This is a genomic window from Massilia rubra (assembly GCF_011682065.1).
Classification (GTDB): domain Bacteria; phylum Pseudomonadota; class Gammaproteobacteria; order Burkholderiales; family Burkholderiaceae_D; genus Telluria_A; species Telluria_A rubra.
Window position 1 is genome coordinate 1 of sequence record NZ_VUYU01000037.1, and the last position, 57,671, is coordinate 57,671.

The window sequence follows — 57,671 nt, forward strand, 5'->3', positions numbered from 1 at the left end:
GCTTGCCCTCCCCGCCCCGTTCGAGGCGCTCGATCTCCTTGCGCGCGAAGCCGATGCTGTCGGCACTGCGCACGGGCATGGCCTCGCCCAGCACCTCGCTCAGCGCCATCGGGACCTGCACGGTCGACTCGACCGGCGGCGCCAGCGGCTGGCGCAGCGCGATCGCGTCCAGCGCCAGCCACGGCGCGGGATCGACGCGCGCTTGCGGCAACGCCGCTTGCGCCACCCCGCCCCGCACCAGCCAGTAAGCGCCGGCCGGAAGCGCTTTCAATTCGGCCGCCGTTAGCGGCGCGCTGCTGAGCACTTCACCGACCCGGCACAGCGCCAGCGCGTCGAGCGCTTCCACATGCCGCCAGCGCGGCGCCGGCCAGGCCAGCAGATAGCCGCCCCCAGCCAGGAACAGCTGCGATCCAGCCTGCCAGTGTCCCAGCACGCGCCGGCGCGCCTCGGCCTCGCCCAGCAGTGGCAAGTCGAACCACAGCGCGCGTACTTCAAGGTAGCCGCTCCACAGCGGTTGGCGAATCTCAATCGACATCGGGAACTCCATTGGGAATGATGTGCGGCAGCCGGGCGTTCGGGCGTGCGAGTGAAGAATAATCGGGCGTCATGCGGTTTCTTCCATGACAGGCAGGTAGTGCATCACCGTCCGTTCGTTGTCCAGCCGGCGCGCGAACAGTTCGTGGCTGCCGGTCAGCAGCCAGCTCATGAACTGGCCGGTCGGCTCCAGCGTCAGGTGGGCAATCGGAAAATGGGCATGCACAATCGTGCGCCGCTGCGTCGCGCCGCGCAGCTCCACCGTGCAGCGGTCGGGATTGATCACCAGCAGCGCCAGTTCGGCGCTGTCGGGCGCCATGCGGGCCACCCCGGTCACCGTGGCGCCGTCGCCGATCACCAGCGTGCGCGAGACGCGGCCCTGCACCAGCAGCCAATCGGTCTGGCTGGTCTGCAGGGCCAGCAGATGCCCGGAGGCGAGGCTATGCACTTCGCCGAACAGCACGCGCAAGACGGGCCACTCGAACACCAGGTCCTCGACTGGATCCGGTGCGGCGGACTCGTACCGATACAGCCGGGTCACGCCATCGGCCACGCTGGCGTAGAGCAGCCGGTTCTGGTTCTGGGCCGCGCCGACGACGCCTGCCGCCAGCAGCGCGAAGCCGATCCCGCCAGCGCCGTCGTGGCGCGCGCGCCAGCTGACCAGGCGCGCGGCGCTATCGATCATCAAGACCTGGTCGAAGTCATTCTTGCGCAGGAAGAAAGTCGGCAGCCAGCCCCCCGACCCGCGCGCCGCCGCGAACTGCCCTGGTGGCGGGCGCACGCATTCGCAGCGTTCGAACACCCCGCCGAAATGCCGGAACATCAGCTTCCCGCCGCACACGGCCACGTCCGCCACCTTGTCGAACCGCGGCCAGATGCCCAGCACGCTGCCGCGCTTTGGCACACGTTGACGCCGCGGCGCCGGGAGCCTGCCGGAGTGCCCCTCCATAAAAGCAAAAATCAGGGTGCCGCCGTCGGGCCGGCCTGTGACCCAACGCTCCCCGTAGTCTCCAAAGCGCGGCGCATGCTTGAGCGAGGGCGTATTGCGCCCGCCCATGCGGTTGCGAACCGGCTTGGCCGGCTCGCCGCCCGGATAGCGCAACAGGCGCACCGCGCTGGCCGGCGCCGGCAGCTCCAGCATCAGTTCGCGCGTCCTGCCCTGCTGCGTGATGCTCACTTGCAGGCCGTCCCCGAGCAGCGGCTGGACGATGGCGGCGCGCGCGCTTTCGCGCCGCATCGCCACGGCGTCGGGCGCGCCCACCTGCCATACCTCGGCGTGCGGCTCGAGTCCGGCCAGTTCGCCATTCCAGCCATCGCGCGCGGCGCCGCCGGCACGCAGCGCCGTGCGCGCGTTCATCAGGCGCATCAGCGCCGGCTGGCCGCATCCGGCATCGAGCGCACCGGGCGTCTGCAAGATCCCCCAACGGAAGCTGGCGCCTTCCTCGTGCGCGCGGCGCGCCAGCAGGATGAACAGCGCCAGGTGTACCAGGCGCGGCTCGCCCAGTTGCGCCGGGCCAGCGTCGAACAGCGCCACGCAGATGCGCGCACGGCGCTCCACGCGCGGCTCGGGCGCCGAAAACAGCAGCTCGCCGGCGGCGGCGCGGCGCAAGAATTCATCGGGCGCGGCGTCCAGCACCGCCCATTCGCTCAGGAGCAGGCGATGGTAGGGGCCGCGCCGGGCAATGCCGCCCACCCCGACCGGCGTGCTGTCCGGCGCCGGCGCCACGCCCGCCATGCGGCCCACCAGCGGTTGCAGGCGCAGCAGCATGGCGCCCAGCGGCGCGGCCAGTTCCGCCGGCAGCAGCGCCAGCCAGGCGCGCCACGGCGCCAGTTGCGCGGGCAGCTTCATGCGCTGTCCGCTTCGTGCGCCGGCCCCACCCGCAACAGCGGACCGCTGTCGTGCAAGTTCATGACGCATAATTCGTGCGTGCCGGTGAGCCAGCACAGCCGGTCGCTCGAGGGATCGAGCGTCGCCTGGGCGATCGGCGCCTCGCTGCGCACGATCACCCGCTTGTCGCTTTTTGAAAACAGCTCCAGCGTGAGCCGGTCGGCGGCGAGCACCACCAGGGCCGGACCGTAAGGCCGGCCACGCGTGACGCCGATCACCGTGGCGTCGTGCGGCACCAGGATCCGGGTACGCCGGTCGATATTCGGGTCGATCAGCCGCCATTCTCCAATAGTGAGCTGCACCGCGTACAGCCAGCCTTCCGGCGCGCTGCTCAAGCGCGCCTGCAGCGCCGCGAACGCGAATTCGCCGATTGTTTCCGGCTCGACGGTCCTGGCCTTCAAGGAATGGATCGTGGTGCGCTTGCCGTCGCTGCGGGCGTACAGCAGCGTGTTGGCGCTCTGGCTGGCGCCCACCACCTTGTCGGCCAGCGCATCGAAACGCACGTCCGGCGCATGCTTCTCGTTGCCGGCGCTCCAGCACACCAGTTGGCCGGCGAGATCGATCATGAACACGCGCGCGCCGATTCCCTTGGGAGAACGGTCGCTCAGGAAAAACGTCGGCAGCCAGCGGTTCTCGCCCGGCGGCGCGTTGAATTGCTCCGGCGGCGGCTGCGGCACGCTGCGCGGCGGGCCGAATGCCTGGCCCGGAAAACGCATGAGCGTCAGGTCGGTACCGTTGCCGACCACGCGCGCCAGCACTTTGCCGAACAAAACCACGCCCAGTTCGGTCGCATCCGGGGTCGGATGGGAGCGGCGCGGCTGGGCCGGGTCGGTGGATGCCGAGGTGGGCACGGCGTGCAGCACGCTGCCGCCGGCCTGCCTGGCCGCGACGATCCAGTCGCCGCTGACGGCGAAGCGCGGCGCAAACAGCAGCGAGGCGGTGTCGCCCGCGCTCACGTCGCTGCGCAGCGTGGGCGGCGGCGGCTTGAACGGATCACGCAGCAGGCCCGCGCCGACCTGCGGCGCGGGCAGCTCCAGCTGCAGGCGGCGCGTCTGCCGTGCCTGCGTGATGGCCACCTCCAGGCTGGCGTCGAACAGCGACTGTCCGATGGCGGCGTGGGCGCTGGCGCGCGCGGTGGCGACGGCGCCGGGGGCGCCCACTTGCCACACCTCGGCCTCGTCCCCCAGCCCGAGCCCGGCCAGGGCCGCATTCCAGCCGGCCAGGTGCTGCGCGCGGACGCGTTCGAGCGTGCGCGCGCCCATCAGGGAGCGCAGCGCATCGCGCCCGCTGTTGGCGTGCAGCCGGTCCGGCCGCTGCAGGATGCCCCATTTGAAATCGGCCGCGCCATCCTGCGCACGGCGCGCCAGCAGGATGAACAGCGCCAGTTGCGCCAGGCGCGGTTCGCCCAGTTGCGCAGGACCCGCGTCGAACAGCGCCACGCAGGTGCGCGCACGGCGCCGCACGCGCGGCTCGGGCGCCGAAAACAGCAGTTCGCCAGCCGCCGCGCGGCGCAAGAATTCATCGGGCGCGGCGTCCAGCACCGCCCATTCGCTCAGGAGCAGCCGATGGTAGGGGCCGCGCCGGGCAATGCCGCCCACCCCGACCGGCGTGCTGTCCGGCGCCGGCGCCACGCCCGCCATGCGGCCCACCAGCGGTTGCAGGCGCAGCAGCATGGCGCCCAGCGGCGCGGCCCGTTCCGCCGGCAGCAGCGCCAGCCAGGCGCGCCACGGCGCCAGTTGCGCGGGCAGCTTCATGCGCCGTCCGCTTGGTGCGCCGGCCCCACCCGCAACAGCGGCGGGCCGCTGTGGTACACGTTCTTGACGCATAGTTCGTGCGCGCCGGTCAGCCAGCACAGCTGGCCGCTCGACGGATCGAGCGTCGCCTGGGCAATCGGCGCCGCGCTACGGACGATCACCCGCTTGTCACCTTTTGAAAACAGCTCCAGCGTGAGCCGGTCCGCCGCCAGCACCAGCAAGGCCGGCCCGTGTCCGGTCTGATGCACGGCACGCGTAACGCCAATCACCTTGGCGCCGTGCGGCACCAGGATCCGGGTGTGCCGGGTGGCTTGGCGGTCGATCAGCCGCCATTCCCCCACACTGAGCTGCATGGCATACAGCCAGCCGTCCTGCGTGCCGCCGAAACGCACCTGCAGCACGGCAAACTCATACTCGCCGATTGTCTCCGCCTGCACGGCCTTCGCCGCCAGCGAATGAATCGTAGTGTGCTTGCCGTCGCTGCGGGCGTACAGCAGCATGTTGTCGGTCTGGATGGCGCCCACCACCTTGTCGGCCAGCGGGTCGAAACGCACCTCATGCATGGAATGCGCGATGCCGGTGCTCCAGCACACCAGTCGATTATCGACATCGATCATGAATACGCGCGCACCGACGCCGGTGGGAGAATGGTCGATCAGGAAAAACGTCGGCAGCCAGCGATCGAGCCCCGGGGGCACCCGGAAGTGCGCCAGCGGCGGGTGCGGCACGCTGCGCGGCGGGCCCAATACCATGCATGGAAAACGCATGAACGTCAGGTGTGTGCCGTTGCTGACCACGCGCGCCAGCATCTTGCCGAACAGGACCACGCCCAGTTCGGTCGCATCCGGCGTCGGGTGATAGCGGCGCGGCTTGCCGGTCTTGGCGTACACCGAGTTGGGCACGGCGTGCAGCACGCTGCCGCCGGCCTGCCTGGCCGCGACGATCCAGTCGCCGCTGACGGCGAAGCGCGGCGCATACAGCAGCGAGACGGTGTCGTCCGCGCCGGTCTCGGTGCGCGGCCTGGGCGGCGCCGGCGGCTTGAACGGATCGCGCAGCAGGCCCGCGCCGACCTGCGGCGCGGGCAGTTCCAGCTGCAGGCGGCGCGTCTGCCGTCCCTGCGTAATGGTCACTTCCAGGCTAGAGTCGAACAGCGACTGTCCAATGGCGGCGTGAGCGCTGGCGAGCCCGGTGGCGACGGCGCCGGGCGCGCCCACTTGCCACACCTCGGCCTCGTCCTCGAGCCCGGCCAGGATCCAATTCCATTCGTCCAGGTGCTGAGCGCCCACGCGCTCGAGCGTGCGCGCGGCCAGCAGGGAGCGCAGCGCGTCGCGCCCGCTGTTGTCGTGCAGCCGGTCCGGCTCCTGCAGGATGCCCCACTTAAAGTCGGCCGCGCCGTCCTGGGCACGGCGCGCCAGCAGGATGAACAGCGCCAGTTGCGCCAGGCGCGGTTCGCCCAGTTGCGCCGGGCCGGCGTCGAACAGCGCCACGCAGATGTGCGCACGGCGCTGCACTTGCGGTTCGGGCGCCGAAAACAGCAGTTCGTTGGCCGCCGCGCGGCGGATGAATTCATCCGGCGCGGCGTCCAGCACCGCCCATTCGCTCAGTAACAGATGCTGGTACTGGCCGCGCCGCGCAATGCTGCCGGCGCCGGCCGGAATCGTGTCCGGACAGGCGGCCACGCCCGCCATGCGGCCCACCAGCGGCTGCAGGCGCAGCAGCATGGCGCCGAGCGGCGCGGCCAGATGCGCAGGCAGCAGCGCTAGCCAGGCGCTCCACGGCGCCAGTTGCGCGGGCAGCTTCATACAGCTTCCCGGTCCGGCGCCGGTGCGACTGCCAACAACGTGCCGCCGCCAGAGAGGTCGATGACGCTCAATGCGTTGCGGTCGGTCAGCCAGCACAGGCGCCGGCCCGACCCATCGAGCACGGCCTGGGCAATCGGCGCGTCGCTGCGCACCAGCACGCGGGTCTGGTCTTTCCAATGCAGTTCCAGCGTGCGCCGCTGCGCACCGAGCACCAGCAAGGACGCCGCCTGCCTCCTGCCCATCAGCAGGCCGCCATGCAAGACAGCGATCACCCTGGCGCCTTCGGCAATCCGGATCCGGATGGGCAGCCTGGCATTGTGGTCAACCATCTGCCACGTCGTGTCGTCAATGCGCATGGCGTACAGCCAGGGCAAGTGCGCATGGCCGAACAGCACCTGCGCGGCATCGACGTCGAACGTGGCGATCATGGTTGGCTGTTGCGCCTTTGCCGCCAGGGTATGGATGGTGGTGCGCTGTCCATCGCTGCGGGCGTAGATCAGCAATTTCGGGGTTTGCGACGCGCCCACCACCTGGTCGGCCACCTCATCGAAACGCATGCCCGTTCCTTGCTTGTGCCCATAGGCGGTCCAGCACACCAGCTTGCGCTCCTGGTCGAGCATCAGCACCCGCGCGCCGGCGCCGGTGGGAGAGTGATCGATCAGGAAGAACGTCGGCAGCCAGCGGCCCTGGACCGACGGCGCGCGGAACTGCTGCGCCGGGGGCAGCGGCACGCTGCGCGGCTGGCCGCAGTCCATGCCGGGAAAACGTACGAAGGTCAGCTGCGCGCCATTGCTCACCACGCGCGCCAGTACCTTGCCGAACAGGACCACGCCCAGTTCCGCCAGGTGCGGCGTGGCCCGGTAGCGGCGCTGCTTGCCGGGCTGGCCGAGCACGGAGTTCGCCACCGCGTGCAGCACGCTGCCGCCATCCGGCCTGGGCGCGACCAGCCAGTCGCCGCACAGGGCGAAGCGCGGCGCATCGGTCAGCAAGACGGTATCGCCGACGCTGGGGACCGGGCCGTGCCGGCGCGTCCGAACCGGCATGCGCGCAGCGCGCGGCAGTCCCGGGTCCAGCTGCGGCGCCGCCGGTTCGGCCGGCGCCAACACCGGCGCGGCGCCCGGTGGCGCCAGTTGCCGCGACAGCTTCGTGCGCAGCCAGCGCATCATGGCTGCAGCTCATTGCCGAGCCATGCCGGATGGGCGCGCGTCAGCGGATGCGGCAGTGCGGCCGGGTCGGGAATCACGTGCAGCAGCAAGCCATCGTCATGCAGAGGGCGTACGCACAGCTCGTGGGTGTCGGCCAGCATCGAGCACAGCAACTGCGCGCGCAGGTCGGTCACCAGATGAATCATCGGCAGCTCGGTGGCCAGCACCAGTTGGCGCCGCGTGGCTGTGCACACGTGCGCATTCTTGCGGTCGGCGCTCAATACCAGCAGCGCCGGCTGCTTCGCATCGTTGGCCGATGCCCGCACCAGCGCGATGACGGTGGCGCCGTCATCGACATCGACCGTCTGCATGCTGGCGCCGGCCGAGAGGAGCCACTGCGTCTCGCTGATCTGCAAGGCCAGCCGGGTAAGGCTGATCATGCCGATGAATTCGCCGAACAGCACGCGCCTGGCGGCAAAGGGAAAACACAGATCGGCCGTTTGTCCGCGTTGGGTAATGGCGTGGATGGTCGTCCTGCCGTCCGCAATGCTGGCGTAGCCGAGCGTCTGGAAGCCCTGGGCCACGCTGGCGACATCACTCGCGACCACGCGAAACCGGACCTCGGGTTTGCCGTGCTCGGCAGACCATTCAAGCAAGCGGCCGGCGCCATCGAGCATGAAGATGGTCTGCATCCGTCCATGAAACAAGGAGAACGTCGGCAGCCGTGCGCCACCACGTTGGGGAACCTGGAACTGCTCCGGGGGAGGAAGCGGGCAGGTACGGTTACGCGTGAACTCGCTGGCAAAGCCGTTGAAGATCATGGTCTCGCCACTGACCGCAACCTGGCCCAGGCCAGCGCCGCCACCGAACAGCAGCTGACCGAGCAGCCTGCCGCGTTTCGGCATGCGCCGCCGCACTGGCATGCCGGCATGCGGCGTGTGCGCGTGGTGCAAGGGAAACTCCAGCGTGCCGCCATCGAAGCGCGAGGTGAGCACTGCCGTATCCGTCAGCCCGAAAGATGGTGCGTGCGCGGGCGTGGGCGTGTCGCGCAGGCCGGTGCGCAAGCGGCCATTCTCGGCCAGCGCCGCGACCGGATAGCGCACCAGGCGGTCCACGATGCCGGCCTCCGGCAGCGCCAGGCGCAGCTGGTGTACGTCGCCCTCCCGGGCCAGCATCACCTGCAGCGATGCGCCGTCGGGCGCCACGGTCACCGTCACCCGCACCGTCATGCGCGCCAGCGCGGCGCTGTCGGCGCCGCCGACCTGCCATAGTTCATCGGGCGCATCGCGCGAGGCCTGATCCTTGCTCCACCCATCGATGTCGGCCTGGCTGGGCGGCATGGGCGCGCGCATCGTCAGCAGCGCGCCCAGGGCATGCTCGTCGGCGCAGAAACGCGACCGGCCCGGCGCTTGCAGAACGCCCCAGCACAGATGCATCCTGGCCGCGCGCGCGCGCCGCGCCAGCAGGATGAACAGCGCCATGTGCGGCACGCGCGTGGTATCCGGCTGGCCCGGACCGGCGTCGAACATGGCCACGCACCGCATGCGCGGATACGTATCCGGCGCCAGCGGCGCCAGGTGGCCCAGCAGCGGTTGCAGGCGCGCCATCATCGCGCGCAGCGGATCGGCGAGCTCCGGCGGCAGGCTGTCCAGCCAGGGATCCCAGCGGTCCGGGAGCAAGGTCGTCATGCTGCCAGTTCCCGCGCCAGCCACGCCAGGCTGGCCCGGTCGAGCGCAATCGGCTGGCCCAGCGGCAGCACTTGTTCAGGCGCGTCCCACAGCAAGAACGGCACGTGCGCGCCACGCCCGGCCAGGTTGGCCAGCACCAGGTCGAGCGGCAGTTGCGGCGCGACGTCGGTGGGCAGCCACAGCATGCGCTGGAGCGGGTCCGGGGCGCAGTAGCGCGCGCCGTCGACCCACGGCAGCGCGGCGGCGCGCCCGAGCAGCACCAGCATGTCGCGCGTGGCCACCGCCGTCAGCGCGGCCAGTGCCTCGTCATCGCAGCGCGCCAGGCGCGCCAGTACCTGGCGCATCGCGGCGCCTTGCGAGACTTGCCCGCGCGCTTCCGGCGCGCTGCCGGCGGGGCGCGCCATCCATCCCAGCGGGCTCATTACGCGCCCTGCACGGCCACCACCAGCTGCGCGCGGCGCGCCGACAGTTCCGGCGGCAGGTTGTCCTTGCCGAAGTTGGCGTCGATTTCGCGCAGCAGCGCTTCCGCTGCGCCGCGGAAGGCGTCGCCACGGGCGCCGCCCAGCAACTGGTCGGCGCTTTCGGCCAGGCGCGCGATGCGTGCCAGCGGCTGCTGCACGGCCGTTTCGACCACCGCGTGCAGGAGCGGATGGCGCGCCTCGGCCAACAGCTCGCGCAGGGTTTCGCGCGCGCTTTGCTGGCCGGCGGCGCTGGTCACCACGTACACCAGCGGCCACAGGTCGGCGCGGGTGGCCACGCTGCGCCCGGCCAGCACGGCGGCCGCCGCGATCAGTTGCTGGGCCTTGACGATGCGCCGGTCCGACAGGATGATCTGCGCCCCGCGCAGCTTGCGCACCGCCTGCGCCAGGTCGGCGCGAACGGGCTGCATGTCCACCAGCGGCACCGCGCGGTGCAGGGCGTCGAGCGTGGCCATGTCGGCGCGCGGCGTGATGGCGCGCTGGCCGACCGCCCAGCCGCCGGCCAGCAGGTCTTCGAGGCGCGCGTCGGGCACCGCCTCGACGAACACGTGCAGCAAAAAGCGGTCGGCGAACGCGGCCAGGCTGTCGTCGTCGGGCAGCGCGTTGGAGGCGGCCACGCACAGCCGCAGCGGACAGGCGATATGCGTGTGGCCGCGGCGGAACTGGCGCTCGTTGAGAATGCCCAGCAGCGTGTTGAGGATCGCGGTCGAACCGAGGAAGACTTCGTCCAGAAAGGCGATGTCCGCTTCCGGCAGCATGCCGGCGACGTCGGTTTCGACCAGCCCGTCGCGCAGCTTGCCCAGGTTGACCGCGCCGAACAGTTCGGACGGCTCGGTAAAGCGCCCCAGCAGATACTCGAAATAGCGCCCGCCCAGGCTTTGCGCCACGCGCCGCACCACGGCGCTCTTGGCGGTGCCGGGCGGGCCGATGACCAGCAGGTGTTCCTGCGCCACGGCGCCGAGGATCATCAGTTCGGCCAGGTGGTCGCGGTTGATCAGGCCATCGGCGGCTTCGCGGATGGCGTCGCGCAGGGTCGCTGCGGCTTGCTTGACTGGGGTATGCATGGGCGTGTGCGGTGCGGCTGGGCTCGTGCACGCGTCGGTGCTGCAGGAACTTTTATTGCCAGGGTTTAAGAATTGTAATTATATCAAACAGAATACGGCTGGCTTGTTGTATTAAGGCACTAATTTGCCTTGCTGCCGCGCACGCTGAAGCGGGTCGCCGCGACCACCTTGTCGCCGGCGTCGACCAGCGCCAGTTCGTGCTCGCCGGCGACCGGTTGCCAGGCGTGGCTGGCCGCGCCCGCGCCCAGCGCCACCCCGTCGAGGCGCCAGGAAAGACCCTGCGCGCCCTGGGCGCGGAACACCACCCGCTCGCGGCCGGCCGGAATATCGGGGTCGAGCGCGATCACGCCGTCCGGGCCAGGATACAGGATGGCCGCGCGGCGCTTCTCCGTGCCCAGCAAGGTCACCTGCGCGCTCTCGGTGCCGCGCACGAACCATTCGCGGCGCGGCGCTTCCAGGGCCGGCTGGTAGCTGACCGTTTGCTGCACCAGCCCTGGCGGCGCGGCCGGGGCGCGGCTGGGCAGCGCGCGGTGCAGGCGCTCCATCACGTCGCGCCAGACCGGCGCGGCGCCGGTCACGCCCGACACATCCCACATCGGACTGCCGTCGAAATTGCCGACCCAGACCGCCACCGTGTATTTTTCTGAATAGCCGACGCACCAGTTGTCGCGCATGTCCTTGCTGGTGCCGGTCTTGACCGCGCTCCAGAACGCGGTGGCCAGTTCGTTGCGCAGTCCGAAGGTGAGGCTGCGCGCGGCCCGGTCCGACAAGATGTCGCCGACGATGAAGGCCGTCTTCGCATCGAGCACGCGGCTCTTCGCCTGCGCGGCGCGCGGCTGCAAGGTGACGCTGCCACGCAGGCCGCCGTTGGCCAGCGTGCGGTAGGCGTTGGCCAGCTCCAGCAGCGAAACGTCGCCCGAGCCGAGCGCCAGCGAATAGCCGTAAAACGCGGCCGGCTCGGACAGGCTGTCCATGCCGAGCGCGCGCAGGCGCGCATGAAAGCGCTCCAGGCCCGTCAACTGCAGCATGCGCACCGCCGGCACGTTGAGCGAACTGGCCAGGCTGGTGCGGGTACTGACCCAGCCCTTGAACTGGCGATCGTAATTCTGCGGCACGTAGGGACCGGCGGCGGTGGCGATCTCCAACGGCGAATCGTCCTGCGGCGAGGCGGCCGTGATCCAGCCGCGCTCCATCGCCAGCTGGTACAGGAACGGTTTCAGGGTGGAGCCGGCCTGGCGCAGCGCCAGCACGCCATCGACTTCGCTGGCGCCGCCGTTGGCGACGTAGGCGACGATCTCGCCGCTGTCGTTATCGATGGCCACCAGCGCGCCCTGGGTCACGTTGCGCTCGCGCAGGGCTGCCAGGTGGGCGTGCAAGGTGTCGACGGCGTCGCGCTGGATGCCCGCGTCGAGCGTGCTGCGCACCTGGCGCGCGCTGCCTTTGAGCAAGCGCTGGGCCACGTGCGGCGCCTGCGTTGGCGCGGCGGCGGCGGCCGGCCGGCTCAAGGCGGCCGCCACGTCCCACTCGATGCCGGCGCACTTGGCCGCCGGGTTGATCTCCCTGGCCAGTGCGCAGGCGCGCTGCGCCACCACGCGCGGCGCCGCCGACGGCGCGCGCAGCAGGCTGGCCAGGATCGCCGATTCGGCCTGGTTCAATCCCGACGGCGCCTTGCCGAACAGGCCCTGCGAGGCCGCGCCGATGCCTTGCAGCTCGCCGCGAAACGGTACCAGGTTCAGGTAGGCCTCCATGATCTGGGCCTTGCTCCAGCCGGCTTCGAGTTCGCGCGCGGCGCTGGCCTGGTCCCATTTCTGGCCCCAGCTGCGCCCGCCCGCGCCGGCGCGCAGGCGCTCGTCGACCAGCGCCGCGAGCTGCATGGTGATGGTCGAGGCGCCGCGCGCGCGGGTGCGCAGCAGGTTGTCCCAGGCGGCCTTGCCGAGCGCGCCCACGTCCACGCCGTCGTGCTGCATGAAGCGCCGGTCTTCGGCCCGCACCAGCGCCAGGCGCATGGCCGGCGAAATGTCGGCCAGCCCCACCCATTGGGCGCGCCGCACCGCCATGTCGATCCGCAGCGAATCGATCGGCACGCCGTGGCGGTCGAGCAGTTGCGCGTCCGACGCGCGGTAAGCCGCCCTGACCTGTTCGGGCGTGGGCACGGCGTGCGCCGGCGCGGCCAACGCCAGCACAAGCGCCGCGGCAAGGCGGCGCATCAGCGCCCCACTTCCAGCGCCGCATTCGGCAGCTCGCCCGACAACTCGGGGCTGTACAGCGCTTCGACGCGGGTTGGCGGAAGGTTGAAGCGGCCCTGGTTATTCAGGCGCACGGTGTAGTCGATGCGCCATTTGCCTTTGGGGACGAAGTCGTAATACGCGCGGAAGGCTTCGAACGTGCGCTCCTCGAATACCGGCCGCAAGCCGCCGCCCTGGCCTTCGGCGCCGGGCAAGGTGATGGCGTCGCGCCCCAAGCCGTTGCCGAGCAAGGTGGCGCTGGCCGGAATCGGATCGTCCAGCGCGACCCAGGTCATGTCGGTTTGCGCTTCCAGGTCGAGCCGCACGCGATACGTATCGCCGCGCGACCACGCGCCCTTGACCTTCTGTTCGATCGGCGTGATGGTCTTGACGATCTTGTAGCCGTTCGACAGCGGCGCCTTGAGTTCGAGCGCGGCCAGGCTTTGCACGATGGCCCACGGCTTGCCGCCACCGTTGTGCGAGAGGACCAGGTCTTGCTGGCCCACGCCCCACGGATGGTTGATCACCGAGACGCCGCGCGCATTCCAGTTGGTTTCCTTGACCGTGTTGCCAAGACCCGCGCTGCTGCTGCCGGTGACCGCCTCGCGTTCGAACTTGCGCGAGAATTTGTCCAGCGCCAGCACGCCCCAGGCGTTGGCCAGGGTCGAGCCCCAGCGCCCTTTTTGCTGGCGGCCCAGCGTGCCGCGCGCCAGGCGCCCCATGTCTTCCTGCCAGGCGGCGTCGTCGATCACGGCCAGCAGCAGGCGGTTGGCGTTGGTGTCGGGCGAGGCCATGAGCCACCACCAGTTGTCGTTCGCCTCGGTGGAAAACGACAGGCCCGCGCCCTGCAGGTTCAGGCGCGCGCGCAGCACTTGCCGCACCTGCGCCAGTTGGGTGTCGCGCTGCGCCAGCGCCGGGCTGCGTTGCAGGATCAAGTACCAGTCGATGACGGCCGATGTGGGCCACAGGTTCGGCTCGATCGTGAACGATTCGAGCAGTTCCGGCGCCACCGGGCGCGTGCGCGACAGCGCTTCCAGCGCGGCGATCTTGCGCACCGCCGTGTCGACCCGGGCCACGCGCGCCGGGCGCGTGAGCTTGCCTTCGACGAACTGGCGCAAGCCGCCCTCCATGCGCTCTTTCAGTGCGGGGGCGAGCGGGAAGCCGGCTTCGGCGCTGACCGACAGCAGGTAGGCGGTCAGGCTGTCGCTGCCCTGGACCTGGGTCGGGTAGTACTTGAGCAAGCCATCGGCGTCGATCTGCGCCGGCAGGGATGCCGCCAGCTTGTCCCACAGGGCCGCGTCGCGCAGGGCCACGGCGCGCGACGCATCCTGCTCGACGCCGCGGTACTGGTAGGCGCTCATGTAATCGCGCACGCCGGGCAGGCTTTCGCCAAGACGGGCGACCAGGGTGGCGCGCACCCCGCCCTGCCCCGCCAGGGCGCCGGCCGGGGCCTGCACCTTGATCGTTTGCGGCTGTTCGATGCGCACCAGGGTCGACTGCACGGTACGTACCGGCACCGCCGGCAGCACCTTCTGGCTGATGCGCAGCTTGTCGCTGGCGCCGGCGCTGCGCGCGTCGATGGTCCATGCGAGCGCGCTGGCGCCGGCCGGCACCTGCACATCCCAGCCGGCTTCCTGCGCTTGCCCCGGCGCCAGGGCCAGGCTCTGGCGCGCCAGCACCTTGGGCGCGCCGCCGTCGGCCGCCACGCTGGCGCCGAAATCGACCGTGAGCGCGGCGTCGGTGGTGTTACGCAGGGTGAAGCCGGCGCGCAGGCGGTCGCCTTCGCGCACCAACGCGGGCAAGCCCGGCAGCACGATCAGGTCCTGGCTGCTGCGGATTTCGGTTTCGCCGGTGCCGAACATGCCGCTGCCGCCGCTGGCCACGGCCACGATGTGAAACGACGTGAGCGTGTCGTTGAGCGCAACCGGCACGCGCGCTTCGCCTTTGGCGTCGAGCACGATGCGCGCCTTCCAGAACAGCAGCGTATCGAACAGTTCGCGGCTGCCCTGGCCACCGCCGCCGCCATGCGGCGCCGCCTTGCGCCCGAAGTGGCGCTTGCCGATCACCTGCATCTGCGCGGTCGCGGTGTTTACCTGCAGCGCGCGTTCCTGCATCATGGCGCTCAACAGGCGCCAGCTCCGGTTCGGCATCAGTTCCAAGAGGCCGGCATCGACCGCCGCCAGCGCCACTTCGGTGCCGGCCGGCGCCGGCGAGCCGTCGGCGCGCGTGACTTTCACGGTCACGCTGGCGTTCTCGCGCACCTTGTAATCCTGTTTGTCGGTGCTGACCTTGACCTTCAATTCATGCGCGCTCCAGCCTACCTGCACCGGCGCGATGCCCAGTTTGTAGGAAGGCTTACCCAGGTCGACCATGGCGGTCGGCTGCACCCCGGCCACGCGCCCGCGCACCACCAGCGCCGACACAAACGCGTTGGGCGCGTATTTGCCGAGCATGGGGATCGTAAATGTCGGCTCCTTGCCGTCCAAGCGGCGTACATAGGTGTCGAGAATGCCTTCGCGTTCGACCGTGATCAGCGCGGTGGCGTCGCGGAACGGGCTGCGCACCTGGAAGGTGGCGTCCTGGCCCGGCTCGTAGCGCTTGGCCGACGGCAGCAGGTCGATGCGGTCGTTGTCGCCGGCCTGGAACCACCAGTCGCCGGCGCCGGCCACCCAGATGTCGCGCTGGGTGACGGCGACGCGCCGCTGGCTGTCGACGGCGCGCGCGCGCAGGATCAGGTTGCCATCCGCCGGGGTCCTGAGCTCGCAGCGCAGCAAGCCTTTGGCGTCGCTGCGACCCTGGCAGGCGGTGCCCACGCGCTTGACTTCGCTGCTGTTTTCATACGCGTAAAAGCCGCCGATCAGGCGCCGCCGGTGCGTGTAGCTGGTGCGCTGGAACAGGTCGACATCGACCGCCACATCGGGCGCCGGCTTGCCGCCCACGCCCAGCACCACCACCTCGATGCTGGCGCGGTCGTTGGCGCCGACCGAGTCGTCGGCCTTGATGCCGACCACGTACGACGATGGCCACAGGGCGATGCGGGTCGAGCTCGACAGCGTTTCGCCGTTGGCGTCCTGGTACGACAGTTCGGCCACCAGGTCGCGCGCCCGCTCGCCCGTTGGCAACTGGTCGAGGTGCACGCGCGCGCCGCCGGCCTTGTCGAGCACCAGCGCGCGGGTGCGCACGTCGGTCACGGCCGGGGCGTTTTCGTCATCCTCGCTGTACTCGTCGTCGTCGAAGCGCGCGTCGTCCTGCACGCCTTCGCGCACGTCGCCCGCGCCCAGGGTGTAGTGCTCGTAGCCCGGAAAGTACAGTACCTTTTCTTCGGTCAGGGTGCGCAGCTTGACCGGCGCCTTGCCGGCCACGCCGCCGGCCAGGTAGCCGAGCTGCAGGTCCAGGTCGAACGCGGTGGCGCCGACCAGCGGCGCGGACGGGCCGTTCAGCAGCGCCTTCATGGTCGGCACGCGGAACTGCTCGACGCGGAAGGTGCCGGAAAACTGGCCCACGATCTTGATGCTGTACTCGCCAAGCTTGGCGCCGGCGGGAATGACCCAGTCGTTTTCGGCGCTGCCGCTGGCGTTCCAGCGCAAGGGCAGCTCGTAGGACGTGCCGCTGCCCTGGTGCAAAACGGTGATGGTGCGGGCCTTGGCCTCGGCGCCGGTGGTGTCGAACTCGAGGCCGCGGCTGCCGCTGCGGCGCAGGAAGTGCTTCATGTGCACCGTTTCACCGACGCGCAGCAAGGTGCGGTCGAACACGGTGGCGACGATGCTGGTGTTGCCGCCGGGACTGAACGGCAGGTGGAAGCGCCACGGTTCGATCCCGTTATCCCAGTCCGACAAGGTGAAGGTGTAATCGCCCCCGCTGCGGGCGCTGACGAACATGCTGCCGGGACCCTGGCGGCAGTCGCCGCTCGCCAGCGCCTTGTCGATGCGGGCCACGCCGGCGTTGTCGGTCACGCCCTGCCACAGCAGCTTGCCGGCGCAGTCGCGCACCGCCACCGCCGCCCTGGGCACGGGACGGCCCTTGTCGAGCGAGGTGACCCACACCAGCGAGGAATCGGCGCCATGCTTGAAATGGGCCGCCATGTTGGTCACCAGCGCGGCAGCGCTGACGTAGGCCTTTACCTTTTTGTCGAACAGGGCCACGCCCAGTTTGGGGCTGTCGAATTCGACCACGTAAAAGCCGGCCTTGGGCAGCGGGATGCCGATCACTTCGAACGGGCGTCCGGCAGCCGGCGCGGGCAAGGTGAACGGGTCCGGCTTGCCGCTCTTGAGGCCCGCGAAGACGGATTTTTGATGTTCGTTGCCGGCGTCGCCGTTCAGGCGCTTGAGCCAGTCCATGACGTCGAGGTCCTGGCGTTCGCCCTGCACGTCCACGCGCAGCATGGCGCCGGCGCTGCGCAGCTTGCCCGACAGCTTCGTTTCCACATTGCGTACCGTGACCGGCAACAGGCGCTCGGTGCGCGCTTCGATGATGCCGAATTTGGCCGGGAACTTGATCAGCGGCGGCAGCACATCCATCTTGATCGTCATCGGGAACTCGTGCTGGTTGACCAGCGCCCGCCCATCTTCGTTCTTGAGCCCAGGCGGCAGCGCCAGCTTCAGGACGCTCTTTTCAGGAAAGGGACCGTTGAAGTAGAGATTGCTCACCGGGGCCGCGCGCGCGCCGCCGCTGTCACGGTAGGGTGCATACAGCTTGCCGCCGGCGTCGGTGAGGGTGATCTTTTCGGCCTGCTCGTGCGGGACCGGGGCGTTGAAGGACAGGCGCAGCGGCCGCAGCGGCACGCACGGGCCGCCGGCGGTCAGGTAGTCGCAGCTGAAGCTGGCGGAAAAATCGGCCCCGGTGGTAAACGCCAGCGCCTGGTCGGCGCCAGAGGCCACGCCCCCCATGCCTTCGATGCCGGCGCCCCACACCAGCGAGACGGCCGCGCCCGGCGGCAGCTTGCGCTGGCACTGCACCAGCGCCAGCGGCAGCGACGGGTCATCCTTGGCCTTGCCCTTGGGCTGGGCGCCGCCACGCTTGACGTACTCCTTGAGGTAACGCTCGACGAAGCCGTGGCGCGCGGCCAGCACCTGCTCGCGTTCGGCCCCGGCCAGCACCCGCACGCCGATGCGCTCGTTGATGCCTTCCACCCCGCACCAGGCCTTGGCGGCGATGCTGGCCGGGCGCGCCGGGGCGTCGAGCCCGAGGATGAACACCTGCTGCTCGTCGACGGTGTCGCCGTTGCCCGGGGTGCTCTCGCGCACGCTCGGGCCGCCCGTATCGAACGCAAAGCGCGTCGTGCCGGCCAGCGGCTGGGCGGCCAGGTCGCGCAGTTCGGGCTTGAGGGTAAAGCTGCAGCGCACGCCCGGCGCCACGTCGCGCGCGAAGTCGTAGCTCCAGATGCGGGCGTCGAGCCAGCGCCCGCTGCCGTCCTGCGCGCAATCGACCGTGAACGGCTCGGCCATGCGGGCGTCGCCGAAGGCCACCATGGGGGCCGAAAAGCGCGCCGTGACCTGGCGCACGGCCTTGACCGTGCCGGTGGGCGTGAAGGCCTCGACCGTGGTCTGCGCCCGCGCGGCCAGCGCCAGGCAAGCCAGGGGAAGCAGACTCAAGAATTTGGACGGGGCGCGCATGGGTTCTCCAGGTAGGGCGGTGTTCCAGCTTGGGCCCGCGCGGTGCGGCGGGCTTGGCCGGAATCAAGGCAAGGCGGCGAGTGTTGCAAACATCCCGGACGCTGTCAATAACATTGATGTTTTGCTACGCCCGCTCACGGACGAGCCTGTGTGCAGTGCGGCAGGTTTATGGTTAGAATGATCCGTTCTATTGCCGCCGCACAGTCCCCTGCGCGCGCAGCGCCCACTCAAGAGGCCCGCATGACCCTGAATTTCCCCGTGATCCTGAACCTTGCCGTCGCCCTGGGCGTGTGCTTTCTCCTCTATAAGATGCAACAGGCGCATGCCTCGTTCACCAAGCGCGTATTTACCGGCCTGGGCGTGGGCGTGCTGCTGGGCGCGGCGTTCCAGCTGCTGTACGGCGCGTCCTCGCCCGTCATCACCGACACCAATGCCTACCTCGACATCGTCGGCACCGGTTACGTCAAGCTGTTGCAAATGATCGTGATGCCGCTGATTATGGTGTCGATCATCGCCGCCATCCTCAAGTTGCGCGACGCGTCCTCGCTGGGCAAGATCAGCGCGCTGACCATCGGCATCTTGATGGCCACCACCATGGTCGCGGCCGGGATCGGCATCCTGATGGCCAAGCTGTTCGGCCTGTCCGCCGTGGGGCTGACCGCCACCGCCGCCGAAGTGGCGCGCGGCGACTATTTGAAAGGACACCTGAACACGGCGCAGGCGATTTCGCTGCCAGGCATGATCATCAGCTTCATTCCGGCCAACCCCTTCCTCGACATGACCGGCGCGCGCAAGACCTCGACCATCGCGGTGGTGCTGTTTTCGATTTTCGTCGGGATTTCGGCGACCGGCATTGCGGCCAAGCAGCCCGAAATCTTCGACGCGTTCGAGCGCTTCATCAAGGTTGCGCACGCGATCATCATGCGCATGGTGACCCTGGTGCTGCGCCTGACCCCGTTCGGCGTGTTCGCGCTGATGACCCAGGTGGTGGCCGGCTCCAACCTGGAGAGCATCGTCAAGCTGCTCAGTTTTGTCACCGCCTCGTACAGCGCCCTGCTGCTGATGTTCTGCGTGCATTTGCTGCTGATCAGCGCGGCGGGCCTGAACGCGGCGCGCTACGTCAAGAAGATTTTCCCGGTGCTCGCCTTTGCCTTCACCTCGCGCACCAGCGCCGGCTCGATCCCGATGTCGGTGCAGACCCAGACCAGCCGCCTCGGCACGCCGGAAGGCATCGCCAACTTTGCCGCCTCGTTCGGCTCGACCATCGGCCAGAACGGCTGCGCCGGCATCTATCCGGCCATGCTGGCGGTGATGATCGCGCCGACCGTCGGGATCGACCCGATGACGTTCTCGTTCATCGCGCCGTTGATCGCGATCATTACGGTCGGCTCGGTCGGGGTGGCCGGCGTGGGCGGCGGCGCCACCTTCGCGGCCCTGATCGTGCTCTCGGCGATGGACTTGCCGGTGGCGCTGGCGGGTTTGCTCATTTCGATCGAGCCATTGATCGACATGGGCCGCACCGCGCTCAACGTGAGCGGCTCGATTACGGCCGGCACCGTCACCAGCCGCGTGCTCGGCCAGACCGACATGGCGGTATTTAACAGCGACGCCGCCGTGAACCTCGATGCCGATGAGAAAGCTGCGTAGAAAAAGCACGACAAAAAAGCACCACAAGCGCTTGTATCGTGCGCTGAGCTACCGTCGAATCCGTCTATGATGACGTCGTGTCAACATTTCAATGGCAGGCGAAACGATGGAACAAAAGTGGCCCCAACAGATCTGGCTGGTCAGGCACGGACAAAGCGCCGGTAACGTGGCGCGCGACGCCGCCGAGGCGGCGGCCGGCTTGCATATCGACATCGCCGAGCGCGATGTCGACGTGCCGCTCTCCGCGCTGGGCGCCGACCAGGCGCGCGCGCTGGCGAGCTGGTTCGCGGCCATGCCGGAACACGAGCGCCCGACCGTGGTGCTGCACTCGCCCTACGTGCGCGCGGCCGAGACCGCCCGCATCATCATGCAACAGCTCGCTCCCGACAGCCTGGTGGCGGTCCACGTGGACGAGCGCCTGCGCGAAAAGGAATTCGGCATCCTCGACCGCCTGACCGTGCTCGGCATCCAGCATCAATATCCGGAGCTGTACGAACAGCGCCAGCACGTCGGTAAATTCTACTTCCGCCCGCCCGGCGGCGAGAGCTGGTGCGACGTCATCTTGCGCCTGCGCAGCATCATCGACACCATCACCCGCGAGTTCTGCAAGGAGCGCGTGCTGATCGTCGGCCACCAGGTCACGGTCAATTGCTTCCGCTACCTGTTCGAACGGCTCGACGAAGCCGCGATCCTGGCGTTCGACCGCGCCGCCGACGTGCCGAACTGCTCGGTGACCTCGTACAGTTTCAATCCGCACGAAGGCAAGCACGGCAAGCTCGGCTTGCAACTGACTAACTTTGTCGCTCCCCTGGAAGCGGCAGGCACGCCGGTCACGGTTCAAAAAGATGTGCCCGCTGCTCCGAAAGCGTAGGCGCGCCGGTCCCATGGACATGCCGCTCGCCAGCACCCACATGATCACCATCGACAGCGCCGCCCTGCGCGCCTGGCCGCTGCCGATGCCGCCGGCCGAAGGCGACAAGGAGCGGCGCGGCCACGTGCTCATCGTGGGCGGCTCGTGCGAAATGCCGGGCGCCGTGATTCTGGCGGCCACGGCGGCCTTGCGCGCCGGCGCCGGCAAGCTCACCATCGCCACCGGCGCCAGCGTGGCCCAACTGGTGGCGCTGGCCATGCCGGAAGCGCGCGTGATCGGCCTGCGCGAGACGGCCGAGGGCGGCTTCGCACGCGACGCGCTGGACGTGCTCGACCCGCTGGCCGACAAGATCGACGCGGTGCTGATCGGTCCCGGCATGCAGGATGAAGCGGCCACGGCGGCGCTGGTGCGCGCCTTGCTGCCGCGCCTGGCCGGCACCAGCGTGGTGCTCGACGCCAACGCCATGGGCATCGTCACCAATCCCGACCAGGACGACGAGGACGGGCCGCCGTTCCGCTTCGCCGAGACGGTGATCCTGACCCCGCACGCGGGCGAAATGGCGCACCTCTCCGGGCGTGCGAAAGACGAGATCGTGGCCGATCCGGACGGCGCGGCGCGCGCGGCGGCGCAGGCGTGGAACGCGGTGGTGGCGCTGAAAGGGGCGCGCACCGTGATCAGCGCACCCGAGGGCGGGCCGTGGCAGCACGAAGGCGGCAATGTCGGGCTGGCCATTTCGGGCTCGGGCGACACCCTGGCCGGCATCATCGCCGGGCTGGCGGCGCGCGGCGCCACCCTGGCGCAAGCGACCTGCTGGGGCGTGGCCCTGCATGCCAGGGCCGGCGAACAGCTGGCCTTGCGCTTCGGCGTGCTGGGCTACCTGGCGCGCGAAATTCCGGCCGAAATTCCGGCCTTGATGGAGCAGGCAGCGCGTTCGTCGTCCGACGGAATGTCCTGACGCGGCGGGTGCGGCCGGTAGCAAAGTTTGATCCGTATCAAATTGCGCGGCCATGGAGGTCAATCTACGTCAGATGCGTAAATAAAGATGAACTGGCGCAGAAGTTGAAAGTCTAATTTTTTACAGTCGAATTCGCGCATCGGATAACGGGACCGCGTCGCCCACGGCGTCGGTTCCCTGATGGTCCTCACCGGACGGGGATGTATGTCCGGCGGGATCGACCTGGCGCCGTTGCCTGCGGCAAGTTGCCGGCAGCGGCACTCATTGACGTGACCGAGGAGTAAACAATGAAACCACTCACAACCGCACCAAAAATCATCTTGACCGCGGCGCTGCTGGCGTCGATGCTCGTTGCCTGCAAGCGCAATGACACCCCCGCCACGGGCACCGGCGACACCACCACGACCACCACGCCGGGCACCACCTCCGGGACCAGCGGCACCGGCGGCACGACCGGCACCGGCGGGACGGGCACCAGCGGCACCACGGGCGATACCGGCACGTCGGGCACGGGCACGAGCGGCACCGGAACATCGGGAACATCGGGAACATCGGGCACCGGCGGCACCTCGGGCACCTCGGGTACGTCAGGCACGAGCGGTACTTCAGGCACTTCCGGCACCGGTACCGGCACCAGCGGCACGTCCGGCACCGGCACCACCGACACGACTCCGCCGGCTGACAAGGACAAGCGCTAAGCGCTCACGGCGTCCGCGGACCAGCATGCCGCCGTTTCTGCCAAGCGCAAAAACGGCGGCGTCGCTACACTGAAAAATCGCGCCCGCCAGGCGAGCACGCCGGGCTCAGACGAACGCGCCACGGTGGCGAGCAGCGACAACACGGCCTCACGGTCGCTTGTCTTTGCATAGGCTTCGATATCACCTTGCATCAGTTGATCCTCGCTGGAGTCGCTTGCATCGAGCAAGCATTGTACGGTGCCTGTCGGGCGCCAGGAGCAATGCTGACACGCGCGATCCGCCCGCACGCATTCCCGGCACGGCGGCAAAGCATCAGAAACGCACGTTCAGCCTGCGCTTGTACACCTCAAGCCGGTTGCGCGCGCGCGTGACGAAGTGCTGGTAGAACAGCATTTCCGCGTAAAGTTCACCATACTGGCGGCCAGTCTTCGGATCGTCGAGCCGCGCACTTAAAAAATAGCCATCGCTGACCGGAAATTTGGTCCATCCGGGCGCCATCCGGCTTTCGTCCATGCTGTCACCGACCAAATAGCCGTAAAACCGCTTGATGCGGCCGCCGGACTTCGCCGCCAGCAAGCGCGCGTACTGCGCCAGGTCGTTGACGTGCTCCTGCAACTCGACCCCGGGTGCCTTGAATTCGATGATGATCGCTGCGCCTTCCTTGCTGAAGATGGCGATATCGGGCCGTTTCAGATGATGAACCTCATTATTGTGGCGGAAAAGTTTTTCAAGGCTCTCGTCGATATCTGCTTCGAACAGTTTTCCGCCATCCCAAAAAATCGACGACAAGGCTTTATCGGAGGCGATGTGATCGTAGTATTGATACTCTTCGCTGAGGATCCAGATATCGTGATCGACCGTATCGCCGCTATCCTTCCCTGTCGGGAAAAAGATATTGTGAATGATCTTTTCGTGATCGCGCCGTTTTCCCGGTGCATCCTGCTGGCATTCGAGCATGAGTTGCGTGGCGCGCTGCAGGATATCGAGCATGGCGGTGCGGCGCACCACCAGTTGCGACAGGTTCGCCATGTCCATTGTCTGCAGGCTGCTGGTGTAGCGCCATGACAGATCGGCGAGCACCTTGCGAAAGTCGCTGCTGCGGGGGTCCAGCTTGAGCAGTTCCTGCTTCATGTCGACCAGCTTCGAGGTGTCTTGCACGATCTCGTCCTGGAACCTGCGCAGCGTGCGCCTGGCGATATTTTCTTCAGTATCGCCGTAGTGGATCTTGATGTTGGCCTTCTCCAGCATGGCCCTGGAGATGCCGAACTTCTCTTGCGTCGAACTGATCAACGCCTCGCGGTCGAAATCGGGCGGCGTCAGGATGGCGTAGACCGCGTCTTCCAGCGACTCGATGATATCCTGCATTGAAAATGCTTCATCGAAGTCCCTGGCATGGCTGCACTCCCTGGGCAGGTCGAAGCCGTCGCGTTGCACGTTCACCTTTTGATCGAGCAAGTCACCCTCGACCAGCAGCAGTTCGATTTTGCCGTCGATCGGCCGGCGCCGGTCTGCCGACGACTTCAAAAAGTGTTTCGTCAACGAGATGGCAATGGCGGAGTTGGCGCAAAGGGCGACCTCGTGCTCGAGCGAGGGACTGCTGGCCTGGTCCAGAGAATAGCGCGTCAATCTTAGCTCGCCGGCGGCGATATCGCCGCGGTGGCCGCAGCTCAAGCGGATCGGCAGTACCTGCACGGCGGTGGGCAGATGCTCCGATGTGATCAACTCTTCAGCGCGACTGGCGCCGGCCACATCGGCAATGACCACCGTGAAATTGCCGATGATTTTCTTCAGCACGATGAACCGCTGCAAGAACGAGGTGTTCAGGACATCATGCAAGGTGCGTGCGGAAAAGTCGGCGCGCAAGGTAGCCGGGTCGAACACGCCGGCAAACGTTCGTTTCGCCATCCCCTTGAGCGTGACGCAGGTGCCGATATCGCCCGGGTCCACTTGTGTGAGGAAATCGTTTTCCGTGATTTCACGCGTCTCGGCACGCGCCCTGAGCGTACGCCGCCAGCGGCTGCCGCCGGCATCGAACACACTGTCGATAGCAAGCTGCGAGAAGTAATGAAAAAACTGGATCCGGCCCGCGCCCTTGCATTTGCCGATGCCCTGGATCTGCAGATAATCCTTGTAGGTCGTATCCTTGGTGACGAAAGCCTTGACTTGTTCTTCGCCGAAGCCTGCCCCGTTATCCTTGCACCAGACCACGATCTGCTCGTCCGCATCGGCAAACAGCGATCCGTTGACGAACTCCACACCGATTTCGATTCGTAGCGGCGGCGCCTGCGGATCCGCACTGCGTCGTATCAGATACGAGTCGATTGCGTTGGATAACAGTTCCTCGAAGACGACGTAGCGTTTATGGCTGACGGAAGTATTCTTCAGGCCGCCTTTGATGTCTAGCGTCATGGGAAATCATCGTGTCGATGGATCAGTGACACAGTATGGGTCCGATTCGATTCGATTGCAACGCACATCCAACAAAGCCGAAGGCGCATCGAAGCGATGCGCCTTCGCTCACTGGCCTACGCCCGCTTGTCGAGCGCCACGGCGCCCGGCGCCACCACCGTGCGGCGGCCGGTCACCAGGCGCACCAGCCACATGACCACGCGGTAGATGAAGCGGCCGAAGGTGAGGAACAGAATCACTTCGGCAAACGTCGTCAGGAAGCCCAGCAGCGGGCCGAAACGCTCCGAACGGCGGTGGAACTTGAGGCCCATGCTGTCGACCTTGATTTCGATGCTGTCGTAGAAAGTCGGCACCACCAGCAAGGTCAGAATGGTCGAGGTAATCGTGCCGCCGATAATCGCAATGGCCAGCGGACGATAAAACTCGCCGCCCTCGCCCAGCCCCAGCGCCACCGGGAACATGCCGGCGATCAGCGCGAAGGTGGTCATCAGGATCGGACGCAGGCGTGCGCGCCCCGCTTCCATCAGTGAATCCTCGCGGCTGTGGCCTTCACGCTCGCGCGCACGGGCCGCATCGAGCAGCAGGATCGCATTCTTCGCCACCAGGCCCATCAGCATGATGATGCCGATGAAGCTCATCAGGTTGAGCGTGTTATGGGTCAACAGCAGCGCCACCACCACGCCGATCAAGGACAGCGGCAAGGACAGCATCACCGCCAGCGGCGCGGTAAACGAGCCGAACTGCATCACCAGGATCAGGTACATCAGCCCGATGCCCGACACCAGCGCGATGCCCATTTCGGTAAACAACTCGTTCTGGTCCTGGCCGGCGCCGCCCAGTTCACGGCCGTAGCCGGGCGGGTAGTCGAAGGTATCGGCCAGTTTCATGGCGTCGCCCGTGACTTCGCCGTTCGAGCGGCCCTGCGCATTGGCCGACACTGAAATGGTGCGCTTGCCATTCTTGTGCGAAATGCCGGACGGTCCCTTGCCCATGGTGATGGTGGCGATCTGGTCGAGCGGCACCATCTGGTTGGTGCCGGTCACGGCGATCGGCAAGCGTTCGATATTGTCGGCGCTGACCCGGTCGTCCGGATGCAGGCGCACCGCCACGTCGCGCGTTTCGCCGGTCGGGTCGACCCAGTCGCCCACTTCGACGCCGGCAAACGCCACCCGCAGCGATTGCGCCGCGTCGTTGACCGAAATGCCCATCGAATTGGCCAGGCCGCGATTGAGTTCGATCTGCAATTCGTTCTTCGGATCCTGTTCGGACAGGCCGACATCGATCGCGCCCGGCACTTTGCGCAACTGTTCCATATAGGCGTTGGCAATATCGAGCAGCTTGCGCGAGTCCGGTCCGGTGAACTGGATCTGGATCGGCTTGTTGGCGCCATTGTTCATATCGTCGAGCACCACGTACTCGGCGCCCACCAGCTGGCTGATCTTGGCGCGCAGCTCGACCGCGATTTCCTTGGCGCTGCGCGAGCGGGTGGCGCGCTTGCCGATATCGACATATACCTTGCCGCCGCCGGTGTTAATGAAGGCGTTGGTATCCTTGGTTTCCTTGATCGAGCGCGCCAGTTCGGCCGCCTTTTCCAGCTTGGCGCGCGAATATTCCACGCTCGACGAGGCCGGCGTGCGCACATCGATCAGCAACTGGCCGTAGTCGGCCGCCGGCAGGAAGCTGGTGCCGCCCATGGTGCCCTGCAGGTACAGGGCGCCGGCGAAGGTGGCCACGGCGATCACGGTCATCCATTTGCGGTGATGCAAGGCCCAGGCGATCACGTTGCCGTAGCGGTCGGCCTGGCGGTCGAACCACTCGTTAAAGTGATGCAGCACCAGGGACACGCCTTTTTTCGGCGCCGTGTGGTGATCCGGCGGATCGCCCCAGTAAGCCGACAGCATCGGGTCGAGCGTGAAGGAAATGACCAGGCTGACCAGCACCGAGCAGGTGACCGTCAGCGCGAACGGACGGAACCACTCACCGGAGACGCCCGGCATGAAGGCCACCGGAATGAACACGGCGATGATCGAGAAGGTGGTCGAGGCCACCGCCATGCCGATCTCGGCGGTGCCCTCCAGGGCGGCCTTGCGGCGGTCGGAGCCGCGCTGCATGTGACGCACGATGTTTTCGCGCACCACGATCGCATCGTCGATCAGCACGCCGATAGCCAGCGACAGTCCGAGCAAGGTCATGAAGTTGAGCGTGAAACCGCACAGCCAGACCGCGATGAACGAGGCGATCACCGAGGTCGGCAAGGACAGCGCCGTGATCAGGGTCGAGCGCCACGAGTTCAGGAAGGCGTAGACCACGAAAATGGTCAGCACGGCGCCGAACATAAGCGATTCGATCACATTGTTCAGGCTGCGCTGGGCTTCATCGCCGCCATCGCGCGTGATTTCAAGCACGGTGCCTTTCGGCAGTTCTTTTTCGAGTTCCTTGATCAGCAGCTTGGCCTTCTTGGCCACGCTGACGGTGCTGGCGTCGCGCGAGCGGGTCAGGGTGATGCCCACGTTCGGCTTGCCGCTGCGGATGCTCAGGTTGTTAACTTCGGCAAAGCCGTCGCGGATTTCGGCCACCTGGGCCAGGCGCACCACTTCCTCGCCGCGGCGCTTGACCACGATCTGCTGGAATTCCTCGGGCGACTCGATGCGGCCCACCAGGCGAATGCTTTTCTCATCGTACTGGCCGCGAATCTTGCCGACCGGCGCGTTGGTGTTTTGCGTGCGCAAGGCGTTGACCACATCGGACACGGCCACATTGTATTCGCGCAGCTTTTCGGCGCGCAGCAAGACCGACAGTTCGCGCCGCAGCGCGCCGTTGACGTTGACCGTGGCCACGCCATCGATGCCGCGGAAGCGGTCGGCCAGCACATCCTCGGCCAGGCGCGAGATGTCGGCGTGGGTCTGGCTGGTGGACGAGAGCGCCAGGTTCAAGATCGGCTGCGTGGCCGGGTCGAGGCGTTGCAGGATCGGTTCGCGCATCTCGGTCGGCAACTTGTAGCGCACGGTGGCGATGGCGTTACGGACCTCGTCGGACGCTTCGATCAGGTTCTTGTCGAAGTTAAACTCCAGCCAGAACTGGGCATTGCCCTCGACCGCATTGGCGTGCACATCGGTCACGCCGGAAATGCTGAGCAGCGACTTTTCGATGCGGTTGATCACTTCGCGCTCGACCGTGTCGGGCGAGGCGCCCGGATACGGAATATTGATCTGCAACACCGGCACTTCGACGTCCGGATTCTGGTTGACGCGCAGCTTGCCCAGGGCGATCAAGCCCATGCACATCAGGGCGATGATCATGACAATCGTCGCGATCGGCCGCTTGATACTGAAATCGGAAAGGAACATGGCTTATTTCCCCTGCACGACGGGTGCGGCGGCGGCGACCTTGCCCGGCGCGAGCTGGACAGCCTGGCCTTCCTTGAACGACGAACTCGGATTGCGCATGACGATGTCGCCGGCGGCCAGGCCTTGCTTGACCTCATAATTGCCGGTACGCGTGTCGCGCGGGCCGATCGCCAGGTCGACCTTGCCGATGGTCTTGTCTTTCAGGCGCCAGACGTAGGCCTTGTCGCCAGCCTTGACCAGCGCGCCTTCGGGCAGCATCAGCGCGGCCTTGGTTTCGGCCTCGATGCGCCCTTCCCCGTACAGGCCGGACACCTTCGGCACCGCCGAGCCCGGAGCAAAGGCGACCAGCACCTCGACCTGGCGCGTGACTTCGTTGGCGGCCGGATCGACCCGTTTCACGACGCCGCGAAACTCCTCGCCGGCGTAACCATTGATGCGGAAACTGACCGGCTGGCCGACCTTGACCGCGCTGATGCGGTCGGCCGAGACGCGCCCCTCGAAGCGCATGCTGGACGGATCTATCACTTTCAGCAATTCCTTGCCGATCGAGGCGGTGTCGCCGGCCGATACCTTGCGTTCGCTGACCACGCCATCGAACGGCGCGCGCACCACGGTGCGGGCCAGTTGCTGGCGCGCCAGCGCGGCGCGCGACTTGGCGGCCGACACTTCGCTCAGGGCATTATTGCGCCGCACTTCGGCGTCATCCATGGCCTGGGCCGAGGTCATGCCCGAAGCGCGCAGGGTTTTCATGCGTTCGAGCTGGCGTTCGGCCTGGTCGAGCGCCTGCGAGGCGGCGCGCGCCGACTGCTCGGCCGAGCTGAGACTGTCGCGGATGGCGGTTTCGTCGAGCTTGACGAGAATGTCGCCGCGCTGGACCAGGTCGCCGTTTTCCTTGAGCACTTGCAAGACGACGGCCGAGACTTCGGCGCGCAGGTCGGCCTTGCGTTCGGGCTGGACGGAGCCGGTCACGACCGGGCCGGAGGCGAGTGAATTCGAGGAAATGGTGAGCAAGTCTTCCGGAGCGACCAGCAGCTGAACGGGCTTGGCATCCTTGCCGTCCTTGGCGGGGTCTTTCTCGCCTTTACCGCAGGCGGAAAGCGCCGTGGCGATGGCGAGGACGAGCAGTGTTTTGCGCAGCATGGGATTCTCCGGGATCAAATCGGTCAGACGTCTGTAATCAGAATGAAAACAACCAGCCGCAAAGTATCCTTGAGACGGGTAGGGACGTCAATTAGCGATCTATCAACCTGGCCGATTCGATGGCTGAACTGCGGATTTGCGCGACTGAACTGCAAAGTTGCCGTGGTGAACGGCGCTTCGCCCGCATCCCCGGGCATGCCGGGAACGCGGGAAAACGATCAAAAACGCGCGAACAAATGAAAAATCGCGAAGCCCATGCCGATGCCGGTGCAAATGCCACCCGTGATTTCAACCAGCGTATGGCCCATGCGTTCGCGCAGATGGGTGTGATCGGCGGCGCTGCCGGCCAGGCGGTTGATCGCCGCCGCCTGGCGCCCCACGTGCTGGCGCAGGCTGTTGGCATCGATCATCACAATAAACGCCAAGGTGACCGCCACGCCGAACGCCGGACTGTCCATTCCTTCGCGCAAGGCGATCAGGGTCGCCATGCTGGTCACCACAGAACTATGGTTGCTGGGAAAACCGCCATTGCCGACCAGGTTGAACGCCCAGCGCCGTTGCCGTGCGCTATTGATCAAAAATTTGATGGGCCCCACCACCAGCCAGGTCAGTACGGGCGTGATGAGATAGCTGATGTCCATGCAGGTGTCCTTATCGTCGATGAAGTGCAAAATTGCTGCGTAATCGGCAATTATCGCAGATCGCTCCCCGCCGCAGGCGCCTTCGATCACCTGCGTCACAGCGCGCGCGCATGGCAAAGGCGGGCGAAACGGATGGCGCACGCGCGCATTTGACCGCTCATCGGGCCGAAAAACCTATTAGAATGACATCACAACGCCGTCCGCCGGCACCCGCCATCCTGATCGAAGTTTTCCTTAGGAATTAACGCATGCGCCATTTCAGACTCTCTTTCCTTGTCACCTTCGTTCTCCTGGTCGTCGCGGGCTGGTGGGGCTACACGCGCAGCGGCCTGCCCGGCCTGCTCAACGCGCTGTGGATCGCCGCCGTGCTGGGCGTGCTGGAAGTGTCGCTCTCGTTCGACAACGCGGTGGTCAACGCCTCGGTGCTGCGCCATTGGAACGACTTCTGGCGCAAGCTGTTCCTGACGGTCGGCATCCTGGTGGCCGTGTTCGGCATGCGATTACTGTTTCCGCTGGTGATCGTCTCGGTCGCCACCGGGCTCGGCCTGCTGGACGTGTGGACCATGGCGATCAACACCCCGGATGAATATTCACGCCACCTGACCGACAACCACGCCGAAGTGGCCGCGTTCGGCGGCGCCTTCCTGCTGCTGGTCTTCCTCAACTTTTTATTCGACGAAGAGAAGGAACTTCACTGGCTCGGATGGATCGAAGAGAAGGTAGGCACCTACGGCAGCGAGAGCCTGGCGGTCATGCTGACCTTGTGCGCCTCGTTCGGGGCCATGTACCTGGTGCCGGAAGCGCGCAAGCTGAGCGTGCTCATCGCCGGCGTGACGGGCGTGGTCATTTACGTCGGTGTGAACTGGATCAGTTCCCTGCTGGAGGAAGAAGAAGCCGACCCGGGCATCGGGCAAATGGTATCGCGCGGCAGTATCGGCGGGTTTTTGTATCTGGAAGTACTCGATGCCTCGTTCAGTTTCGACGGCGTGATTGGCGCGTTTGCGATCACCAATGACGTGGTCATCATCATGCTGGGCCTGGCGATTGGCGCCATGTTCGTGCGTTCGATGACCGTGTTCCTGGTCGACAAAGGCACCTTGCAGGAATTTGTATATCTGGAACACGGCGCGCACTACGCGATCGGCATCCTGGCCTTGATCATGTTCGCCAGCGTGCGCTATCACATTCCGGAGTGGTTCACGGGGCTGTCGGGCGTGGCGTTCATCCTGGTGTCGCTGTGGTCGTCGCTGCGCTATAAGAAGCAGCAGGAGGCGCTGGGGGTGGCTTGATGCCAGGTCGGTCCTGCCGCGACCATGGCGCCCTGCTGCGCGCCAGAGTCCGGCAGGCCATCGTGCGCTATTGTTTTTTGTAAAAACAATCGATGTCCTCGGAATCGATGCACATTTTTTGCACGCGGCCTTCGATATTGACGAGCCAGTAGGCGGGCGCCTCCTCCGGCCGGCTGCCGCGCCAGGAGATACCGCTGAACGTCACCCGGCGGCCAGTGTCGTCGTCGGCCTGCCAGTTCGCTCGTATCACTTCCAGCGGCCGTCCTGGACTGGCCACGGTGAGCGAACATTCACCGCCCGCGCGCAGGGTCAGCGTATACACACTGGTGTCTTTGTCGAGAACGTAGACGCCAAGCGGATCGATCTTCTTGTCGGCACAGCTGGCCAAGCCGGCAAGCAAGGCTGCGGAAAGCAAGGTTTTTCCAAGCAGCGATCGGGCAAGCACATGGCACTTCATTGTGCCCGTTGCACCATTCATGACTCGCTCGCCTTACCGCAACCTGGACACATCACAGCTTTTCCAACTGCTGCTTTACATACGCTGCGCCCGCACTGGCCGGCGCCAGCGCCATGAAAGTCTGGTAAGCCAGCTTGGCCTTGGCCGCGTCGCCGGCCTGGAGATGCGCGTCGCCCAGGTTGCGGTAAGCCACGGCGCGCGAGGGATCCATCTTCACGGTATTGTCGAACCAGCGCGCCGCTTCGGCGAACTTGCCCTGTTTGTAATAGACAAAGCCGAGGTTATTGGCCGCCAGCGCGAAGTCGGCGCGCAGTTTCAGCGCCTCGGTAAACTCCGCCTCGGCCGCCGCGTACTGCTTCTCCTTAAACAATTGCAAGCCGCGGTCATTGGCGCGCTGGGCCAGCTGGCGTGCCGACGACGGCACCGCCAGCGGCGTGACCAGCTTCTGCTCCTTGCCCTGCAAGTCCTTGACCGCGACCGGCGCCGTCGGCGGCGTGACACCCGGCTTGTCCTCCATCTTGGGCGCATCCGGGCGCACCGCGTCGAGCTTGGCGTTGAGCGCGATCGCCTCGGTCGACAACTGCGCCGTCTGCGGATTCAAAAATTCGGCCTCGACCGGCAGCTCGAACACAAAGTCGCCACCTTCCGATCCCGGCAGGCTGCCGAAGGCCGGCGTCTGGTTCGACACGCCCGCCACCGCCGGCGCCACATAGGCAGCCAGCTCGGTGGCGGTGATCAAGCCGTCGCCATTCAGGTCGCCCTTGCCCGCCAGTGCCTGCAATAAAGTCCAGGTGAACACCGAGTGGCCGTTCGGCCCGCCGTCCGACACCAACTGGTCGGCGCCGCCGGCAGTCAGCATCTGGCGCCCGATGCGCCGTGCGTTGTCGCGCAAAAAGGCGCCGCCCCCGCCGCCGCGCGTCAGGCCCAGGCCGCTGTAGCAGGCATCCATCACGAACAGCGCATGCTTGGCGGTCAGGCTTTCGGCGATGTTCTGGATTTCGCTCATCGGAATCGCATCGGTGGCGAACTGGGTCGGATCGGAATCGTAGGGCACGATGTAACCGAGATCGCGTCCCGAACTGAGCTGGCGGGTAGCGCCATGGCCGGCGAAAAACACGAAGATCCGGTCGTTTTTCTGCACGCCGCCGTGCGCCAGGCGGTCGTGGAAAGCGCCGAGGATGCCGGCACGGGTGGCGTCGGCATTATTGAGCGAGACCACGCGCTCGGCCGCGAAGCCGAACTTGCCGATCAACACTTCGCGCACGCCCTGGGCATCGCGCACCGCGTACTGCAGCTTGGGCCACTTGGGATAGCTGTCGATGCCGATCACGATGGCCCAGGAATTGGCGTAGCCGGTGCTCACCGCCACTTTCTCGGCGGGCGCGGCGGCTGTGTTGGCGCTGGTGAAATTGGTTCCATCCCAGCCGGCGAACTGGTAACCCTCGGCGATCAGGCGGTCCAGCACGGCAGGCAGCGCCTTGACCGTGCGCGCGTGGATATCGTGGAACAGGATGATGCCGCGGCCCTCCTTGTCGACCGTGCGCAAGACGCGCTCGGCGATCGAGGCCGGGACCGGATCGGCCCAGTCGAGCGAATCGATATTCCACATCACCGAGCGCAGGTGCGCGCCTTCGAGCGCGTGCATGCCCTCGCTGTTGCGGGCGCCGTAGGGAAAGCGGAACAGCGGCGCGCGGCCGGCGTCGATGGCTTTTAACAGCACGTCGGTGTTGAGGATTTCGGCCTTGAGCTTGTCGCCCGTTTCCTTCGACAACTGCGCGTGCGTGTAGCTGTGGTTAGCCAAGGTATAGCCGCCCGCCTTGAGCTTGCGGCTGACGGCGGCCCCATCGGACAAGGTCGGCTTGCCAGCGGCGTCGACGCTGCCCAGGTTGCGGCCGACGCTGAAGAACACCGCCGGCACCCCGTACTGCTTGAGGATGGCCGCAATTTCTTCGCTGTAACGCTTGTGCGGGCCATCGTCGAAGGTCAGCACCACGGTTTTCTTGGGCAGGGAATTGCCGAATATCTCGTTGGGGTCGGCCACGGCCTTGGCCACGGCCTTGGGCTCGCCCTTGGGCTCGGGCGGCAAGGCCGAGGCCGGATACGGCACGACCACGCCCTGCTCCTTGAGGATGGCTTCGCGCGTGAACAGGGTGTTCAGGTAGGCCAGGTAGCTGTCCCAGCGCTCGCGTTTGAGCTCGATGGCGCGCGACTCATAGCGGCCGAAGACCTGGCGGATTTCCTTCTCGTAATTGCGTTCGATCTCGGCCAGGGCGTCGAGATCTTCCGACAAGCGCTTGTGGATCTTAATAGCCGGCAAGCTCGAATCTTTCGCCACCTCGGCCAGCAAGCCTTGCAGCAACTCGCGAAACGCCAGGCGATCGGCGTCGAACAGGGACTTGTCGGACTCGATAAAGCTGAGCAGGTCGGCGACGGCATCGAAGCGATTCGGCTGGTTCGACGCCAGCAGCGCGGCCAGGTCGCGTTCGAGCTTCTCCGCGCGTGACTGGTTCTCGTGAAACAGCGTTTGCCCCACCCGCTGCGCCTGTTCGCGTTCGTTGGCGCGCATGGATTTCTCGTCTGCAAGCAGCACGATAATCTTGCGGTAATTGGCCAACAAAGCGTGCAGATCGGCGGTCAACGGCGCGGCATCAAGGCGTGGCGCGGCGATGGCGGCGCTCTTGACGGGTGGCGGCGTTGCAGGCGGCGGCGGTGCCGGCTTACGCCCGGCAAACAAAAAGGTCGTCCCAGCCGCGCCCGCGATGGCAAGCGCAGCGGCGATTTTAATGGGAGTGGAAGTCACAAAAGACACACCTGTCGGAAGAAGTCCCTTGATTGTATTGCAAATGCCCAACACCCACAAAATCCCTCCCGCCACACGCTCCAAAACCCCCACAACCGAGGTCTGACCTCTGATTAGCAACAATGTTCGCTTCCCAACCGGGGTCAGAGCTTTAATCAGCAATTTTGTAAAATTCGGAAAAGCGAAAAGCGAGCAACATAGCTGTACTGAGCCAAAGCGCTTGGTTCTGACGGTAAATGCGTCGACTTTCTTGATCAGCTGGCTTAACAATGTTGCGAGTTAAAGCTCTGACCCCGGTTTAGAAAAGGAAAAGAAACGAACAAAAATTGCTAATCAGAGGTCAGACCCTGGTTGGGGGCGGCGGCTATTGGTAGCGGGCCAGGATGGCGGGGATGGCGTTGGCGGCGATCAGGCGCGCGATGGCTTTGTCGACGTCGGCTAACTTGACCTTGCCTTTGGGCGACACCGCGCACTGGCCCATGTAGCTCTTGACCGCCAGCGGCGGGTGCAGCTCGAGCACCGGGTCGCCCAGCTTTTGCCGGTAGTCGAGGAAAAATTTGGCCGTCACCACATGCCGCACCCTTCCCGCCGCCAGCTTGCGCAGGTTGATCAGGGAGTTGGCGCTGTCGTCGCGGATGAAGTCCTTGCCCAGCATGCCGTCAAGCTCGGGATGGGAGTAGCCCAGCACTGTACCGATCGGCTGCCCGGCCACATCGGCCACGCTGCGCGGGCGCGTCGCAGTGCGCGTCGTGATCAACACTTCGGTGATGGGGATGAACGCATGGCTCCAGCCAAACGAGCCGTTGAGCCATTCGGGGACGTAGCTGCACAGAACGTCCGCGCCGCCGTCTTCCAGCGCGCGCACGATCCGCTTGCGCGGCAAGGCAACGAACACGGCCGTGCGTCCCATGGCGCCAGCCAGCGCTTGCCCGATATCTTTGTGGATGCCTTCGGCCAGCCGGCCGCGCTCGAAGCGCGCCATCGGCATGTCGGTACTGGTGTCGACCAGCACCGATAGGTCGGCCGCCTGTAATCCCAGCGGGATCGGTAACAGCAGGGTCAGCAGCAGCCTGGTCGTCGTCATGCCGTCGATCTTACCCGCTCACGGCCGACGCCGTGCCGCCAGCCCCATTGCCGTCCACATCGTGCATCGACTCAGCCCTTGTTCGGCGCGGTCAGCCGCCCGAGCACCTGGTGCGTCATGGTAGCGGAGGTGGACCGCTGCGCCGCGCCAGTGGCGCTTTCGCGCTTTTCGTCGTCGATCGCGTGCCGGGTGACCATCAGGGTGCGCGTGTCGGCCTCCAGGCGGCGCGCTTCGAGCGCGACCAGTTCGCGCCGGGCGTCGGCCATTTCTTTGGTGGTGAGCGCGCTCTTGCGTTGCATGTCGGCTTGCGCCTGCGCGCTCTCGAGCAGCACGCGCTGGGCGTCGCGCTTGTCTTGCGCGGCCAGGGCGGCGATTTCTTGCGCGACCTGGAACTGGCGCGCCATGCTGGCCGCTTCGTGCTCGGCTTCGGCCCGCGTGCGCGCCGACAGGCTGGCCGCTTGTTCGGATGCCAGCCGCGCCGCAATCGCTTGCTCGGCGCGCTGGTCGGCCGCCAGTTGCTGGCGCTGGGTGGCGAGTTTTTGTTCGATCAGCGCCAGCGAGGCACGCTCGGTCTGCACGCTGGCCCGCTCGGCCTCGGCGCTGTCGCGCTCAAGTACCAGCGCTTCCTGGGCCAGCGTGAGTTTTTGCTGTTCGGCCTCGGCCCGCACTTGCTGGACCTGGGCGCGCTCGGTGGCTACGCGCGCTTGCGCGGCAAGCGCATCGGCGGCGCGCGTGGCTTGCTCGGTTTCGACCTGGGCCTGCTGCGCCAGCATGCGCGCAGCCTCGGCTTCGGTGCGGCGGGCTTGCTCGGCGCCGCTGGCAGCCGCCGCCTGCTGGCGCTTGGCCGCCAGGGTCTGTTCGGCCAGCATGACGGCGGCGCGTTCGCTGTCGGCCAGCGCGCGTTCGTGCGCCAGGGCCTCGTCGGCCAGCGCCAGTTTTTGCTGTTCGGCGCGGACCCGCTCGCGCTGCGCGTCGGCCAGTTCGGTGGCGGCGCGCGCCTGCGCGACGGCGGCGTCGGCAGCGCTTTGCGCCTGCACGCTGTCGATTTCAGCCTGTTGCACCAGCGCGCGCGTGGCTTCGGCTTCGACCCGCCTGGCTTGCTCGGCGTAGGCGGCGGCAACGGCCATCTGGCGCTGGTCGGCGGCCATCCGCTCGGCCAGCGCCAGGGCCGCCGTTTCGCTCTCTGCGCGGGCGCGTTCGTCGGCCAGCGCTTGCTCGGCCAGGGCCAGTTTTTGCTGTTCGGCGACGGCGCGCGCACTCTCGGTCTGGGCCAGGTCGATGGCGGCGCGCGCCTGGGCGGCGATGGCGTCGGCGGCGGCTTGCGCCTGCACGCTTTCGATTTCGGCTTGCTGCACCAGGTGGCGCGTCGCTTCGGCTTCGCGCCGCTTGGCTTGTTCGGTGCCCGCCGCCAGCTCGGCCAGTTGGCGCTGCCCGGCGGCGTGTTGTTCGGCCAGCGCCAGCGCGTTGCGCTCGCTCTCGGCGCGGGCGGTTTCCGCCGCCAGGGCGTCGGCGGTCAGCGCCAGCGCCTGTTCGGCCATGGCCAGCGCTTGCTGTTCGGCTGCGGCACGCGCGCTTTGCGCTTGCGCAAGCTCGTGCGCCACGCGCGCCTGGGCGGCTACCGCGTCGGCGGCGGCCTGCGCCTGGGCGCTGTCGATGTCGGCTTGCTCGGTCAACACGCGCAGGGCCTCGATTTCGATGCGCTTCGCTTCGGCCAGGCGCTGTTCGGCGTCGGCTTTCTGGCGCAGCAACACGGCCTCCATCTGCTCGGCGTCGGCGCGCGCCTGGGCCACTGCGGCGGCGCGGGTTTCAGCTTCCAGCCGTTCTTGCAGGCTGACCAGCGCGGCTTGCTCGGCGTCGGCGTGGGCTTGTTCGGCCAGCGCCAGCGCGCTCGCCTGGGCGGCTTTGTCGGCGGCCAGCGCGCTGGCGCGGCGCTGCAGTGCGACCTGTTCGGCGATCGCGGCCACGGCGGCCTGGTCGGAGGCGTTCTGCGCGGCGGCCAGGTCGGCGGCGGCCTGGGCCAGGCTGGCGCGTTCTTCGGCCAGCGCACGCGCGCGCTGCTGTTCTTCGGCCTCCATCAGGGCGGCGGCGGTCGCGGCCTGGTCGGCCAGGGCGCGTTCGTTCGCTTGCGCGATGGCCAGGGTTTCGGCGTCGACTTTCGCTTGCACCAGTTCGGCGGCGTCGGTTTCGGCCTTGGCGCGCGCCAGGGCCACTTCGCGCAGGCGCTTGTCGACCTCGATCCGTTCTTCGGTCGCGCTCAGGATGCGCGCTTCGGCGTCGCGCCGGGCACAGGCGCCGGCGGCGGCCATTTTTTCCAGCCGTTCACGGTGCACGGCGGCGTCGCGCAGTTCTTTTTCCGATTGCAGGCGCAGGTGGATCGACTGGGCCGCCACGCGTTCGGACTCGGCCTGGGCAATCGCAATCGCTTCGCGTTCCTGTTCGATGTGGGCCAGGGCGCGCGCTTCTTCCAGCGCGCGCGCTTCGGCCACGGCGCGGGCGAAGGCCGAGGCCAGGGCGATCTGGTCGGCTTTTTCGCGCTGGACGGTCAATTCCAGCGCTTCGGATTCGGCTTCGGCCAGCAGTTCGGCGGTCTGGCGCGCGCCCTTGGCCTGGCGTTCGCGTTCGCGCGCCAGGGTGGTCATGCGGGCGTCGGCGTTGGCGATGTGCAGCACTTCTTCCTGGGCGGCGTGCACCGCGGCCACCCGTTCGACCGCTTGCAGGCGCGCCTGTTCGGTCTGGGCCAGCAGCGCTTCGGTGGCGCGCGCGGCTTGTTCGGCCAGCTCGGCTTCGGCGGCGATCTGTTCGGCGGTGCGGCGGCGCGCTTCTTCGTCGGCTTTGAGGCGCGTTTCGGCGGCCAGTTTGATCTGGGTGTCGGCTTCGACGCGGGCGCGCAGTTCGGCGGTCTCCTGGCGCACGGCGTCGAGGCGCTCGAGGCTGGCCTGGGCGGCGGCGCGCAGGGTTTCGAGGCGGTCGCGATTGGCTTCGATGGCTTCTTCGGACGCTTGCGCGTTTTGCAGGGCGGCGGCGGCGGCGGCGGCGTCGCTGGCGGCGCGTTCTTCAGCCAGGCCGCGCGCGCGCGCTTCGGCGTGGGCGCGGCTTTCGGCGGCGCACGAGGCCTTCGCTTCGGCTTCGACGCGGGCGATGGCTTCGTGGATGGCGCGCATTTCGGACTGGGCGCGGTCGGGGGCGGCGTCGACGGCAGCCGGGGGCGCGGCGGCAGCCTGGGACGCGGCGCCGTCGGGCGGCAGCGCGATGGTCAGGTTGGCGTCGTCGTGCGGGGCTGCTGTGGTTTCCATCTTGTTCTCGCTTGGGCTACCGTCCCGGCATGGGAAGGCCTGACGTTGATTATCTGTCAGGTCGGCCCGCCCCGGCGCACGGATCAGACGCGGAAAAGCCGGTCAATTCGGCCGTTTGCCCGGCAGGAGCCTCACCACAGCGCCGGCTCGTCCATCAGGGCGATCTGTTCGCGCAGTTCGAGGATGCGGTCTTGCCAGTAACGTTGTGTATTAAACCACGGGAAGGCGACCGGAAAGGCCGGATCGTCCCAGCGCCGCGCCAGCCAGGCCGAATAATGGATCAGGCGCAGGGTGCGCAGCGCTTCGATCAGGTTCAGCTGGCGCTCGTCGAAATCGGCAAAGTCTTCGTAGCCGGCCAGGATGTCGCTCATCTGGCGCACCATGTCGCTGCGCTCGCCCGAGAGCAACATCCACAGGTCCTGGATGGCGGGGCCGGTGCGGCTGTCGTCGAAGTCGACGAAGTGCGGGCCGTCCGGCGTCCACAGCACGTTGCCGACGTGGCAGTCGCCGTGCAGGCGCAGCTGGGCCGACTCGCCCGCCCGCGCGTAGCAGTGGCGCACGCCCTCCAAAGCCTGGTCTACCACGCTGGTGTAGGCGGCCAGCAGTTCGGGCGGGATGAAGTCGTTGGCCAGCAGGTAGTCGCGCGGTTCGCGCCCGAAGGTGTCGATGGTCAAGGCCGGCCGTTCGCTGTAGCTTTTCAGGGCGCCAACGGCGTGGATGCGGCCGATGAAGCGCCCGGTCCACTCGAGCACGGCGGGGTCGTCGAGCTCGGGCGCGCGCCCGCCCCGGCGCGGGAACACGGCAAAGCTGAAGCCGCCGAAGCTGTGCAGGGTGCGCCCGCCCAGGGTGAGCGCGGGCACGACTGGGATTTCGCGCTCCGTCAGTTCCGCGACAAACGCGTGCTCTTCCAGGATGGCGGCGTCGCTCCAGCGCGCGGGGCGGTAGAACTTGGCGACGACCGGGGCCTCGTCTTCCATGCCGACCTGGTAGACCCGGTTTTCGTAGCTGTTCAGGGCCAGCAGGCGGCCGTCGGCGCGCAGGCCGACGCTCTCTAGCGCGTCGAGCACGCATTCCGGGCTCAGCTTCGAGAACGGGTGGGTGGCGGGTGTGTCGGGGTCGGGAAATGGCGTCGTCATGATCGCTATTGTACGGCGCGCCGCATTTAACAGTACGTCCCGATGCGCGAACGCGTTAAACTAGCGGCTTCAACGATCAAGATAAGAACACGCCATGCAACTCGACCAGCCCCTCTCAGAAAAAGAATTCGACGAACTCGACCAGTTCCTCCTGTCCGACCGCAGTGCGGAAGACGCCATGACCATGGACACCCTGCACGGTTACCTGACCGCCGTGGCGATGGGTCCTGAAACCATCATGCCGGCCGAATGGCTGCCGAAAGTGTGGGGCGAGGATGCCAAGAGCGCCCCCAAGTTCAAGAACGCCAAGGAAGAAGAGCGCATCGTCGAGCTGATCATGCGTTTCATGAACGAAGTGCTGGTCACGTTTGAAGTCGCGCCGAAGGAATTCGAGCCGCTGTTCTGCGAAGCCGAGCACGAAGGCACGATGCTGCTCGACGGCGAAGCCTGGTGCTGGGGTTTCTGGGAAGGCATGGAACTGCGCCCGGGTTCGTGGGATCCGATCTGGGCATCGGACCTGGAACCGCTGATGCGCCCGATCTACCTGCTCGGCGCCGACGAGATCGAGGAAGAAGAACTGAAAGAAGTCGATACGCCGATGAAAGGCCACAAGCTGGCCCTCGATATCCAGGCCAACCTGCCGGCGATCCACCGTTTCTGGGTGCCGCTGCGCAAGGCGCCGGTCACCACCCTGAAGCGCGACGAGCCGAAAGTCGGCCGTAACGATGAGTGCCCTTGCGGCAGCGGCAAGAAGTACAAGAAGTGCTGCGGCGCCGATCCGGTCGCCGAGTAAACAGCGCAGGCGGGGACCCAGGTTGGTACCGATGCCAGCGACCGAGCGACGAACTTGGGTCCCCGCCTGCGCGGGGACGACGTTGTGAACGCCTGCTTCTTACCCGCTTCTACGCCGCCGACGCCAGTTCCGCCAGTTCCGACAGGCGGCCCTGGTACAGCGCGGCCACCAGGTCGGACTGGGTCACAATCCCCGCGAAGCGGTCTTCGTCGTCGACCACGGGAATGTGGTGCAGGCCTGCGTTGGCCATCAGCGGCACCAGTTCCACGATCGGCGTGCGCACGTGCGCCGTGGCCACCTTGGCCGTCATGATCTGCCCCACCACTTCCGGTTTGTCGGTATGCGTCAGTCCGCTGCGTTGCAGCAGTGCGCGCAGGCGTTTTCCCAGGCCGCTGTACACGTCCAGGTCGCTGTGGCGCAAGAAATCGGTCTGGGTGACGATGCCGATCACCCGCCGAGCCCGGTTCAGCACCGGCAGCGCGTGCACCTGGTGATGCCGCATCAAGCCCCAGGCGTCGGCCAGGGCGGTCCCGAATTCGAGCGTCACCACATCGGTCGACATGATCTGCCCGCAACGGATCACGCCGAAGCGGCGCCCGTACGCCGCCGTTTCGGTGGCCAAAATAATGCCTTCGAGGTCGTCGCGGCTGACGTCGAGCACCTGGTCGTAGCGCGCCAGCACGGCGTCCAGGTCGGTGCTGCGAAAACCCAGGCGCGCGGTCGGCACCTTGTCGGCGGTGTCGTGCACGTTCTGCATGGCCGATTGCTGGCGGTGCGGATAGCGCCGGCCGGTCAGGTTGTTGACGACCAGGGCCGCGCCCACCATCAGCAGGCAGTTGAGCGCAACCGGCATCAAGGCGAAACGAAACCCTAGCTCATGCACGGCGGGACCGGCCAGCACCGCCGTCAACGCCACCGCCCCGCCCGGCGGATGCAGGCAGCGCAGCGCGAACATGGCGGCAATCGCCAGGCCGCCGGCCAGCGGCGCGGCGACCTGGGGCGCCAGGCCCGACTTGACGCAGGCCACCCCCACCAGCGCCGACACGACGTTGCCGCCGATGACGGCCCACGGCTGGGCCAGGGGACTTGCCGGCAGGCAGAACAGCAGCACGGCCGAGGCGCCCATGGGGGCGATCAGCCACAGGCCGGCGGCCCCGCCCGTCCAGGTACAGAGCACGCCGGTGAGGATCAGCGCCAAAAAGGCGGCAACGCTGGCGCGCCATTGTTCGAGGCGACCGGCACTGTTGGGCGGGGGTAATAAAGCGGTGAGCCAGGCGGCGCGCGGGACGGACATGGGCGGTAAACGAGAGCGGGGAAGCCGCAATTACATCACAGATGAGCCAGGAAGGTGCGGAGGCGCACTATTTTCGTGCAGTTGACGAGCGGAAATGGTGCATTTCCGGCAAGTCGGCGATGGTCGATTGCTGGATCAAACCCGGCACGGTAAGATGGCAATGTTTCCTGTATACACATAAAACAAGCGGCGTGGCGATCAGAAGGAAACGCATGTGGAAAGAAGTCGTGTACGGCGTCGTACTACTGGCAATGGCGGCATCGCTGCTGCTGTCGGTGCGCGGACTGCGGGTGCTGCGAAGGGCCTGGCAAAGCACGCGCTGGCCGACGGCGTGCGCCCGCATCAGCCGCGCCGGCATCCTGGAGCGGCACGATGAGGAGGGCCCGAGGGGCTATTGCCCGGATGTGGCGTACACCTTCCTTGTCGAGGGCGTTGCTTACGACGGCGAACGGATCGCCTTCGGCGTGAAAAAGCTGTACGGCTCGCATGGGTTTGCGCATGCCTACGACCACATTTTGTGCGTGGGGAGGGAGATGCCGGTTCACTATCATCCGGCAAAACCGGCGATCTCGGTCCTGTATCCGGGAATTACCAGGAACAGCTTCCTGCCTTTGTTGCGCGCAGCCGCGTGCTGTATCTTGCTGGGGCTGGTGCTGATCGTGCTTCCCCCTGCCCTGGGAGTCGCGCCGATGCTGGCGCCGCTTTTTAACGCCATGTGATGAATGAAGGTCGACAGAATGAAGAAAGTACTACCGGCCCTGGGCCTGGGCCTGGGCCTGCTGTGCCATACGGCGCTTGCCGCCGTCGATGACATGCACTGGTTTAAGACCGAGCTCACGTGCGCCGATGCGCGCCTTACCGTGCGCGCGTTTTGCCAGGAAACCTACCATGCCGACGCCACAGTGCAGTTCAATTCCCTGTGCAGCCGGCAGTCGCTGGTGATCGAGCGCCCCGGACAGCGCGCCGTCGTGCGCGACCTGCTCGAGCACCAGTCCCGCCAGGGGGAACCGCCATTGCTGCTGTGGTCGCTGCAATGCGTGGCGGCGGGCGGGAACACCTATCTGTCCGGCCAGATGGCTAACGGCGGCAATTGTCGCGGCTGCGAGCGCAGCGTGCTGCTCGGCCTGGACGGCCGCTGGAAGCACGATGGCCGGCGCTGGCTGGTTGGCGCACAGGAAAAGCGCATGATCGTCGCGCAGCAAGGTCGCTGGAACGATAGCAAGCAGGTGTTCATCACCAATACCACGCCGGCCCCGGCATGCACGGTACCGACCGAGGTCAGGTGTGCCGAAGATGACGAGTCGATGAAATCGTCCAGGTCCGATCGATAAGCCGGGCTGGCCCCGGCCACGCCCCCCGCCAAAGCAGAGCGGCCCGGCTGGCGCTCCTGTACAGGAACGCAAACCGGGCCGGTCAAGGTACTACGCAGGCGAATTACTGTCCGCGCGGGCCTTTGTCGGCACCCTGGTGGTCCTTGATGCCGTCGTTCTTGTGGTTGCCGGCGACTTCTTCCGCTTCGGCACGCTGGCGGTTCTTGGTGGCTTCCTGCTGCGCCTGTTCATTGTCGCGCTGCTGTTGCTCACTTGGGTCGTTGGTGTGCTTGGTCATAGAGCCTCCTGTTTGTCTGAGACATAACAATACCCCTTCTCCGCGAATCGTTCCGTTCGCCAACCCACGTAAGCGGAGAATTCTTTCCTAAGGCACAGTTTGCGGCGGCAAACGCGCCAGCACGGTCTTGAACGGCAGCTTGCCCTCATGCGGCGGCCCCAGCAGCGCATCGATGCCGTCGAAGGTCTCGCTCGCCAGCGCCCAGCCCAGCGGCGTGTCGTTGGCCGAATGCATGCCGAACCACAAAAAGCGTTCCGGCCCGGCGGGCAGGATCACGGCCATGTCGCGCAGCTCGGCCGTCACCGCAAAGGTGGCGCGCGCGCTGCGGGTGTTGAACAGCCCCAGCGGCGGGGCCAGCAGTTCCGACAGGAAAGTCGTTTCCATGCGCGCGTTGCCCGGGTCTTGCTTGCCCGACGGCGCGATCGCATCCGGCGAATTGCTGATGACGATCACGGCCGGGTCGATGTCGTACCCGCGTTCGCGCCATTGCGCCAGCTTGGGACGCAGCGCGAACAGCAGGTCGCGCACCGATTCGACGCCGGAGTTCTCGAAATAGCCGCCGTCGATCACCCTTCCCCACGGCCGCCTGTCACGCCCCGGCGCGCAGGCCACCAGCGCCTTGCCCTCGTGGCAGGCCGACACCGTGCCCGCCGGGCTGATGTAGCTGAAGCGCGCACTGTTGTGCACCGCCGTGGCCAGGCTCATGCGGCGCAGGTCGAGCACCGGGTCGAGCGCGTCGTAGGCGTCGGGAAAGCGCCCGTCGATCGCCAGGTCGCTGGCGATGATGCGGTTGCCGCCGTCGACCAGGGTGGCGTTGAGCAGCAGCGAGGGCACGTTCATGGCGCTGTCCCCGGCCCACAGCTGGTCGAAGCGCCGGGCGAAGCGCGGGTTGCCGGTGGCGCTTTCCCAACCCTGCGCCCAGGCCGCCTCCATCGCGCGCGCGCGGTCGGCCGCGGGAATCGCGAACGGCAAAAAGCGTTGCAGCATGTCCGGATAGAAGGCGTAGCCGAGCGTGGGCGAGAGGAAGTCGCGCTGCAAGACCTTGCGCATGCACGCCTGGTAGGCGCCGTCGCGCGCGCCCCGGGCGCATGGCGCGCCGGCCAGGCCGCTGGCGCCGGCGTCGGCCACCAGGGCGGCAAAGGCGCTGCTGCCCAGGCTGCCGCCGGAGACGCCGCTCAGCGCGAACAGATGGCGTCCGAAGCGCGCCTCGCTGTCGTCCTGCAGCTTGGCCAGCACCATGCCCGCCCAGTAGGCGGCGCGGATGCCGCCGCCTTCGGCCGCCACCACGAACAGCGGAAACGGCCGCCCCGGCGCCAGCGCGCCGCTGTCGACCCGCGTTTGCAGCCAGGCCTCGAGATGATCGTCGATCGGGCGCCGGATCACGGGCGGATCGAGCGGGCCGGCCGGCAGCAGCGTGACCTGGTGGTTGTCGTTCCACAGGCTGAACACGACGAACAGCAGCAGCGGCAGCGCCGCCATCGACGGCAGCCTGGCCTGCTTGAAATAATAGGTCAGCACCAGGTCGCCGAACAGGATCCAGCTGGCAAACGCGAAGCACAGCAGCGCGGGGGCGCTGACCAGGCGCGTCACTTCGACCGGCCACAGCCAGACGGCGAACAGCAACATGAAGGTCAGCACGATGGCAATCGAGACGGTCAGCACGGTGCGCTGTTGCAGCGATTCGAAGCGGATCGTGGTGGTTTGTCCGTCGAAGCGGCGAAAGCGCGACGCGAACCAGGCGCGCCGCTTGACCACGAACACGCCCATGGCGAAGGCGGTCATGAAGCACGCCAGCGCCAGCACCGGCTGGCCCATGCGCTGGAACTGGATCGACAACACGCTGGCCGGCACGATGCCCAGGAAGCGCGGCAGCCACATGCGGATGCCGTTGACGAATGGCGTGTCGGTGCGGTCCAGCAGCGAGGTGCCGTCGAACACGCGCCCGAGGGTCAGGCGCGCGCTGTACCAGGCGGCGGTGGACCAGGCGGCGACCGAAAAGATAAATACCGGAAAGGTCCAGCCGGGATGGCTGACCAGGCGCAGCGATTCGGCGCCCTGGGGGATCAGGGCCAGGCCGGCCGAACAGAGCAAGGTGAGGCTGAAGCTGTAGACGCAGCGCCACAGGATGGAGCCGACTTCCTTGCCGCGTTCACCAACGACGCGCACGATGATGACCATCTGGTTCTCCTTGGGTGGCGCGCCGCCGCTAGCGCATCGCCAGCGCCTGCCGCTTCCTCGGCGGCGGGAACGCCCGGTCCAGGTCCTCCAGGTCGAAGGCGCTAAGCACCACGTCCAGCGCCGCCCGGTTCTCGCGCACATGGGCCGGATCGGCCGCCTTGGGAATGGCCACCACCCCGTCCTGCCGCAGCAGCCACGCCAGCGCAATCTGCCCCGGCGTACACCCATGCCGCTGGGCCACCGCCACCAGGGCGGGATGAGTCAGCAAGGCCTGGCGTTCCGGCCCCGCCGACTCCAGCGGCGAGTAAGCCATTACCGGCATGCCCTGCTTGCGCGACCACGGCAGCAAGTCCCACTCGATCCCGCGCTTGACCAGGTTGAACAACACCTGGTTCGCCGCGATTGCGCGCCCGCCCGGCAAAGCCTCGGCCTCGAGCATGTCGCCCAGGTCGAAATTGCTCACGCCAAAATCGAGGATCTTCCCTTCTTTTTTGAGCGCGCCGAAGGCGTCGAGCGTCTCCGACAGCGGCACCGCCCCGCGCCAGTGCAGCAGGTAAAGATCGATGCGGTCGGTGTTCAAGCGCTGCAAGCTGCGCTCGCACGCCGCCCGCACGCCGCGCTTGTCGGCGTTGTGCGGATAGACCTTGCTGACGATAAACGCCTGCTCGCGGCGCCCGGCAATCGCCGCGCCCACCACTTGCTCGGCCCCGCCCTCCCCGTACATCTCGGCCGTGTCGATCAAGCCCATGCCCAGATCCATGCCCAACTGCAGCGCGCCGATCTCGGCCTGGCGCCGCGCCGGGTCTTCCCCCATGTTCCAGGTGCCTTGTCCGAGCGCGGGGAGGACGCTTCCGGACCGCATCGTCACAGTTTTCATGTCGCACCTTCCCATCGCTTGTTGCGCAAAAATCATTCTAGAGCAAAAAGCACCAGTTGGCTTGAATGTACCTGGGTCCGCCGGCGGCGCGGCAGCAACGATACAACAGGAAGGGACAGCATGCCCCGGCCAGGACGGCCGGGGCGAGAGGCAAAGCAGATTACAGCTTGATGAAATGCTCGCGGTAGTAGCGCAGCTCTTCGATCGACTCCAAAATATCGGCCAGCGCCGTGTGCTTCTGGTGCTTCTTGAAACCGCTGACGATTTCCGGCTTCCAGCGCTTGCACAGCTCTTTCAGGGTCGATACATCCAGGTTGCGGTAGTGGAAGAACGCTTCCAGCTTCGGCATGCCGCGCACCATGAAGCGGCGGTCCTGGCAAATGGTATTGCCGCACATTGGCGACTTGCCGGCGGGAACGTAGTTCTTCAGCCAGGCGATCAGCGCAGCTTCCGCTTCGGCTTCGGTCACGGTCGACGCCTTGACACGCTCGATCAGCCCGGAGCGCCCGTGGGTGCCCTTGTTCCACGCATCCATCTTGTCGAGCGTTTCGTCCGACTGGTGGATGGCGAACACCGGGCCTTCGCCCAGGATGTTCAGGTGCATGTCGGTGACGACGACGGCCACTTCGATGATGCGGTCGCTGTCCGGCTCGAGGCCGGTCATTTCCATGTCCACCCAAACCAGGTTGAACTCATTTGGGCGCGGTAACGCGGCCGGTGCTGCTAAATCAGTGGCATGTGACATAATTCTCTCTTGGCCTAAACAATCCTGCATTTTCTCACAGGCACAGAATGTCTTCACTCGCGTTTTCGATATTGTTCGTTTCTTTCTTCATTTTGAGCCTGCTGCTGCGCTTTTGGCTGTCGACCCGCCAGCTGCGCCACGTAATGGCCCACCGCGGCGCGGTGCCGGCCAATTTTGCCGAAAAGATCCCTCTTGCGGCACACCAGAAGGCGGCCGACTACACCGCCGCCAAGATCCACTTCGGCCTGGTCAGCCTGCTGTTCAGCAGCGCCGTGCTCATTGGATTCACCCTGCTCGGCGGCCTGCAATGGCTGGCGCTCGCCCTGCTGCCGCATACCGGCAACGGGATCACGTTCCAGATCGCCCTGTTCATCGCCTTTGCCGCCGTCAGCGGCGTGCTCGACATGCCGTTCGACTACTACCGCCAGTTCGTGCTGGAAGAACGCTTCGGCTTCAACAAGATGAGCCTGGGCCTGTGGCTCGGCGACGCCGTCAAAAGCACGGGCCTGGGCCTGGTGCTCGGCCTGCCGCTGATCTGGGTGGTGTTGCAACTGATGGAAAAAAGCGGCAAGCTCTGGTGGCTGTACACCTGGCTGGTCTGGCTCGCCTTCCAGCTGATCATGATGGTGATCGCCCCGACCTTGATCATGCCGCTGTTCAATAAATTCGAGCCCTTGAAGGATGAGAGCTTACGCCAGCGCATCGAAGGCTTGATGGCGAGGGTCAACTTTGCCGCCAAGGGCCTGTTCGTGATGGACGGCTCCAAGCGCAGCGGCCACAGCAACGCATTTTTCTACGGTTTCGGCGCCAACAAGCGCGTGGTGTTTTTCGACACCCTGGTCGCCAGCCTGACCGGCCCCGAGATCGAAGCGGTGCTGGCGCACGAACTGGGCCACTTCAAGCTGCGCCACAACCTCAAGCGCATGATCGTCGGTTCGATCGTCTCGCTGGCCTTCCTCGCCTTGCTCGGCTACCTGAAAAACCAGGCCTGGTTCTACAGCGGCCTCGGTTTCGATCCGCTGCCGGGCGTGCCGAGCGACGCCGTGGCCCTGCTGCTGTTCATGCTGGTGTTGCCGGTGTTCACCTTCCTGTTCTCGCCGCTGACTTCGATCAGCTCGCGCAAGCACGAATTCGAAGCCGACGCCTTTGCCGCCACCCACACCGACGCGCGCGACCTGATTTCCGCGCTGGTCAAGATGTACGAAGAAAACGCCTCCACGCTCACGCCGGACCGCTTGCACTCGACCTTTTACGACTCGCATCCGCCGGCCAGCATCCGCATCCATCAACTTAACCTGGCGGTACGATGACCCTGCTCGCACAAACCTGCCGCGCCAACGCCGCGGCCCTCGACGCCGACGCCATTGCCGCCCTGCTGCCGCAGGTGCCCGGCTGGAGCGTCACCGACGGCAAGCTGGCGCGCAGCTTCCCATTCAAGAATTACTACGACACCATAGCCTTCGTTAACGCGCTGGCCTGGATCAGCCACCATCAGGACCACCATCCGGAACTGACGGTCACCTACAAGGAGTGCGCAGTGCGCTACAACACCCATTCGGCCGGCGGCGCGCTGTCTGACAACGATTTTATCTGCGCGGCCAAGGCCGACGCGCTGTTCGGCCAGCGGGGCGGCGCATGAGCGGCAAGATCGCCCCGGCACCGGCGCCCGCCGGCCTGACCGGCATCATCATCGCCGCCCACGGACGCCATTACCTGGCCGACGTGGGCGGACGCAAGCTGCAATGCGTCACGCGCGGCAAAAAGACGAATATCGCCGTGGGCGACGTAGTCAACCTCAAGATGACGTCGGAAGACCAGGCCGTGATCGAATCGATCACCGAGCGCAAGACCTTGCTGTACCGCTCCGACCAGTACAAGTCGAAACTGCTGGCGGCCAACCTGAGCCGCCTGTTCATCGTGGTGGCGACCGAGCCCGGTTTTGCCGACGACCTCATTTCGCGCTCGCTGGTGGCGGCCGAAGCGGCCGGCATCGAGGCCCACCTGATCCTCAACAAGACCGACGTGGCCGACCTGCTGCCCAAGGCGCGCGAGCGGCTGCTGGCCTATACCTCGCTCGGCTACCCGCTGCACGAAGTGTCGGCGCGCGCCAATCCGGAGCACGCGGTGGCTACCCTGATGCCGCTGCTGGAGGGAGAATCGTCGATTTTCATCGGCCAGTCGGGCATGGGCAAGTCGTCGCTGATCAATTTACTGGTGCCGGACGCCGACATCGCCGTGCGCGAAATTTCGGCGGCGCTCGACACCGGCAAGCACACCACTACCTTTACGCGCCTGTATTCGCTGGGCGAGCATGCCTCGATCATCGATTCGCCAGGATTCCAGGAGTTCGGGCTGTATCACCTGAGCGAAGGGATGCTGGAACGGGCGTTCGTGGAGTTCGGGCCGTACCTGGGCGGTTGCAAGTTCTACAACTGCCGCCATTTGATCGAGCCGCAGTGCGCGATCCTGACGGCGGTGGCCGAAGGCAAAATCGCCAAATTCCGCCACACGCTGTACGGACAGCTGCTGCACGAGTCGGCGCAGACCTTGTACTGATCCGCCAGCGCGTCGTTCTCGTCATTACCGAAACCCACTTCCCGTCAGGATCTGCCTGACGGATCCGCGCTCGGCCATCGCATGATGGCGCTGGCGAATGCCGCCCTCGGCTGGCGGGGCAAGGACCTCATCGACCGGCATATCGTCGCCGCGCGCATGCAGATAGGAAACTAAATGCGTGAGTGTTGTCCCTGTTGCCGGCGGGCTCACTGCGGCAACATGTCTCGTTTGGCTGTCTTATTCTGTCTCGTTTTGTCTCGTTTTGTCTCGTTTGAACCGTGCCCGCGCGCCACTGTCTAAATGAGACAAAACGAGACAAAAGGAGACAAAAGGAGACAGGAATGGCCCCCCAAACGAGACATGTTGCCGCAGTGAGCCGCCCGGCAATAGGGACACGGCTTCCGGGGTTAGTTTACAGGCAGAAACAACGGTAATGCCGCGCGCGCTCGAGCGTTGGCGCAACCATTAGCTGCGCCCCACCTTTTCAGCATACAATGGCAACACCATCGTAAAGGGGTCCCGGCAATGGAGATGTTCACCGTCGATGTCAACGTTGCACAATGGGAGTCCGCGCTGCCTTCGCTGCGCGGCATGGAGCGCTTGCCGGTGCTGCTGCCGCTGGCCTGGCACCTGCGCCAGCGCGACCCGGCGCGCGCCCTCATGCTGGCCGGCGAAGCGCTTTCCCAACTGCCCCTGTCCGACCTGCCGCCGAGCGACTGCGCCAGCCTGGAGGCGCGCATGCACCTGCTGCACGCCGAATGCGAATGGCTCGACGGCGCGCTCGACCTGGCCGGCACCCACGCGCAGGAACTACTGGCCCACTTCACGCTCCTGAACGACCATGCCGGCTGCGCCGACGCCCACTGGCTGCTGGCCTGGATCGCGGTCGACCGCGGCGACCATGACGGCAGCGACGCCGCCTTCGCCGCCGCCGCCGCCAGCGCCCGCGCCGGCGGCGACGCCTTGCGCTGCGACCTGGCCGAAGCGGCCATCGCACGCTGGGCCGTGCTGCGCGACCCCGGCGCCGCCGTCGCCCGCTGGGGCCAGCGCTTCGACGCCGACAGCGCGCGCCTGCACCCGTCCCTGGCCACCTGGGTCAACGACTTCCATGGCCTGGCCGCCAGCCAGGCGGCGGACTTCGGCGCCGCCGCCGGCCACTACATGCGCTGCTACGAATCGGCCCTCGACACCGGCCAGGTGCGCGCCGCCATCACCGCCGCCACCAACATCGGCGAAGACTTCACCATCCTCAACGACCACCACTCGGCGCTCGAATGGGTCCAGTGCGCGCTCGAACTGGCGCGCCCCACCGGCTGGCCGCGCAGCGTCGGCGCCTGCCTGATGCACAGCGCCGACACCCTGCGCCGCCTCGGCCAGCTCGACGCCGCCCACGACATGCTGCAGGAAGCGCTGGTGATCCTCAAACCCCTGGAGAACGCGCGCAGCTACGCCATCGCCCTGCAATACCTGGGCGACCTCTCGCTCGACCAGGGCAACTACGACGGCGCGCTCGACGCCTTTATCCGCCTGGCGGCGCGCGCCGAAGTGCTCGACCAGTCCGACTTTCGCAGCATCGCGCGGCGCGGCCAGGCGCATGCCCTGTCGCACCTGGGCCGCGCGGTCGAGGCCATTGCGGTGGCCGCCGACGCCGCCGCCATGGCCGCCGCTCCCGGCTACGCCTACAACCAGATCGCCGCCCTGCGCGTGATGGCGCTGATCCACGCCCAGCACACGCTGTCGGCGCCGGCGGGCATGGTCGAACCGAATCCGGTGCTGCACTACCTGCAGCAAGCCTTGTCGGTGGCGTCGACCATCGAGGGCTACACCGTGCCGGGCGACCTGTACGACGCCATGGCGCGCGAATATGCGGCCACCGGCGACTACGCGCGCGCCTACGAGGTGGCGCTGGCGGCATCGAGCTCGCGCGAGAAAACCCACAGCCAGGAAGCGACCAACCGCGCCATCGCCATGCAGGTGCATCACCAGACCGAACACGCGCGCAGCGAGGGTTACCATCATCGCGAGCTGGCCGAATCGGAAGCGCGCCGCGCCGAGGTGTTGCAGCGCACCAGCGCCACGCTCGAACGCCTGTCGGCCATCGGCCAGGAGATCACCGCCCACCTCGACGCCGCCGCCGTGTTCCAGGCGCTCGACCGCCACATCCACGGCCTGCTCACGGCCAGCACCTTCGCCATCTACCTGATCGACGCCGCCGGCGCCGTGCTCAATCGCGCCTTCGGCGTGGAGCTCGGGCGCGAGCTCCCGAGCCACGCGATCGCCCTGTCCAAGCGCGAAGCGTATTCGGTGCGCTGCCTCGACGAGCGGCGCGAAATCTACATCGAGCACTGGCCCGACGCCGAACACCGCAAGGTGGTGCCGGGCACGATGGTCAATATGAGCGCGCTGTTCGTGCCGCTGACCGTGGGCGAGCGCGCCATCGGCGTGATGACGGTGCAGGCGCCGCAGTCGCACGCCTACGGCGAGAACGAGCGCATGATTTTCCGCACCCTGTGCGCCTACGGCGCGATCGCGCTCGATAACGCCGAAGCCTACCGCCAGTTGCAGGATGCGCAGACGCAGCTGGTGTCGCAGGAAAAGCTGGCCGCCCTCGGCTCGCTCATGGCCGGGGTGGCGCACGAACTCAATACCCCGATCGGCAACAGCCTGCTGATCGCCAGCACCATGCAGGAAAAGACCGCCGAAATCGAGGCCCAGCTCAACGGCCCTGGCTTGCGCCGCTCGGAACTGGCCGCCTTCATCGCCGACTCGCAAAAGGCATCGGCGCTGGTGCTGCGCGGGCTGACCAGCGCGGCCGACCTGGTCAACAGCTTCAAGCAGGTGGCGGTCGACCGCACCACCGAACAGCGCCGCTTCTTCAACCTGCAGCAGGTGTGCCACGAAATCATCGCCACCATGATGAACCGCATCCGCGCGGCCAACCACAGCATCGGGATGGATGTCTCGGACGCGATCGGGATGGACAGTTATCCGGGGCCGTTCGGCCAGGTGATCACCAATTTCATCAACAACGCGCTGCTGCATGCGTTTGCGCCGGGCCATCGCGGCGTCATGCACCTCAGTGCCGCCATGCCGGTCGAGGGACGGGTGCTGATCGAGTTCCACGACAACGGCGGCGGCATCCCGCCCGAACACCTGGGGCGCATCTTCGATCCGTTTTTCACCACCAAGCTCGGGCAAGGCGGCAGCGGGCTGGGACTGTCGATCAGCTACAACATCGTAACCTCCCTGCTGGGCGGACAGATCACGGTGGTCAGCAGCGCGCAGGACGGCACCAGCTTCGTGCTCGACCTGCCGCTGACGGCGCCGGCGCATCCGGAATCGGACGTGCCGACGATCTATTGACCGGAACTGCGCCGTCACCCGGCGGCGCTGCCGTCTAAAAAGAGGAAACAGTTGCTTCCGGGATTGATTGAACCTATAGTTGCCGGATGAATAATCCGTATCAATCCCCGTCAAGCGCCACGATGGCGCCCGCCCAGCCGCCAGCCAAGCGACCGATCTCGTCCTGGCTGATGATGCTCGTCCTGGTTCTGGTCATGATCTTCACCGCGTTCGGGGCGATCAATACCATCATGTTAATGATCGCGTTTCGCAACTGGACGAACGTCCCTTTTTTGTTCAACCTTGCCCTTCGCCTTGCCCTGGTCGCCTTGTGTTTCGGCGCTATGGTTGGCATCGCACGGCGGCTGCGCTGGGGGCGCTGGCTCGGTTTGTTCGTCATCGCCGCGCTCACGGTCATGATCCTGCTCATGCCCGATACGGCGCAGTACGACAATGACGCCCAACGCAGCGGCGGCGCCTTCGGCCGCCTGGTCCTGGGGCCATTGCTGATGGCCTTGTGGGGCTACCGCTTCGGCTTCTCGGCCAAGGCACGCCGCTATTTTGGCAATTGACATGCATAATCCCTACCATCCCCCGGCCAGCGCCGCGCCCGACGTCCCCGCCGACCTGCCCGGGCGGCCGCTATCGGTCTGGCTGTTCCTGCTGATCATGTGGCCGACGACGCTCGCGCTTGCCATCGGCGCGATCCGCTTCAGCTGGTTCAAGCTCGGCGCCATCAACTTCGCCTGGTTCTCCAGCCCTTTTCCCGCGAGCACGAGTTACCGCCTTCTGGGTGGTATCGCCTGGCGCCTCGCCGTGCTGGCGCTGCTGTTCGCGACGGTGCTCGGCGCCACCCGCCGCCGCCAATGGGGGCGCTGGCTCGGCATCCTGCTCCTCGGCGCGATCGCGGTCGGAGTGTTTTTCGTGCCGGAGACGACCCCCTACGCCAGCGAGGACGAACGGGTCCGCACCTTCCTGATCCCCGTCGTCCTGATGGCGACGCTGGTCGCATGGTGGACCTACGCCTTTGGTTTTTCGCGCAAGGCAAGACGCTACTTCCGCACCTGAGACGTCGACAGGCGCGTCAACAAGCGCGTCAGCGCACCGCGCCGGCCATCTTGAACATGCCCGCCTTGACGTAGATCGTCATCAGCTCGGCGCAGGCGGCCTCGTCGACCCCGTGCAGCGCGGCGATGGCTGCCGGCTCGTCTAACGGGGCTCCGGCCACCTTCTTGTAGTTGCCCATCTCGTCGACCGGCACCCGCACGCAGGCCGGATCCTGCCCGACCTGGCGCATCAGCCAGCAGCGCAGCGGCTCGAGCTGCGCCATGCCGAGCGCCTCCAACACCAGTGCCTGCGCGCGGCCGCACCAGGGCAGCACTTCCAGCAGCGCCGCCGGCGGGAACTGGCCCAGCTGCTGCGCCAGCGCCGCCATCTGCGCCGGTTCGGCGTCGTCGACAAAGGCGAGGTGGCGCATCAGGTCGGCCCAGTCATTGACGGTGCGCACGCCCAGCTTGCGCTTGCGCGAAGCCACCCACGTCAATACGCCGACCAGGGCGTCGGTGCCGGCCAGGTAGCACCATGGCTGCTGCAAGCGGAAGACGGCGGCGCCGCGCCGGTGGATGTCGTAGCAGAGGTCGATCACCTCCTCCGGCGAAAATGCCTTGCTGGCGGCCAGCTCGCGCAGCCGTTGCGGCAAGCGCGCGCGCAGATTGGCGGTCAACGCCTCCAGCCCCGCCTCGCTCTCGGGCGTGGCCAACAGATACCAGGGTTCGAGCAGGGGATGGCGCGCGATCACGGCCTCGGCCTGGGCGCTGTCGATCCAGCCGCGCCGCACGCCTTCGACCAGCAGCGCGCGCACGCGCTGGCACCATTGCGGCCACTCGGCGGTGATATGGAGCGCGCAGGCCCTGGCGCCCGGCCCGCCCTGCGGCGCGAACTCGCCGTCCGCCAGCAGCCATAGCTGGCCGCCGGCGAGCTGCTCGCACAAAGGGCGCAGCCAGGCCGCCCCGCTTGGATGGTCGAGCGCGGGCCACAGGAATTTTTTGATGATGTCCGGATGGTCGCAGCTCAGCGCCGGCGACCAGCCGTGCGGCGCCTGCCGCGTGACCGCCAGCGCGGCGGTACTGGCCAGCATGCCGATCCGTTCGCTGTCCTGGAACAGGCTGTCCGCGCCCGGATCGCCGATGTGCGGCAGCAGAATCCGGTCGATGGTGTCGCGCAAGGTGCACATCAGCGAGCACAACTTTGTCCCGTTGGTGGTTTCCGCAAGCATGCCGCGCTCATGCAGGGCGAACTGGCGCATGCAGGCCTTCAGGCCCTCTTCGCCGAACAGCTCGCGCATCGCGCCCACCCAGCCGCGCCCGGCACCGGCCTCGATCAGCGCCGTGCCGCGCTGGACGAATACCGGCATGAGCGGCAGCGCGAACTGCTGCACCACCTTGAATCTGGCGACCCAGTCGCAGTCGGGGCTGGCGGCGGCGTGCGCCACGGCGGGGGGGAAATCGGCAAGCGCGAGTTGGGGCATGATGGGTACGGGGGCAAGGGTTACACGGCAGAATCATCGGCGGCGCTGGACCGTGTAGTATAACGGGTTGCCCCCGGCAAATTTTCAAAACCCTTATAATTGATCCGCAACCCTACGCCAGGGCCCGGCCGCATGCGGCTCACGCATTCAATCGTTGTGTCTATGCCTACAAATAAACCGATCAAGCATTTCCTCCAGTTTTCCGACTTCACGCTGGCCGAATTCGAGTACGTGATCGAGCGCGCCAAGATCATCAAGCGCAAGTTCAAGAACTACGAGGTCTACCATCCCCTGATCGACCGCACCCTGGTCATGGTGTTCGAGAAAAACTCGACCCGCACCCGCCTCTCGTTCGAAGCCGGCATGCACCAGCTGGGCGGCGCCGCCATCTACCTGAACACGCGCGACAGCCAGCTCGGTCGCGGCGAACCGGTCGAAGATGCCGGCCAGGTGATGAGCCGCATGTGCGACATCATCATGGTGCGCACCTTCGGCCAGGACATCATCGAGCGCTTCGCCGCCCATTCGCGCGTGCCGGTGATTAACGGCCTGACCAACGAACACCATCCATGCCAGGTGCTGGCCGATATCTTCACCTTCGTCGAACACCGCGGCTCGATCGCCGGCAAGATCGTCACCTGGGTGGGCGACGCCAACAACATGCTGTACTCCTGGCTGCAGGCGGCCGAGGTATTCGGCTTCCACCTGAACGTCGCCACGCCCACAGGCTACGACATCGACCATTCCCTGGTGTCGACCACCCGCTTCACCGTCTTCGACAACCCGTCGGACGCGTGCCAGGGCGCCCACCTGGTCAACACCGATGTGTGGACCAGCATGGGCTACGAGAAGGAAAACGCGGCCCGCCTGGCGGCCTTCGACGGCTACATCGTCGATGGCGCCAAGATGGCGCGCGCCGCGCCCGACGCGCTCTTCATGCATTGCCTGCCGGCCCACCGCGGCGAGGAAGTCGCGGCCGAGGTCATCGACGGACCGCAGTCGGTGGTCTGGGACGAGGCCGAAAACCGCCTGCACGTGCAGAAGGCGCTGATCGAATACCTGCTGCTCGGCCAGATCGAAGCGCAGTAAAAATACCTATAACACCATCGTCAACCCAAGATTGGAATCTCCATGAGCGACATCAAAAAAGTAGTCCTCGCCTATTCGGGCGGCCTGGACACCTCGGTCATCCTGAAATGGCTGCAGGATAACTACAAGTGCGAAATCGTCACCTTCACCGCCGACCTGGGCCAGGGCGAAGAGCTCGAGCCGGCGCGCGCCAAGGCGATCAAGTTCGGCATCAAGCCCGAGAATATCTACATTGACGACGTGCGCGAAGAATTCGTGCGCGACTTCGTGTTCCCGATGTTCCGCGCCAACACCGTGTACGAAGGCGAATACCTGCTGGGCACTTCGATCGCCCGTCCCCTGATCGCCAAGCGCCTGATCGAGATCACGCGCGCCACCGGCGCCGATGCGATTTCGCACGGCGCCACCGGCAAGGGTAACGACCAGGTGCGCTTCGAGCTGGGCGCGTACGCGCTCAAGCCGGACGTCAAGATCATCGCCCCGTGGCGCGAATGGGACTTGCTGTCGCGCGAAAAGCTGCTGAAATACGCGGAAGACGCCGGCATCGCCGTCGACATGAAGCACAAGAACGGCGGCGCGCCCTACTCGATGGACGCCAACCTGCTGCACATCTCGTTCGAAGGCCGCCATCTGGAAAACCCGAGCGCCGAAGCCGAGGAAAGCATGTGGCGCTGGACCGTCAGCCCGGAAGCGGCGCCGGACCA

Annotated in this window: 42 protein-coding genes (1 of these 42 running past the window's edge); 16 read left to right on the forward strand and 26 right to left on the reverse strand. The window is 66.7% G+C overall.

The window, feature by feature from the left end:
- The 10 genes from F0185_RS31025 to F0185_RS31070 form a co-directional block, all read right to left on the reverse strand.
- Positions 1 to 535: bpX6 domain-containing protein (locus tag F0185_RS31025; RefSeq protein ID WP_223164614.1), on the reverse strand; the 535-nt coding region annotated here is incomplete at its 3' end.
- 69 nt (positions 536 to 604) lie between these two features.
- Positions 605 to 2,383, reverse strand: a complete 1,779-nt coding sequence (locus tag F0185_RS31030) for a hypothetical protein (protein ID WP_167232040.1) — start codon at positions 2,381 to 2,383, stop codon at positions 605 to 607.
- Entirely contained in the window at positions 2,380 to 4,176 is a 1,797-nt protein-coding gene (locus tag F0185_RS31035; protein WP_167232043.1) for a hypothetical protein, read from the reverse strand. The genes F0185_RS31030 and F0185_RS31035 overlap by 4 nt, the downstream gene beginning before the upstream one ends.
- A complete protein-coding gene (locus F0185_RS31040) occupies positions 4,173 to 5,978 on the reverse strand; it encodes a hypothetical protein (RefSeq protein ID WP_167232046.1) in 1,806 nt (601 codons plus the stop codon). The genes F0185_RS31035 and F0185_RS31040 overlap by 4 nt, the downstream gene beginning before the upstream one ends.
- Positions 5,975 to 7,144: a hypothetical protein gene (locus F0185_RS31045; RefSeq protein ID WP_167232049.1), complete on the reverse strand. Its 1,170-nt coding sequence runs from the start codon at positions 7,142 to 7,144 to the stop codon at positions 5,975 to 5,977. The genes F0185_RS31040 and F0185_RS31045 overlap by 4 nt, the downstream gene beginning before the upstream one ends.
- On the reverse strand, positions 7,141 to 8,811 hold the full coding sequence (locus F0185_RS31050; RefSeq protein ID WP_167232052.1) for a hypothetical protein: 1,671 nt from the start codon (positions 8,809 to 8,811) through the stop codon (positions 7,141 to 7,143). Before F0185_RS31050 ends, F0185_RS31045 begins: the two co-directional genes overlap by 4 nt.
- Positions 8,808 to 9,233: a bpX5 domain-containing protein gene (locus F0185_RS31055; RefSeq protein WP_167232055.1), complete on the reverse strand. Its 426-nt coding sequence runs from the start codon at positions 9,231 to 9,233 to the stop codon at positions 8,808 to 8,810. Before F0185_RS31055 ends, F0185_RS31050 begins: the two co-directional genes overlap by 4 nt.
- Positions 9,233 to 10,354 (reverse strand): AAA family ATPase, encoded by a 1,122-nt coding sequence (locus tag F0185_RS31060; RefSeq protein WP_167232058.1) that lies wholly within the window; start codon positions 10,352 to 10,354, stop codon positions 9,233 to 9,235. Before F0185_RS31060 ends, F0185_RS31055 begins: the two co-directional genes overlap by 1 nt.
- A gap of 119 nt (positions 10,355 to 10,473) precedes the next feature.
- Complete coding sequence (gene pbpC, locus F0185_RS31065; RefSeq protein ID WP_167232061.1) at positions 10,474 to 12,561, reverse strand: penicillin-binding protein 1C; 2,088 nt, start codon at positions 12,559 to 12,561, stop codon at positions 10,474 to 10,476.
- A complete protein-coding gene (locus tag F0185_RS31070; protein WP_167232064.1) occupies positions 12,561 to 18,191 on the reverse strand; it encodes an alpha-2-macroglobulin family protein in 5,631 nt (1,876 codons plus the stop codon). Before F0185_RS31070 ends, pbpC begins: the two co-directional genes overlap by 1 nt.
- A gap of 240 nt (positions 18,192 to 18,431) precedes the next feature.
- On the opposite strand from F0185_RS31070, the gene F0185_RS31075 reads away from it, so the two are divergent.
- The 4 genes from F0185_RS31075 (at position 18,432) to F0185_RS31090 (ending at position 22,362) form a co-directional block, all read left to right on the forward strand.
- Positions 18,432 to 19,838 carry an L-cystine transporter gene (locus F0185_RS31075; RefSeq protein ID WP_167232067.1) on the forward strand — a complete coding sequence of 469 codons (1,407 nt, stop codon included), beginning with the start codon at positions 18,432 to 18,434 and terminating at the stop codon, positions 19,836 to 19,838.
- 106 nt (positions 19,839 to 19,944) lie between these two features.
- Positions 19,945 to 20,709: a histidine phosphatase family protein gene (locus F0185_RS31080; protein ID WP_167232070.1), complete on the forward strand. Its 765-nt coding sequence runs from the start codon at positions 19,945 to 19,947 to the stop codon at positions 20,707 to 20,709.
- Positions 20,710 to 20,722: 13 nt separating this feature from the next.
- On the forward strand, positions 20,723 to 21,664 hold the full coding sequence (locus F0185_RS31085; protein ID WP_229477283.1) for an NAD(P)H-hydrate dehydratase: 942 nt from the start codon (positions 20,723 to 20,725) through the stop codon (positions 21,662 to 21,664).
- 287 nt (positions 21,665 to 21,951) lie between these two features.
- On the forward strand, positions 21,952 to 22,362 hold the full coding sequence (locus F0185_RS31090; RefSeq protein ID WP_167232073.1) for a hypothetical protein: 411 nt from the start codon (positions 21,952 to 21,954) through the stop codon (positions 22,360 to 22,362).
- Here F0185_RS31090 and F0185_RS31095 read toward each other — a convergent pair.
- The 5 genes from F0185_RS31095 to F0185_RS31115 all read right to left on the reverse strand — a co-directional run bounded on the left by F0185_RS31095 (position 22,359) and on the right by F0185_RS31115 (position 29,899).
- Positions 22,359 to 22,553 (reverse strand): hypothetical protein, encoded by a 195-nt coding sequence (locus tag F0185_RS31095; protein WP_167232076.1) that lies wholly within the window; start codon positions 22,551 to 22,553, stop codon positions 22,359 to 22,361. The genes F0185_RS31090 and F0185_RS31095 overlap by 4 nt on opposite strands.
- A gap of 121 nt (positions 22,554 to 22,674) precedes the next feature.
- Entirely contained in the window at positions 22,675 to 24,771 is a 2,097-nt protein-coding gene (locus F0185_RS31100) for a hypothetical protein (RefSeq protein WP_167232079.1), read from the reverse strand.
- A gap of 116 nt (positions 24,772 to 24,887) precedes the next feature.
- Positions 24,888 to 28,118 carry an efflux RND transporter permease subunit gene (locus F0185_RS31105; RefSeq protein WP_167232082.1) on the reverse strand — a complete coding sequence of 1,077 codons (3,231 nt, stop codon included), beginning with the start codon at positions 28,116 to 28,118 and terminating at the stop codon, positions 24,888 to 24,890.
- A 3-nt stretch (positions 28,119 to 28,121) separates the two neighbouring features.
- The gene (locus F0185_RS31110) at positions 28,122 to 29,258 is read right to left on the reverse strand and encodes an efflux RND transporter periplasmic adaptor subunit (RefSeq protein ID WP_166887856.1); all 1,137 of its coding nucleotides are present in this window, start codon (positions 29,256 to 29,258) and stop codon (positions 28,122 to 28,124) included.
- A gap of 218 nt (positions 29,259 to 29,476) precedes the next feature.
- Positions 29,477 to 29,899: a divergent PAP2 family protein gene (locus F0185_RS31115; RefSeq protein ID WP_167232085.1), complete on the reverse strand. Its 423-nt coding sequence runs from the start codon at positions 29,897 to 29,899 to the stop codon at positions 29,477 to 29,479.
- Between the two features lie 248 nt (positions 29,900 to 30,147).
- Between F0185_RS31115 and F0185_RS31120 the strand changes: the two genes are divergently transcribed.
- The gene (locus F0185_RS31120; protein ID WP_167232088.1) at positions 30,148 to 31,188 is read left to right on the forward strand and encodes a DUF475 domain-containing protein; all 1,041 of its coding nucleotides are present in this window, start codon (positions 30,148 to 30,150) and stop codon (positions 31,186 to 31,188) included.
- 67 nt (positions 31,189 to 31,255) lie between these two features.
- Here F0185_RS31120 and F0185_RS31125 read toward each other — a convergent pair whose 3' ends face one another.
- The 5 genes from F0185_RS31125 to F0185_RS31145 form a co-directional block, all read right to left on the reverse strand.
- Positions 31,256 to 31,666: a hypothetical protein gene (locus F0185_RS31125; RefSeq protein WP_167232090.1), complete on the reverse strand. Its 411-nt coding sequence runs from the start codon at positions 31,664 to 31,666 to the stop codon at positions 31,256 to 31,258.
- A 31-nt stretch (positions 31,667 to 31,697) separates the two neighbouring features.
- Positions 31,698 to 34,445, reverse strand: coding sequence for a polysaccharide deacetylase family protein (locus tag F0185_RS31130; RefSeq protein WP_370664099.1), 2,748 nt, complete (start codon positions 34,443 to 34,445; stop codon positions 31,698 to 31,700).
- Between the two features lie 364 nt (positions 34,446 to 34,809).
- Positions 34,810 to 35,529: a substrate-binding periplasmic protein gene (locus F0185_RS31135; RefSeq protein WP_167232093.1), complete on the reverse strand. Its 720-nt coding sequence runs from the start codon at positions 35,527 to 35,529 to the stop codon at positions 34,810 to 34,812.
- Positions 35,530 to 35,600: 71 nt separating this feature from the next.
- Positions 35,601 to 38,822, reverse strand: coding sequence for a coiled-coil domain-containing protein (locus F0185_RS31140; RefSeq protein WP_187362700.1), 3,222 nt, complete (start codon positions 38,820 to 38,822; stop codon positions 35,601 to 35,603).
- A gap of 131 nt (positions 38,823 to 38,953) precedes the next feature.
- Complete coding sequence (locus tag F0185_RS31145) at positions 38,954 to 39,958, reverse strand: serine/threonine protein kinase (RefSeq protein ID WP_167232096.1); 1,005 nt, start codon at positions 39,956 to 39,958, stop codon at positions 38,954 to 38,956.
- A gap of 94 nt (positions 39,959 to 40,052) precedes the next feature.
- Between F0185_RS31145 and F0185_RS31150 the strand changes: the two genes are divergently transcribed.
- A complete protein-coding gene (locus F0185_RS31150; protein WP_166887874.1) occupies positions 40,053 to 40,751 on the forward strand; it encodes a UPF0149 family protein in 699 nt (232 codons plus the stop codon).
- Positions 40,752 to 40,860: 109 nt separating this feature from the next.
- Here the strand turns inward: F0185_RS31150 and F0185_RS31155 are convergent, their stop codons facing one another.
- Positions 40,861 to 42,045 (reverse strand): HPP family protein, encoded by a 1,185-nt coding sequence (locus F0185_RS31155; protein ID WP_167232099.1) that lies wholly within the window; start codon positions 42,043 to 42,045, stop codon positions 40,861 to 40,863.
- A 41-nt stretch (positions 42,046 to 42,086) separates the two neighbouring features.
- Between F0185_RS31155 and F0185_RS31160 the strand changes: the two genes are divergently transcribed.
- Positions 42,087 to 42,764 carry a DUF3592 domain-containing protein gene (locus tag F0185_RS31160; RefSeq protein ID WP_167232102.1) on the forward strand — a complete coding sequence of 226 codons (678 nt, stop codon included), beginning with the start codon at positions 42,087 to 42,089 and terminating at the stop codon, positions 42,762 to 42,764.
- A gap of 18 nt (positions 42,765 to 42,782) precedes the next feature.
- Positions 42,783 to 43,376: a hypothetical protein gene (locus F0185_RS31165; protein ID WP_167232105.1), complete on the forward strand. Its 594-nt coding sequence runs from the start codon at positions 42,783 to 42,785 to the stop codon at positions 43,374 to 43,376.
- A 103-nt stretch (positions 43,377 to 43,479) separates the two neighbouring features.
- On the opposite strand, the gene F0185_RS31170 is transcribed toward F0185_RS31165, so the two are convergent.
- The 4 genes from F0185_RS31170 to orn form a co-directional block, all read right to left on the reverse strand.
- Complete coding sequence (locus F0185_RS31170; RefSeq protein WP_167232108.1) at positions 43,480 to 43,653, reverse strand: hypothetical protein; 174 nt, start codon at positions 43,651 to 43,653, stop codon at positions 43,480 to 43,482.
- Between the two features lie 87 nt (positions 43,654 to 43,740).
- Entirely contained in the window at positions 43,741 to 45,831 is a 2,091-nt protein-coding gene (locus F0185_RS31175; protein ID WP_167232111.1) for a hypothetical protein, read from the reverse strand.
- Between the two features lie 28 nt (positions 45,832 to 45,859).
- On the reverse strand, positions 45,860 to 46,708 hold the full coding sequence (locus tag F0185_RS31180) for an aldo/keto reductase (RefSeq protein WP_167232114.1): 849 nt from the start codon (positions 46,706 to 46,708) through the stop codon (positions 45,860 to 45,862).
- A 160-nt stretch (positions 46,709 to 46,868) separates the two neighbouring features.
- Positions 46,869 to 47,453: an oligoribonuclease gene (orn, locus tag F0185_RS31185; protein ID WP_167232117.1), complete on the reverse strand. Its 585-nt coding sequence runs from the start codon at positions 47,451 to 47,453 to the stop codon at positions 46,869 to 46,871.
- A 47-nt stretch (positions 47,454 to 47,500) separates the two neighbouring features.
- On the opposite strand from orn, the gene F0185_RS31190 reads away from it, so the two are divergent.
- The 6 genes from F0185_RS31190 (at position 47,501) to F0185_RS31215 (ending at position 54,419) form a co-directional block, all read left to right on the forward strand.
- The gene (locus F0185_RS31190; RefSeq protein WP_167232120.1) at positions 47,501 to 48,763 is read left to right on the forward strand and encodes a M48 family metallopeptidase; all 1,263 of its coding nucleotides are present in this window, start codon (positions 47,501 to 47,503) and stop codon (positions 48,761 to 48,763) included.
- Positions 48,760 to 49,092 (forward strand): 4a-hydroxytetrahydrobiopterin dehydratase, encoded by a 333-nt coding sequence (locus F0185_RS31195; RefSeq protein ID WP_167232123.1) that lies wholly within the window; start codon positions 48,760 to 48,762, stop codon positions 49,090 to 49,092. Before F0185_RS31190 ends, F0185_RS31195 begins: the two co-directional genes overlap by 4 nt.
- The gene (gene rsgA / locus F0185_RS31200; protein ID WP_167232127.1) at positions 49,089 to 50,009 is read left to right on the forward strand and encodes a ribosome small subunit-dependent GTPase A; all 921 of its coding nucleotides are present in this window, start codon (positions 49,089 to 49,091) and stop codon (positions 50,007 to 50,009) included. The genes F0185_RS31195 and rsgA overlap by 4 nt, the downstream gene beginning before the upstream one ends.
- A 531-nt stretch (positions 50,010 to 50,540) precedes the next feature.
- The gene (locus F0185_RS31205; RefSeq protein ID WP_229477284.1) at positions 50,541 to 53,372 is read left to right on the forward strand and encodes an ATP-binding protein; all 2,832 of its coding nucleotides are present in this window, start codon (positions 50,541 to 50,543) and stop codon (positions 53,370 to 53,372) included.
- Positions 53,373 to 53,494: 122 nt separating this feature from the next.
- A complete protein-coding gene (locus F0185_RS31210) occupies positions 53,495 to 53,923 on the forward strand; it encodes a hypothetical protein (protein ID WP_167232133.1) in 429 nt (142 codons plus the stop codon).
- Position 53,924: 1 nt separating this feature from the next.
- Positions 53,925 to 54,419 carry a hypothetical protein gene (locus tag F0185_RS31215; RefSeq protein ID WP_167232136.1) on the forward strand — a complete coding sequence of 165 codons (495 nt, stop codon included), beginning with the start codon at positions 53,925 to 53,927 and terminating at the stop codon, positions 54,417 to 54,419.
- A gap of 28 nt (positions 54,420 to 54,447) precedes the next feature.
- On the opposite strand, the gene F0185_RS31220 is transcribed toward F0185_RS31215, so the two are convergent.
- Entirely contained in the window at positions 54,448 to 55,878 is a 1,431-nt protein-coding gene (locus F0185_RS31220; protein WP_167232139.1) for a hypothetical protein, read from the reverse strand.
- Positions 55,879 to 56,040: 162 nt separating this feature from the next.
- Here F0185_RS31220 and argF point away from each other — a divergent pair, with 162 nt between their 5' ends.
- Positions 56,041 to 56,967, forward strand: coding sequence for an ornithine carbamoyltransferase (gene argF / locus F0185_RS31225; protein WP_167232141.1), 927 nt, complete (start codon positions 56,041 to 56,043; stop codon positions 56,965 to 56,967).
- A gap of 42 nt (positions 56,968 to 57,009) precedes the next feature.
- Positions 57,010 to 57,671, forward strand: the 5' portion of a protein-coding gene (locus F0185_RS31230; RefSeq protein ID WP_167232144.1) for an argininosuccinate synthase. 571 nt of this gene lie beyond the right edge of the window; 662 of the gene's 1,233 nt are visible here — the first part of the coding sequence; the start codon lies at positions 57,010 to 57,012; the stop codon falls past the right edge of the window.

Bases quoted from the DNA above. Each gene is read 5' to 3' on its own strand.
- F0185_RS31030 (WP_167232040.1), bottom strand. From the start codon at position 2,383: ATGAAGCTGCCCGCGCAACTGGCGCCGTGGCGCGCCTGGCTGGCGCTG.
- F0185_RS31035 (WP_167232043.1), bottom strand. From the start codon at position 4,176: ATGAAGCTGCCCGCGCAACTGGCGCCGTGGCGCGCCTGGCTGGCGCTG.
- F0185_RS31040 (WP_167232046.1), bottom strand. From the start codon at position 5,978: ATGAAGCTGCCCGCGCAACTGGCGCCGTGGAGCGCCTGGCTAGCGCTG.
- F0185_RS31045 (WP_167232049.1), bottom strand. From the start codon at position 7,144: ATGATGCGCTGGCTGCGCACGAAGCTGTCGCGGCAACTGGCGCCACCG.
- F0185_RS31050 (WP_167232052.1), bottom strand. From the start codon at position 8,811: ATGACGACCTTGCTCCCGGACCGCTGGGATCCCTGGCTGGACAGCCTG.
- F0185_RS31055 (WP_167232055.1), bottom strand. From the start codon at position 9,233: ATGAGCCCGCTGGGATGGATGGCGCGCCCCGCCGGCAGCGCGCCGGAA.
- F0185_RS31060 (WP_167232058.1), bottom strand. From the start codon at position 10,354: ATGCATACCCCAGTCAAGCAAGCCGCAGCGACCCTGCGCGACGCCATC.
- pbpC (WP_167232061.1), bottom strand. From the start codon at position 12,561: ATGCGCCGCCTTGCCGCGGCGCTTGTGCTGGCGTTGGCCGCGCCGGCG.
- F0185_RS31070 (WP_167232064.1), bottom strand. From the start codon at position 18,191: ATGCGCGCCCCGTCCAAATTCTTGAGTCTGCTTCCCCTGGCTTGCCTG.
- F0185_RS31075 (WP_167232067.1), top strand. From the start codon at position 18,432: ATGACCCTGAATTTCCCCGTGATCCTGAACCTTGCCGTCGCCCTGGGC.
- F0185_RS31080 (WP_167232070.1), top strand. From the start codon at position 19,945: ATGGAACAAAAGTGGCCCCAACAGATCTGGCTGGTCAGGCACGGACAA.
- F0185_RS31085 (WP_229477283.1), top strand. From the start codon at position 20,723: ATGGACATGCCGCTCGCCAGCACCCACATGATCACCATCGACAGCGCC.
- F0185_RS31090 (WP_167232073.1), top strand. From the start codon at position 21,952: ATGAAACCACTCACAACCGCACCAAAAATCATCTTGACCGCGGCGCTG.
- F0185_RS31095 (WP_167232076.1), bottom strand. From the start codon at position 22,553: ATGCAAGGTGATATCGAAGCCTATGCAAAGACAAGCGACCGTGAGGCC.
- F0185_RS31100 (WP_167232079.1), bottom strand. From the start codon at position 24,771: ATGACGCTAGACATCAAAGGCGGCCTGAAGAATACTTCCGTCAGCCAT.
- F0185_RS31105 (WP_167232082.1), bottom strand. From the start codon at position 28,118: ATGTTCCTTTCCGATTTCAGTATCAAGCGGCCGATCGCGACGATTGTC.
- F0185_RS31110 (WP_166887856.1), bottom strand. From the start codon at position 29,258: ATGCTGCGCAAAACACTGCTCGTCCTCGCCATCGCCACGGCGCTTTCC.
- F0185_RS31115 (WP_167232085.1), bottom strand. From the start codon at position 29,899: ATGGACATCAGCTATCTCATCACGCCCGTACTGACCTGGCTGGTGGTG.
- F0185_RS31120 (WP_167232088.1), top strand. From the start codon at position 30,148: ATGCGCCATTTCAGACTCTCTTTCCTTGTCACCTTCGTTCTCCTGGTC.
- F0185_RS31125 (WP_167232090.1), bottom strand. From the start codon at position 31,666: ATGAATGGTGCAACGGGCACAATGAAGTGCCATGTGCTTGCCCGATCG.
- F0185_RS31135 (WP_167232093.1), bottom strand. From the start codon at position 35,529: ATGACGACGACCAGGCTGCTGCTGACCCTGCTGTTACCGATCCCGCTG.
- F0185_RS31140 (WP_187362700.1), bottom strand. From the start codon at position 38,822: ATGGAAACCACAGCAGCCCCGCACGACGACGCCAACCTGACCATCGCG.
- F0185_RS31145 (WP_167232096.1), bottom strand. From the start codon at position 39,958: ATGACGACGCCATTTCCCGACCCCGACACACCCGCCACCCACCCGTTC.
- F0185_RS31150 (WP_166887874.1), top strand. From the start codon at position 40,053: ATGCAACTCGACCAGCCCCTCTCAGAAAAAGAATTCGACGAACTCGAC.
- F0185_RS31155 (WP_167232099.1), bottom strand. From the start codon at position 42,045: ATGTCCGTCCCGCGCGCCGCCTGGCTCACCGCTTTATTACCCCCGCCC.
- F0185_RS31160 (WP_167232102.1), top strand. From the start codon at position 42,087: ATGAGCCAGGAAGGTGCGGAGGCGCACTATTTTCGTGCAGTTGACGAG.
- F0185_RS31165 (WP_167232105.1), top strand. From the start codon at position 42,783: ATGAAGAAAGTACTACCGGCCCTGGGCCTGGGCCTGGGCCTGCTGTGC.
- F0185_RS31170 (WP_167232108.1), bottom strand. From the start codon at position 43,653: ATGACCAAGCACACCAACGACCCAAGTGAGCAACAGCAGCGCGACAAT.
- F0185_RS31175 (WP_167232111.1), bottom strand. From the start codon at position 45,831: ATGGTCATCATCGTGCGCGTCGTTGGTGAACGCGGCAAGGAAGTCGGC.
- F0185_RS31180 (WP_167232114.1), bottom strand. From the start codon at position 46,708: ATGAAAACTGTGACGATGCGGTCCGGAAGCGTCCTCCCCGCGCTCGGA.
- orn (WP_167232117.1), bottom strand. From the start codon at position 47,453: ATGTCACATGCCACTGATTTAGCAGCACCGGCCGCGTTACCGCGCCCA.
- F0185_RS31190 (WP_167232120.1), top strand. From the start codon at position 47,501: ATGTCTTCACTCGCGTTTTCGATATTGTTCGTTTCTTTCTTCATTTTG.
- F0185_RS31195 (WP_167232123.1), top strand. From the start codon at position 48,760: ATGACCCTGCTCGCACAAACCTGCCGCGCCAACGCCGCGGCCCTCGAC.
- rsgA (WP_167232127.1), top strand. From the start codon at position 49,089: ATGAGCGGCAAGATCGCCCCGGCACCGGCGCCCGCCGGCCTGACCGGC.
- F0185_RS31205 (WP_229477284.1), top strand. From the start codon at position 50,541: ATGTTCACCGTCGATGTCAACGTTGCACAATGGGAGTCCGCGCTGCCT.
- F0185_RS31210 (WP_167232133.1), top strand. From the start codon at position 53,495: ATGGCGCCCGCCCAGCCGCCAGCCAAGCGACCGATCTCGTCCTGGCTG.
- F0185_RS31215 (WP_167232136.1), top strand. From the start codon at position 53,925: ATGCATAATCCCTACCATCCCCCGGCCAGCGCCGCGCCCGACGTCCCC.
- F0185_RS31220 (WP_167232139.1), bottom strand. From the start codon at position 55,878: ATGCCCCAACTCGCGCTTGCCGATTTCCCCCCCGCCGTGGCGCACGCC.
- argF (WP_167232141.1), top strand. From the start codon at position 56,041: ATGCCTACAAATAAACCGATCAAGCATTTCCTCCAGTTTTCCGACTTC.